The organism is Natronomonas halophila, from assembly GCF_013391085.1.
Taxonomy (GTDB): Archaea; Halobacteriota; Halobacteria; order Halobacteriales; family Haloarculaceae; genus Natronomonas; species Natronomonas halophila.
On the sequence record NZ_CP058334.1, the window covers coordinates 2,250,386 to 2,305,520 of the forward strand.

Here is a 55,135-nt window from a genome sequence, read left to right on the forward strand (position 1 = left end):
GGCCCGTAACAGCATAGCGCCGCGCCCGCGTGGCCCAGTCGGTACATACCGGTCCTTCGGCCGGAGCGGTATCAATGTCTCGTGACCTCCGAGCGCCCACGACTCGTTCGTAAGGATTACGACGGGATGCCGCAAACACCGAGGTATGAGCGACAACGGCGAGGAAGCAGAAGACGAAGGGCCCGCGGTCGAACTCGGCGAGGGCGACTCCGTCGAGGGCGCGCCGCTGGCACGGGTCGCCTCCCGACTCCACTACGCCATCGAGAAGAGCGAAGTCGAGCGCCGCGAGGGTGATACCACGATTCGGACGCCCGACGGTCCCCGCGAACTCGGCGCGGTTCTCGAAGAGACCGACGAGGTCTACTTCGACACCCGCCAGTCCTTCGAGGACGCGGTCCGCGAGGTCATCGGGACAGGACCGATTCCGACCGAGGAATAGCGCGGGTCGGAACGAACGAAGTGAGCGAGCCCCGCGAAGATAGCGCGGGCCGGAGTGACCGAGCCCCACGGGACGACCATCGGTGGAAACGGCCACCGCGCGAACCTTTTGCGGAAGAACGCGCAGTAGTAGCCACGAGTCTCGTGTTCAGCTCCTCCTTCGACTCGGCGGACACCGGTGAACCCGTCGAGGCGTTCTTCGAGCGGGTCTGACAGGGCGGTCGGCTACCGACGGTCGACGATGGCGATGTCCGTCTCGACGTCCGGGAGGTGCTCGAACGTCGGCGGTGAGATGAGCCGGGAGGTGCGACTCCGGTCCCGACTCGACCCGATGATGATGAGGTCGTTCGTCCGGGCGACGCGCCGGAGGAATCGACCGAAGGAGGCGTTGATAACGCGGGTTTCGATGCGGCCATCGGCGGTGCCGACCAGGTTGGCGAGCATTTCGTCGGCCGACCGCCGCTGTTTTTCGGTGTCGATACACCGGGCAACGCTGGCGTGGCCGTCCGACCCGACGAGTCGGAGCGCGAAATCGATCATCGCGTGGGCGGTGTCGCTCGCGCGGCGGACCGGGACCATGACGCGGTTCCACTCGGTCCGGCCGTCGTGGGTCCGGTGGACGAGCACGTCGATTTCGGCGTTCATCAGCCGCCTGATGTACGACGCCAGTTCACCGTCGCTGGCCTCGTAGGGGACCGCGACTATATCGCAGTTCGTCTCGGCGGCAGTCTGCCGAATCGTCTCGCCGAGAACCGGCCCCTCGGAGACGACGACGACCTGACAGGGAACGTCGAGGGTCGTCTCGATGCGGTCGCCCAGCGCCTCGAGCTCCGCGGCGACGGCCGCGGTCGCCGCGCCGGCTCTCGCCTCGTCGGAGGCCGTTTCTGCCCCCTCGTTGTCTTCGGTTACCTCCTCGCTGGCGACGTCGAGCAGGACGACCTTCCCGGCGTCGTGAGCGGCGGCGAGTCGGGCGCCGAGCATGGCCGTCGCCTCGGGATGCTCGCCGCGCATCGGGACGAGCACGCGGTCGTCGTCCTTCGTCGACCGGTAGAGATAGCGGGCCCGCTGTTCGTAGAAGTAGCTCCGCCAGACGGCGAAGACGCCGGCGACGATGGTCGACGAGAGGAAGACGCTGATGACGAAGGCGGCCTGTTGGCCGGGGTCCACGAGCAGACCGAGCAACGCCACCGCGAAGGCCGTCGCCTCCTCGATATCGAGCGCCCACGTGAGCGCGCCCGTGAGGAGGACGGCGAAGGCGGCCCCGGGTGCGTCGACTTCGATGGCACTCGGCGGTGCGGTCGGGTAGACGAAATGGACGGCAATCAGGATCGCGACCCACGAACAGAGCGCGCCCGCGGTGAGGCCGCCGACGAACCGGACCGGCGAGGCGTGCTTGCCCTCAGGGTTCGAAAAGAGCGCGTAGGTGCCGGCCGCGAGCGGCGGGAAGACGAAGAATGACAGCGAATCGAGATGGTTCGACAGGTAGGTCAGAAGCGCCACGAGCGACGGCACGAAGACGAGCATCGAGACGTGGATGATGACGTTCGTCTCCTCGAGCCGCCGGAAGAACAGGCGAATCGGCCGGCGGTCGAACCACGGGAGGCGTCGCAGGCGCCGCTCGATTCGGTCACGGAGCGACTCCGGCATACTCCATCGTCGCCGTAGAGATGCCTTAAACCCCCGGCGAACACGCCGGGTCAGGTGGCCCGTCAGTCGCCGAGCCAGCGCCGAAAGACGCCGCGTTCCGCCAGCGCCTGATACAGATAGGCGCAGGGAAGCGCCAGCGAGACGACCGCCAGCAGCGCGATGAAAAGCGCTGGCCCCGACAGCAGGCCGCTGAGTGATGCGAACATCTACTGGACGTCGGGGAGGTCGATTTCCTCGCCATCGACATAGACGGTCGGCTCCCGCAGGACGCCGTCCATGTGGATGGGTGCGTCGTTATCGCCGCCGATGCCGGCGTCGTCGCCCAGCGCGATGTGGACGGTGCCGCCGGCCTTCTCGTCCAAGAGGGTGCTACCGATGAGGTCGGTCACGCCGATGTTGGTGCCGATGCCGAGTTCGGCCATGTTGTAGGCGTTCCGTCCGACCTGCTCGGCGGCCTCCTCGACGTCCGCGCGGATGGCGTCGTCCGAGATGTCGGTGATGTAGCCGTCCTCGACCTCGAAGGTGACCGTCTGGCCCGCGTCGAGCAGGCCGTGGGGCCGGATGGTGCCGTCGACGACGTAGGTGCCGTTGGCGTTCACGGGACTGATAAATACCTCGCCCGCGGGGAGGTTCGAGAAGTCCCCGTCCTCGTGGACGATGCCGGTGTCGTCGTGCCATTGGCGGTCGCCCAACTCGAAGGTGATGTCGGTGCCCTGTGGGGAGGTCACCCGCACCTCGTCGGCGCCCTCGACCTGTTCGAGCATGGTCTCGCACTCGGCGGCGATATCGTCGTAATCGGCGTCGAGGCCAGTCGTGAAGACCTCCTCGGTGATGCCGGGTAGGGTGGCGCCGCGGGCGCCGGCCTCCGTCGCGTTCGAGCGCGCGCGAGTGTGACTGAGGCTCTTGGAGGTGGGCGCGAGGAAGACGTCGGCGGCTTTCAGCGCCGCGGCGACGGGCGCGGGCGGTTCGGCGCCGTGCTGTGGGCCCGGCGGATAGCGGACGATGACGGCCTCCTCGGTCACGTCGAGGGCGGCATCGTAGAGGGCCTCGCCGATGGGTTCGCGGCGGTCGTCGGTGACGACGACACAGGTCTCGTCGGGCTGGACGTTCAGACACTGTCCGACGGCGGTTTCGGCGGCCGCGGCGACTGCATCCGGGTTCTCGATATCGAACGGCTCGGAATCGCTCATGCGCCCGGATTCGGCCGGCGACGGGATATGCGTTCCTGCTTCGGATTCGGTCGCGGGCTATCGTTTAAAAGAGGAAGCTCGAAACGGCGGTCGTTCTCAGGCGGTTTCGCCGAGGGTCGTCAGGCCGCTGCCGCCGGCGACGATGGCGGCCGCGGCGATGATAGCCGCCGCGAGGACGACGAAGTTGCCGTCCGGCGAGAGCCCGGCCACGCCGGCCGCGGTGCTGACGACGAAGACCGTAACGAACAGGCTCAGAATGGCGAAAACCAGCATCACGACCGCCGCGACGATACTACTGACTAACGCGCCGAAGGAATCTAAAAATCCCATATCAGTCGCCTCGCCCCCTCGTCGTATATAAGGACGGGCGATAGGCCTCAGTCCGGGTCGCCGAACGGCCGTGACTACGGACGGGAACGAAACGGCTATTCCCGTCCGGTGACGACGCCCATCCATGAGCATTCAGGTCGCGGTCAACGGCTACGGCACTATCGGCAAGCGAGTCGCCGATGCGGTCGAACTCCAGCCCGATATGGAGCTTATCGGCGTCGCCAAGACCAGCCCGAACCACGAGGCGGAACTCGCCGTCGAGAACGGCTATCCCCTCTATGCCGCCATCGAGGAGCGCGTCGAACTCTTCGAGGACGCGGGCATCGACCTCGCGGGCAGCGTCGAGGAACTGGTCGACGCCGCCGACATCGTCGTCGACGCCTGTCCGTCCGGCATCGGCGCCGAGAACAAGTCGATGTACGAGGAATACGACACGCCCGCGCTGTATCAGGGCGGCGAGGACGCCGACATCGTCGACGCCTCCTTCAACGCCCGGAGCAACTTCGAGGAGGCCGCCGACGCCGACCACGTCCGCGTCGTCTCCTGTAACACGACCGGCCTCTCGCGACTGCTCGCGCCCCTGCAGGAGGAGTACGGCGTCGAGAAGGCCCGCGTCACGCTGGTCCGTCGTGGGGGCGACCCCGCCCAGTCCGGTCGCGGCCCCATCAACGACATCCTGCCGAACCCCGTCTCCCTGCCGTCCCATCACGGCCCCGACGTCAACACCATCTTCCCGGACCTCAGCATCGACACGCTCGGCCTGAAGGTGCCGGCCACGCTGATGCACACCCACTCGGTCAACGTCACGCTCGAAGACGTCCCGAGCGAGGACGAGGTCAAGGAACTGCTCGGCTCCCAGAGCCGAACCTTCCTCGTCCCGCCGAAATACGACATCGACGGCGCCGGCAAACTCAAGGAGTTCGCCATGGACCGCGGCCGTCCCCGCGCCGACATCTGGGAGAACTGCGTCTGGGAGAAATCCATCAGCATCGAGGACGACGACCTCTATCTGTTCCAGGCCATCCACCAGGAATCCGACGTCGTCCCCGAGAACGTCGACGCGATTCGCGCGGTGCTGGAAACCGCCGACGCCGAGGAATCCATCGAGCGAACCAACGAGACGATGGGCGTCGGCTTCTAACCCGACTCGCTTGCCGACCCCGTTTTAGCTGGACGAACGTTCTGCGGGACACCGTTTCGGATACAGAGCCCCCCGTTAAGCCCCGGTTAGTTATGTGGTAGCACACATCATATTGTAACGTTGGCCGAGCTATCAGCAAGGGAAACCCAACCGACCTGCCCACGTAATGACCCATAGCATCTGTACATCGGAGTCGGGGGAGTTGTCGTACTTTCAGCGACTGTGGCGGACGTTGTTGACACCCGGTATCGACCCACGAACCAAAATCGAGCAACTGTTCGCGCACGAAACCGCCGAATTCGGCATGGCTTACGCGTTTCTGTCGCGTATCGACCTCGAAGAGGAAACGGAGCACCTCGAACTCGTCTATGGCCTCCACGAGGCATTACGGAAGGGTGTGACCATCCCACTCTCGAAGACCTACTGTCGGAAAACCATCGCCGAGCCCGAAGGGATACTAGCCGTCAGCGATGCCCTCGCCGAAGGGTGGGGAGACGACCCAGCATACGAAACGTTCGGGTTAGGGAGTTACCTCGGGACGACCGTCTCGCTGGACGACGAACTATACGGAACGCTCTGTTTCGCGAACATCGCTCCCCGTGACGAACCGATTACCGACGAGGAGAAAGCCCTCATCGAGATGCACGGTCTGTGGGCGGAGTACGCATTGCACCTCTGGAACGGGCCGCCAATCGATGGGGCGAACAGCGATACAATCGAGCAACGGGCCGTGTCCTCGGACGCGATCGATTCGATGATGGGCGCGCTCAAAAACCGCGCACGGCGAGTCGTTCTCATGTCGCTGCTAGATACCGCCGAGACCGGAATCGCTACGCTCGAACGGGACTTAGATGGCGACTATACTCGGGCCTACCTACACCACTCCCACCTGCCTAAATTAGCCAATGCCGGATACATCAACTGGGATAGCGATGCCGATACCATCTCCAGAGGTCCGAACTTCTTCGAGGTGAAACCGCTCATCGAGCTACTGGACGATTATAATACGATGTTCTCCGAGTAGGCGGCAGCCGTCAGCCCTCATAAGGCACATCTCCAGAAACCGGTCTACTCCTCTCGTCGTTGTCGTTCGATAACGCGCCCGTCGACGTCCTCCGCCTGCGTTCCGACGCCGTCGGGCCAGCCGGTCGGCCGCGCGGCCGTCGGCTCCGCGGCTGCCCGTTTCAGCACCATCGGCGTCCGCTCCAGCGAAAGCACCAACTCGTCGTCCTGATTGTAGGCTCGTAGCTCCGTGGTCACGATACCGACGTGGTCCCGCGAGTCGCTTTCCCGCTTCGAGAGCACCTCGCTTTCGGCGAAGATGGTGTCGCCGTGGAAGACGGGCGCGTGGTGGCGGACCCGGTCGTAGCCGAGGTTGGCGGTGGCGTTCGCCGAGATATCGATGACGCTCATCCCCACCGCCAAGGCGATGACGTAGAGGCCGTCGACGAGGCGCTCGCCGAACTCCGTCTGGGCGGCGTAGGCCTCGTTGAAGTGCATCGGGTTGACGTTCATCGTCAGGTTCGTCAGCCAGACGTTGTCCGTCTCGGTCACGGTTCGGCCGTAGGGGTGCTTGTAGACGTCGCCCACCTGAAAGTCCTCGAAGTACCGTCCCTGCCAGCCGGCAACGAGACGACGTTCGTCGGCATCGGTCACATCGGGGTCGGCGAGCGGTATCTCCTCAGCATCGTCGCTCATGGCTGTCCCAACGGCGGAAGCGAGCAAAAAGACCACTCACAAATCCAGCAGTCGCTCGTAGACCGGCCAACCGGAGTCACCTTCGGGCGGTTCCGTCGACTCGCCGTCAAGTAGGACGCCGGATCCCGATTCGACCGCCCCGACGTGGGCGACGGGCGTCCCGCGGTCCTCCAGCGCCGACAGCACGGCGTCGGTATCGGTGGGGTCGACGGCGATGACGAGCGTCCCGGCCGTCGAGGCCCGCCACGGGTCCATCGACAGCGCCTCGCTCAGCACCTCGACGCCCGGCCGCATCGGCACCGTGTCGCTGTCGACGGTCAGGCGGACGCCGGCGCTCTCGGCGACCTCGTGGAGCGCGCCGAGCAGGCCACCCTCGGTCGCGTCGTGCATCGCGGTGACGTCGCCGGCCGCCGCGGCGGTGAGGGCGTCCCGAACGGTGCCCGTCTCGTCGAGCCGTTTTCGGGCAGTCGCGAGGGTCTCTTCCGGCAGGTCGATTTCGTCGCCGAACAGCGTCGCGAACAGGCCCGTCACCTCGACGGCCGGGCCTTTCGTCACGAGCAAGTCGTCGCCGGGGCGGGCGCCGTCCGGCCGGACGATATCGTCGGGGTCGCCGACGCCCATCGCCGTCGCCGCGCCGACCCACGGGAACGAACACCCCTCGTAGCGGGCGGTGTGGCCGGTGACGATTGAGACGCCCAGATCGCGGCATTCGGCGTCGATGGCCGACCAGACCCGACCGAACTCCTCGTCGGTGATTTCGGGCGGCAGCGAAAAGGAGATGGTGAGGTGTGAGGGCGGAACCCCGGAGACGGCGACGTCCGAGAGGACGATACCGACCGCGAACTTTCCGGCCCGCTCGAAGCCGAGTTCGGGGAGAATCGAGATGGGGTCGGTCGCCGTCACGATGGCGCTGTCGTCGATGTCGATGACGCCGAAATCGACGCCGTGAGTCGGCCCCAGCGCGACGTCGTCGCGGTCGGCGCCGAGGCGGGTGGCGATGTGGTCCTCGAAGAAGGCCCGCGAGACTTTCCCGGTCCGTGGCATGGGGAGTGGTCGGCCGGCGACGGCTTGGGTGTGTTGCTCCACGGTGGCCGCCGCGGCCCCAGGTTTCGACTCGAAACGTCTGTGCCTTTTATTGTGCGGGTGTGCTATTTTGACCTATGACACCGGACACGGGACGGCCGTCGGACGATGACGACGCGGACGACGGCGGTGCCTTCGTCGCCGAGCGGTTCGTCGGTCGAACCGGCGTCGACGAGATAACGCTGCTCGTGGTCGACGACGAGCGCAACCTCCTTTCAATCGTCGCCTCGCGCCTCCGGGAGCGCCTCGATTCCCTGGAGGTCATCACGGCAAAACACGCCACCGAGGCCCTCGAACTGCTCGACCAGAAGGACGTCGACTGCGTCATCAGCGACTACAAGATGCCCGGCATGAACGGTCTGGAGTTCCTCGAAAAGTGCCGTGCGGCCGAACCGGACATCCCCTTCATCCTCTTTACTTCCAAGGGGTCCGAAGACGTCGCCATGGACGCCATCAACGCCGGCGTCACCGACTACCTCCAGAAGAACCTCGGCGACGAGGGCTTTGCCCTGCTTGCGAACCGCATCGAAAACGCCGTCGAACAGTACCGGACCCGAAAACTGGCCCGCGACGCCCAACAGCACGTCCAGCGAATTCACGACCACGTCACCGACGCCTACCTCGGTCTGGACGCCGAGTGGCGAGTCACCTATCTCGACGAATTCGGCGCGCGCCTGCTGGGCGGCACGCGCGAGGAGTTTCTCGGCGAAGAACTCTGGACGGCCGTGCCCGCGGCGGCCGATTCGCCGCTCCAGTCGGCCTTCGAGCGCGCCGTCGAAAACGAGGAGACGGTGACGTTCCGGATGTCCCACGACAGGTTGGGAACGCACTTCGAAGTTCACGCCGTCCCCTCGGCCGACGGCCTCTCGGCGTACTTCCGGGACGTCACCGACCGCATCGACCAAGAGCGGACGCTCGACGAGGTCGCCGACCTCGCGGTTTCGCTCCGGGAGACGACTGACGCCCTCGGCGAGGCGACCGACCGCGCCAGCGAGGCCTGCGACTGTGAGGAAACCCACGCCATCGCTGGCGAGTACAACGACCTGGAGGACCTCGTTTCCGACCTCGAATTGCTGATTGCGGGCGACGAGGAATAGCGACCTACCCGCCGAACGGTTCCCAGCCCAGTCCTTCGACGACCACGAACTCGACGGCGTTGACGACGTAGTGAGCCACGACGACCACGAGCAGGCTGTTCGTGAGGACGAAGACGGCCGCCAGCGCGAAGCCGAGCAGGCCGGTGACGACGATACCGAGACCGCCCTGTGCGCCGTGGCCGGCGGCGAAGGCTATCGACGAAAGAACCGCCAACAGCCACGGTGAAACGCCGAAGCCGACGGCCATGGCTCCGATGAGCGCGCCCCTGAAAAGCAACTCCTCGAAGCCGGCGATAAGCGGCAGGACGCCGCCCAATAGGAGCACCCATCCTCTCGCCGTCTCGGGGGCGAGCATCTCTCGGAGTTCCTCGCTGGGGTCGGAATCGAAGATGTCGACGAGGCCGGCCGCCAGCGTGTTCGCCAGCGAAATGGCGATACCGACGGCGATGCCCACGCCGACGCCGAACAGTCCGGAGCCGATGGGGTCGGCGGTGATGCCGAACGCCGACGCGGGCACGTCCGCCATCAGCGCGCCGCCGACGAGCAGCGCCGCAAAGAGGCCGTGCGAGACGGCGACGTTCGCCAGCAGGGCCGTCGTCGTCAGTTCCTGGCCGGAGTCCAGCGTCGTTTCGGCGGGCGTCTTGCGGTCGGGTTCCGGCGCGGCCCCGGTATCGAGGTGGTCGGCGCCGTCCGGCAGGCGGTCGAGCCACCGCTGTTCGTCGCGGGTGACGTAGCGGCCGCCGACGACCGACTGTGAGGCGCGCGCCAAAAGAAGCAGCAATACGAGCGCGGTGAGCGTGATACCGGCGAAGACGGCCCACCGGGTCACGCCTTATTGCGGGCTGGGGCTGGTGCCGCCGACCTCGCGCTGTTCGAGCGCAGAGCCGGTGATGTTCTTGAGGCGGTCGATGAGCGAGTCCTTCTCGGGTTCGCCCGCGAGCGCCACGTCCAGCACCTCGGAGATGTGCGAGACCGGGATGATCTCGATTTCGTCCTTGTACTCGTCTTCGATCATCACGTCCTGCTCGTTGGCTTTCGGGATGATGACCGTATCGAGGCCGGCCTTCGCGGCGGCCTCGATTTTGTGCGTGACGCCGCCGACCGGCAGGACGTCACCGCGGACCGACAGCGAACCGGTCATCGCGAGGTCCTGACGGACGGGGATGTCCTCCAGCGCCGAGATGACGGCGGTGGCGACCGTAATCGAGGCAGAGTCGCCGTCGACGCCGCCCTCGCCGGTCTGGACGAACTGGATGTGGATGTCCTTCTCGGAGATGTTCTCGTCGCTGAACTTCTTGATGATCGCCGAGACGTTCGAGACGGCCTCCTGAGCCATCTCCTTCAGTTGGCCGGTGGCGATGACCTCGCCGGGCCCCTGTGAAGGGGCGACCTCCGCCATGACGGGCAGGACGATACCGGAGTCCTCGCCCATCACCGCGAGGCCGTTGACGCGGCCGACCACGTCGCCCTCGCTGACGGTGAGTTCGTAGTCCTTCCGGCGCTCGATGTAGTCGTCGGCCAGCTGCTGTTCGATGGACCGCGAGCGCGCTTTCGCCTGCAGGACGTCCTCGCGTTCGGTGAGCTCCTTGTCCTCGGCGCGGGCGATGTCGCCAGCGACGCGGACGAGGCCACCGACGTCACGGAACTCCAGCGTGAGGTGGCCCTTGCGGCCCGCACGGCGGCGGGCTTCGAGGATGACTTCCTCGATGGCTTCGTCGGTAAAGGCCGGGAGACGACCGTCGTTGTCGACCTCCTGGGCGACGAAGCGGGCGTACTTGCGGCGCATTTCCGGAGTGTCCTCGATGGTGTCGTCCATGTACACCTCGTACCCGTAGCCCTTGATACGGCTCCGGAGCGCGGGGTGCATGTTCTCCATCGCGTCGAGGTTCCCGGCGGCGACCATGACGAAGTCGGTCGGGACGGGTTCGGTCTGGACCATCGCACCCGAGGAGCGCTCGGACTGGCCCGTAATCGAGAACTCGCCCTCCTGAATCGCCGTCATCAGCTTCTGCTGAGAACGGATGTCGAGGGTGTTCATCTCGTCGATGAACAGCACGCCCTTGTTGGCTTTGTGGATGGCGCCAGCCTCGACGCGGTCGTGGCTGGGCGTCTCCATGCCGCCGGACTGGAAGGGGTCGTGGCGGACGTCGCCGAGCAGGGCGCCGGCGTGGGCGCCGGTCGCGTCCTCGAACGGCGCGACCTGCTGGTCGGCGTTGTTGACGAGCAGGTTCGGAACCATCGCGTCGCTGCCGCGGCTCATGTACTTGAACGCGAGGTAGATGATACCCGCGGCGATGATGCCCAGCAGGAGTTGCTGGGCGATGAGGATGGCGTAGCCGAAGACGACGGCGATGATGATCCACATCAGGAACGACCGCATCTGGTTGCGCTTGCGGGCTTCCTCCTTGTGGGCGTCGACGATCTGGTCGCCCTTGCCTGCGGGGACGGTACGGACCTTCGGCTCGTTGCCGTCGTCCGGGTTGTGGTAGACCAGCACGTCCTGCAGTTCCTCCTTGGGGAGGAGCTGGCTCATCGCCTTCGCGAGCATCGACTTCCCGGTACCCGGGGAGCCGATCATCATCACGTGGCGGCGCTGTTTGGCCGCCTTCAGGACGATATCGCGAGCGTGGTCCTGCCCGATGACCTGGTCGACGAGTCGGTCAGGGACCGAAATGTCCTCGCTCGAATCTATCTGGAGGCCGCCGAGAAGGTTGTCCTCCTTCTCTTCGTCGATTTCGACGTCGCCCTCGACCTCGACGTCGCTGCCGAGGTCGGAGCCGTCGAGCAACTCCTCGTCGTCGTCGAGCTGCTCATTGGCGCCCTCTCGAGCCGGCGTCGGAGGCTCCTCGGGGGGGTCCCGAGGCGCCTTTTCGTCCGGCTCCTCAGTCGGGGTCCGACGCTCGTCGGCGTCGGCGTCTGCGTCTTTGTCGTTGCTCATAGAACCGTTGCTATTACCGAAAACCAAGGGTCGTCAACTGATATACTTTCTCCCCCCGTCACGCGCTGCCCCTGCTAAAAACCGCCGTAACAGACCGGGATACGCCGGTGTGGCTTTTCAGCCATGCCGGACTCGTCGGGTTTATAAAATCGGACTCCGAGGCCCCTCATATGACCCGGGGGTTCTACATCGGCCGCTTTCAGCCGTTCCACGAAGGTCACCACGCCATGGTCGAACGCATCGGCGAGGAGGTCGACGAACTCGTCGTCGGTATCGGGAGCGCCGACCAGTCCCACACCGTCCGTAACCCGTTTACCGCGGGCGAGCGCATTATGATGATTACCAAGACGCTTGCGGACCTCGACATCATCACCTACGCCGTCCCCATCGAGGATCTCAACCGCAACTCGGTGTGGGTCAGCCACGTCCAGTCGATGAGTCCGCGCTTCGAGGTAGCGTTCTCGAACAACCCGCTCGTGGTTCGCCTCTTCGAGGAGGCCGGCATCGAGGTCCGGCAATCCCCGATGTATCGCCGCGAGGAGTTCGAAGGCACCGAGGTTCGCGAGCGCATCGCCGCCGACGGCGACTGGGAGTCGCTCGTTCCGGACGCCGTCGTCGAGGTTATCGACGAGATCGACGGCGTCGAACGCATCCAGCAGATAACCGCCAGCGACGCCAACGGCAACGGCGACCCCGCCGACGAATAGATGATTACGCTCGCATCCGATTTCGGCACGCCGTATCCCGCGGCGATGAAAGGCGCTATCCTCAAACGCTGTGACGCACGCCTCGTCGACGTCGCCCACGACTTCCCCCGGCAGGACGTCCGTGCGGCCGCCTTCTGGCTGACGCAGGTCCTCCCGGAGTTCCCGCCGTCGGTTCATCTGGTCGTCGTCGACCCCGGCGTCGGCACCGACCGCGACGCGCTTGTCATCCGCGCCGGCGACCACCTGCTGGTCGGCCCCGACAACGGCGTCCTCCTGCCGCCCGCCCGAGAACTCGCCAGCGGCGGCAACGGCGACGACTACGAGACGGACATCGACGCCTACGAACTCGAAGTCGAAGACCCCCGCAGTTCCACCTTCCATGGCCGCGACGTCTTCGCCCCCGCCGCCGCGGCCGTCCACGAGGCCGGCATCGACCGCCTGCCCGAAGTCGACGGCGTCACGCCGGCCGAGGACGTCACCGACCTGCGACTTCCCGACCCCGAACTCGGCGAGAACGGTGCAACCGGCGAAATACTCGCCATCGACGATTTCGGCAACACCATCACGAATGTTCCTGGCGACGTGGTCGACGGCCGCGATACCGTCCGCGTCGACGGCGAGAAAGTGCCCGTCGTGGCCTCCTATGCCCACGCCGAGGTCGGCCAGCGCGTCGTCACCGTCGGCAGCCACGACAACGTCGAGTTCGCGGTCAATCAGGGCCGCGGCGACGAGGCCTTCGGGTTCCCGGTCGGCGATTCGGTCCGCATCGAGTGGGCCTAACCCGACTCCGTTCGGCCGTCGAAGAGATGTGCCAGCAGTTCCTCGGCCAAAAGCAGCAGGTTGTACGTGACGGTGACCGAAAAGCCGACGAGCAGGAACGTCCACAGCGGCGGAATCAGCGAAAAGCGAATCACGCCCGAAGCGATAGCGAGACTGCCACCGGTCGAGACGACGTGGACCGTCGAGACGACAAGCGGCGAATCCGAGGTTTCGACCCGCGTCGTATCGAGAAAGCCGCCGAAGGCCACCGCGACCAGCGTGGCGAAGCCGGCAAGCGCGCCGCCGAGATACGCCGTGACGCCGGGGATACCCGGCACGCCGTAGGTATTGACGAGTAGCGCGCCGGCGCCCCAGATGGAGAGGGTATACCCGTAGGCTTCCGATTCGTTCGCCAGGTTGTTGGCGAGTTCCGAGCGCGGTTTCATGGCTCCTCCCGGTCGTGGCCGATGTTTTCGACGGCCGCTTCGACGTCACGCTCGAAGGCGACGACTTCCTCCTTGAGGGCATCGTGTTCGAAGTAGAGCACCTCGGCGAGCGCGACGACGACGGCGATAGCCAGCACCGTCACGAACGTCTCGGGTTCGTTGTGGTAGAGATGCCAGAACAGCAGCGGCAGGAAACTCACCGCACCGACCATCCCGACGAGCGGCGGGAGGGGGTTGATGGTCGCCTCCTCGCGGTGGCGGAAGGCGAGATAGCTCACCGACCCGAAGACGACGATGAACGCCAGCGACGCGAAGGAGGTGACTGCTCCGAGGCTTCCGGGTACCGTGAGCGCCGCCGTGATAGCGCCCAGAACGACCAGCGTCGTCGGCGGGACGCCGTCGGCCTCGCCGTCGCTGATACGGTCCGGCAGCAGGTTCTGTGAGACCATCCCCTTGGCGAGATGGCCCGACGAGAACAGCGTCGCGTTGAGCGCCGACCCCGTCGAGAGCAGCGCCGCCAGCGAGACGATGGTAAAGCCGACGCTCGCGTAGCCGAAATAACCCAGCAGCGGTTCGGCCGCGCTCGCGAGCGCCGTATGCGGGTGGGTCCGGAGGGCCTCGCTGGCCAGATTGGTCGTCACGACGGCGACGACGACGTAGATGGCGACCGCCGACGGAATCGCGATGTAGACCGCCTTGCGGATGGTCTCGGTCGGGTTCTCGATGCTCTCCTGGTCGTAGAAGAGCAACTGCCACCCCTGAAAGGCGACGAAGGAGACGGCGGCGGACATGATGGGTCCGAACGCAGGCAGGCGGTCGAGACCGTAATCGAGCGGCCGCGGCTCGACGGCCGTCGCGAAGACGATTCCGCCGACGCCGAGTGCGACCAAGACGGCGATTTTCCCGCCTACAAGCGCGTTCTCGGCGGTTCCACTCGCGCGGGCGCCGAGCAGGTTCAGGCCGACGAAGAGGGCGACGACGCCGACCGACAGAACCGGCCGCAAGGGCACGCCCCCGAGACTCGACGGGAGCGCCGAGAACCCGAGGGCGAACTCGCTGAACGCGACGGCGTACATCCCCATCGAGCCGATGTAGCCGACCAGCAGCGTCCAGCCGACCATGCCGGCGAGGGTGGTGTTGCCGACGAAACACCGGACGAACGTGACCGACCCGCCCGAGGCATCGACCAGCGCGTTGAGCGCGTTATACGAGTATCCGGCCCCGAGTGCGACGAGGCCGGCGAGGACGAACGCCAGCCACGTCAGCGAGCCGGTGATACCAGCGACGACGCCCAACACGGCGAAGATGCCGCCGCCGATCATCCCGCCGAGCGCGATGGAGAGGCTCCCGGGCAACCCGAGTTCTTCGGCCATCAGTAGTCGCTACTACTCAACACAACAACATGGGCCTGATGGACGACTCAACTCAGGCCGAAAGAAGGTGCCGTCGCTGATCTACGGGCTCAGACGTTGGCGATCGCGCGGGAACACCGTGAGACTCACTCCGTTCGTCTCACGAGCTCCCGCTCGCCCGACAACGGTTTCGCCTATGGGCTCAACCGTTGTCGGTCTCGCGGGAACAGCACAGCCTCGCGGATGTTCGAGAGGTCGAGCATCGTCATGAGGAGCCGCTCGGCACCGAGGCCCCAGCCGGCGTGCGGCGGCATGCCGTACTTGAACATCTCGGTGTAGTACTCGAAGGCCTCGGGGTCGAGCCCCTGCTGTTCGAAGCCCTCGATGAGGTGCTGTTCGCGGTGTTCACGCTGGCCGCCGGAGACCAGTTCCATCCGCGGATGCATCATGTCGAAGCCCGTCGAGAGCTGGTCGTCCTCGTCGTTGTCCATGATGTAGAACGGCTTGATTTCGCTGGGCCAGTCGGTGATGAAGTAGTGGCCGCCGACGTCGTCGCCGAGAGCCTTCTCGCCTTCGGTGGGCAGGTCGTCGCCCCAGACGAGTTGCTCGTCGAGTTCGCCCGTGGCGTTGATGCGCTCGATGGCCTCCTCGTAGGAGATGCGCGGGAACGGCGTCTCGGGGGCCTCGAAGGAGTCGGCGATGCCGAGGGCCTCGAGCTGGTCTTGGCAGTTCTCCTCGACGGCCTCATAGGCGGCGGAGACGACCTGCTCGCAGACGTCCATCGCGTCGGTGTGGTCACAGAAGGCGCCCTCGAAGTCGATGGAGGTCGCCTCGTTGAGGTGCCGCGGCGTGTTGTGTTCCTCGGCGCGGAAGATGGGGCCGATTTCGAAGACGCGTTCGAGGTTCGAACCCGCGATGAGCTGTTTGAACAGCTGGGGGCTCTGGTTCATGAACGCTTCCTCGCCGAAGTAGGTGATGGGGAAGAGTTCGGTGCCGCCCTCCGTCCCCGTCGCGACGATTTTCGGCGTGTTGATTTCGGTGGCGTCGGCATCGCGGAAGGCCTCACGAACGGCGCGGAGGACTTCGGCGCGAATCTCGAAGATGGCCTGGCCCTCCTCGCGGCGGAGGTCCAGCGTCCGGTTGTCGAGGCGGGTCGAGAGTTCGGCTTCGACCTTGCCCGAGGGGTCGAGCGGCAGTTCCGTGTCGGCCTCGGAGATGATTTCGACCGATTCCGGGACGACTTCGACGCCGGTCGGGGCGCGGTCCTCCTCCTCGACGGCGCCGGTCACGGAAACGACCGACTCGCGGGAGGCGTTCAGTCCCGTCTCGACCAGTTCGTCGTCCATCTCGTCCTTCTCGAATTTGACCTGGATGCGACCCGTGGTATCGCGCAAAATCAGAAACGCGATACCGCCGAGGTCGCGGACTTCGTGGACCCAGCCGGCGACGGTCGCGTCCGTCCCGGGCTCGGCATCCGCCGTGTACGTTCGGTTCTCCATACCCGCGATTCTCGTCCGCGCGACTTAAGCGCGGCTTTTCGTCACGGCCGAAACGAGACGTAACACGAGAGAAAAACGGGCCGCCGTCAGTTCCGGTCGGCCTTGGCGTCCTTGGCGCCCCGAACCGTCTCGGCGACGGCGTCGGCGCCCTCGTCGTGGACCAGGTCGCCGACGATGACGGTGTCGGCGTGGGTCGCCATCTCGTAGGCGGCGTCGTAATCGCCGATACCGCCGCCGTAGAAGACCGTCGCGTCCTCGACGGCGTCGGTCGCGGCCTGGACGACCTCGGGGTCGCCGTAGGTGCCCGAATATTCGACGTAGACGATGTCCTGGCCGAGCATCTCCTCGGCGACTTCGGCGTAGGCGGCCACGTCGTCGGCTTCGAGGTCACAGTCGGCCTCCGTGTACTCGGCGACGGACGCCTCCGGGTTCATGATGACGTAGGCCTCGGTGAAGGTGCGGTCCCAGTCGATGTCGTCGTCGAGTCGGACCCATTCCTTGTGTGCGCCGACCGCCCAGAAGGGGTCGCCGGCGTTGAGGACGACGGGCACGAGATAGCCGTCCAACTCGTCGCGGTGGACGACCGAGGCGACGTTCGACGGCTCGATGTAGACGGGGATGTCGTAGGCGCCGGTCGCCTCGACGACGCGGGCCATCTTCTCTTCTGTCATGCCGGTCGTACCGCCGATTTCGAGGGCGTCGGTCCCCGTCGCGCAGACGTCCTCGAAGGTTTCCCCCTCCACGAGCGTCTTGTCGGGGTCGATTTTGACGATGTGGTCCCACTCGGCCCAGGGAGCGCTCATACCCTCCCGATGCCCGCGCCCGGCTAAAACCGCTTCGACTCGACGTTTTTCCCGCTCGGGTGCGCCTTCGGCGCACCACTCGCGGCAAAAAAGTCCTCAGAACGCTCAGCGTTCTGATGGGCTGCGTCAGAGCGGAGCTCTGACGAACGTCGATGAAAAAGGCCGTCGGTGAAAGGCCTCGATCCGCTCGGCGTATGCTTCCCACCGTTTACGGTTCGGCCGTTTCCGGTGCGAACGTCACGTTCCGCGTGTACTGCATGCGGTCTGTCGTGTACGTCATCTCGACGGAGGTGCTGTAGACTGCAGTCGTAGTATACGGGTTACCATCATCTGGACTGTCATGATAGAGTTCGTTGCTAGTCAGGCTGTCCACGCCCAACAGTTCTAAGAGATAATCACCAACATCGTCCAATTCGTTTTCAAGATAGGTGCCATATCTGTCCTCTAGGTCGTTCCGAAATTCCGACTCTGGTTCATCAGATATGAAGCTATACCGCCCCTTGACTTCGTCACCTCCAGCGTAGTATATATCCTGTGAGTCACCGCTGGTCGCGTTCTGTAACGCGCGGCAAGGAACCTTCCCGTTCTTCCCTACTAGTTCGCCTGCAGTCAATCCTACGGTGACATTCGTTCCATGAGCAGAACAAACGTCGACTGACTCTCTGACGACTCCATCGTATTTAGCAACGATTGTCCTCACGGAATTGTTGGATTCGTCATTAAACATATATATACGCCAGACTTCGTCATCCGTTTCGTCATTATCTATCTCAACCCAGAACGAACTGCTCCCAGAGATAACCCATGATCCAAACGGATCCTCTAAGTAGTCCAGGAGGTCTGCGTTTGTCTCCTCCAGTTCAGTTCTATCGACCGTCATCTCGAACGATCGAATATCAGTGTCCTCAGCAACCATCCAGTTCTTTTTGTCTCCAAGTCCCAGAAGATCTATTCTGAAACCATCAGTTAGAAAATCAGAAACTTCGTCTAATAGCGTCGATTCGGCCGGCATAAAATGCCCGTAGCCGTCCTGCGATACCCGCGTCCCGTTCTGCATCCCCGTCACCTCGGTTGACATGTATTGGCCGTTTTGAGCACTGATATTCGCCTGTCGATGTTTCCACTCGGAGACGTTCCGTTGGATCATCGCTCGTCGCGGGCCGTAGTCGGCCGTATCGTTGTGGTAATTCGCAGTCCGCATCGACGCCGAGAGGCGATTGACCGTCGTCGGGTCATCGGTGAACGGTTCCATGGAGCCGCCGGCCTCCCGCGTCGAGAGGTTCTGGGCATAAATACCGCTGTTGAGGATGAGGGCCAGTCCGACGAAGAGAATTGCCAGTAGTAACGCCGTGATTATCAGTAACTGACCCCGGTCTCGTTTCACACAGGCCACCCCGATGGAGCATTGTGGGCATGACACATAAATACCGAGATGGGCTCAAAACTCGATTCAGTCGGCCGCAGCGCCCGCGTTGGCCTCTGCCTGCCACTCGCGGATGCGGTCCTCGGAGACGCCCTGGACCTCGCCAGCGACCGTGGCGGCGTCGACCGTCCGGAGGTCGTCAAGCGATTCGACACCGGCATCGGCCAGTTTCTCGGCGGTCTTCGCGCCGATACCGTCGAGGTCCTCGATTTCGGAAGCGGCCTGCCGCTCCTGATATTCGGCGTAGTTACAGATGGGACAGCCGAGTTCCCACGGGTCGTCGTCGTCCTCGCCGTCGACGATTTCCAGATGCGGCAGGTCGTGTTCCTCGCAGCGGTCGGGCGTGACGACGATATCGCCGCGCCGGGGCAACGGCAGGGAGTACTCACAGTCGGGATAGCGCGTACAGCCGACCAGCCGCGAGCCCGAGCGGAGTTGCTTGATAGCCAACTCCCCGCCGTGCTCGTCGCCGCAGTCGGGACAGGCGCCGATAATCTCGTCTTCGGCCTCGTCTGCCTCCTCGGCCTTACAGCGCGGACAGCCGTGGACGAACGTGTTGCGCCCCGCCAGCATCTTGACCTTCCGGAGGCCGTGTTCCTCGCATTCCTCGTCGAGGACGGTCGGTTCGCCCTGATTCGGCAGCGGGAGGGTGTACTTGCAGTCGGGGAAGCCGTCACAGCCGACGAAATACGACCCACGCCGGGAGCGGCGGACGAGCAGGTCCTCGCCGCAGTCGGGACACGGCCCGAGCGTCTTGTCGGCCTTCATCGAATCCCGGAGGTGCTCGCCGATTTCCTCCCGGGAGTCGTGGAGTTCCTCGAAAATCTTTCCCAGCATCTCGCGGGACTCCTCGGTCACCTCGTCGTAGTCCTTCTCGCCTTCGGCGATGGCGCGCATGTCCTCCTCCAGTTGCGCGGTCATCTCCTCGTCGACGATGCGGTCGGCGAAGGCCTCGGCGGCCTCGACGACGGCCATCGCGAGTTTCGTCGGCCGCGGCGGGTCGCTCTCGATGTAGCCGCGGTCGTAGAGCTTCTGGAGGGTGTTGTGCCGTGTCGCCTTCGTCCCGAGGCCGAGGTCCTCCATCGTCTCGATGAGTCGCGACTGGCCACGGCGACGGGGCGGTTGGGTCTGCTTGGCCTCGATTTCGACGTCGTCGATGCCGAGCGGTTCGCCCTCCTCGACGTCGGGGACGATGTTCTCGGAACTGGAGGCGTAGGGGTAGACGTCGAGGTAGCCGGCTTCAAGCAGGCGTTTGCCGTTGGCCTTCAGCAGCGCGCCGTTGGCGTCGGCGACCACCTTGAGGTGTTCCCATTTGGCGGGTTCGGCGACGGTGGCGAAGAAGCGCCGGACGACGAGTTCGTAGACCTCCCACTCGTCGTCCGAGAGGTCCTGTTTCCCCGGAATCTCGCCGGTCGGGTGAATCGGCGGGTGGTCGGTCGTCTCCTCGTCGCCCGAGGTAGGTTCGATGGCCTCGGCTTCGAGCAGGTCCTCGGCGTCGTCGCCGAAGGGATGGTGGCCGACGAAGTCCTCCAGCAGTTCCTCGGGGTCGAGGTCGTCGGGATAGACGGTGTTGTCCGTCCGGGGGTAGGTGATGTACCCGGCCGTGTAGAGCTCCTCGGCGACGCTCATGGCCTTCTGGGCCGAGAGACCGAGCGAGCCGGCCGCACGGATATACTGGGTGGTGTTGAACGGCTCCGGCGGGTCGTCGGTGCGGGTGCGGCGGCGGACCGAATCGACGACGGCCTCGCCGGCGCCCTGCAGGCGCTCGAAGGCATCGTCGGCGTCGTCTTCGTCCCAGACGCGTTCCTGTTCCTTGCCGTCTTCCTTGTAGAAATACTGGGCCTCGAAGGGCGTCTGGTCCTTCTGGAGTTCGGCGAACAGTTCCCAGTAGTCGTCGGGGTCGAAGGCCTGAATCTCGCGTTCGCGCTCGACGATGAGCCGCAGGGTCGGCGACTGCACCCGCCCGACCGAGATGAAGTCGTCGCCGAGTTGTTTCGCAGAGAGCGAGAGGAACCGCGTCAGGGCGGCGCCCCACAGCAGGTCGATGACCTGTCGGGCCTCGCCGGCCGCGGCGAGGTCGAAATCCAGTTCGTCGGGGTTGCCGAAGGCGTTCTTCACCTCGTTTTCCGTAATCGAGGAGAAGCGCACCCGCTGGATGGGGATGTCAGCGACCTCGTCGATGAGTTCGTAGGCCTCCTTGCCGATGAGTTCGCCCTCGCGGTCGTAGTCCGTCGCGATGACGGCCTCGTCGGCGTCCCTGGCCAACTGCTGGAGGGTGCGGACGATGTTTTCCTGGGTGGGCGTCTTCACGACGTCGGCGTCGACCAACTCGACCGGCTGGACGTCCCGCCAGTCCGAATACTCCGAGGGGAAGTCCACGCCGACGACGTGGCCGGAGAGGCCGACACACCGCTTGTCGCCCCAGCGATACACGTTGACGCCGTTGCGCCGATTCGCGGACGCGCCGCCGTCGGAGAGTATCTCCGCGATGCGACGGGCGGCGTTGTCCTTCTCGGTGACGATGAGTTCCACGTTGGGGCAGTCTACGCCGACACCCGTTTTCAACCTTTCGTCGCAAACGCCGGAAAACCGCCATAGGGCACGCCTGCGGGCGTATGAGCGCGTTCGAGCGAGCGCCCGCGCGCACGGTGGTGGCCCCACCGCCGGCCGCCCCGCTGTCGGCTTTCGGCACGCTCTTGGCTACCCAGTCCCGAGCGCGTGTATGGAGGAAGCCACCGCCCGGAAACTCCGTTTTCTGACCCTGCAGGTCGTCGGCGCCGTCGCCGTCGTCCACTTCGTCGTCGGTGTCTCGGAACTCGCTCGCTTCAACCGGGCGGGCCTGCTCGGGGAGTACTTCTTCGGCGGGCAAGCCCTCGTTCAGCCCGAACCGTGGCTCTTCGTGCTCTCGTCGGTGGCGATTCTGGCCGGCATCGGCGCCGTCGCGGCCGGCTATCTCGACTTCCGCCGGGCGTACGTCCTCGGTATCGCGGCGATGGCTGTCTACGTCCTCGGATGGTTCGCGTGGCACACCGTGCTGGGCCACGGTGCCGGTGGGGGCCCTGCCGCCGCACCCGGTGGGAACGATTCGGCCCACCCCGGCCTGCTCGGCGTCCTCATCAGCCACTACGTCGAACCGCTGGTCGGTATCTTCACGGGCGCCGACCAGCCCGGTCGCGTGACCCTCGCAGTGCTCTCGAAGACGCTCGAAGTCGTCGCACTCGCGCTGCTGGCGACGCTTCTGGCGTTCGACCCGCGCGTTGAAGACCCGGAGAACCCGGTTGCCGGCATGAGCGGCGATACGAGCGAGCACACCGAGAGATAACCCCTTCGCAGGCGGCATTTTCCCCGACTGGACGTACTGTGTGGAATGATGAATTATTGAAAAGAAGGTGGACTACAGTGAATAGAGTACGCAAATATCGGAGGAAGATTTTTTCGTTAGTCTACTTATTTGAGGTATATGGGTATCGGTAATCCAATAGGGAGACAAGTCCTCGACCTCGTTGACCAATGGATTCCTTCAGCGGTACATGGTCACGAAAGAGAATATCAATCTGAACTTCAGGACTACCTCGACGAGGCTCTTAATCAGCAGTCTGGTGGACTCGGATTGAGTGCTGGCGGTGGCAGCCACGTCGTCAGTACGGAGCGGGGAACTTCGTATGGAGACGTAGTGGTAGATGATGAAGTTGGAATCGAACTGAAACGCGACTTCACGAACTCCCAGAAAAAGAAGCTACGTGGCCAGTTGGAGGACTACGCAGACAATTACGATTACGTCATTGCCTGTGCTTGTGGCATTGAGGATATGGATGGTTGGAGGGAGTTGGAGAACAAGTTCATCGACAGTAACCGGGGGATGATGGACATGACCCAATTCGCTTTCGTGATTAAACGGCGTGAAGATATGGGCAAAAACCCCGATTCTAGAGGTAACGGTGGAGGGCTCTTCGGCGGTGATGGACTTTTCTAATATGGCTGGTCAGGATGTAACTGCTCCGTTGGCAGTCGCCGGACTCACGATTGCTATTCTCCTAATTGCCCAACCGTTGAGTGGCACGTTGTGGGGCATCTCGCTGAATTTGGTCGGTGCTGGAATCGTAGCTATCGGGGGCCTGTCTGCTTTAGCGGCTTAATTATCGGCGCCATCTACGAGGCGTAGTGTTGACTTTTGGGAAGAAAGCAGCCGGTAACGGTGACACTTAGGTTATCCACGGTTCGAACGGAGCGGTTCAAAGGCATCATTTATACCAACAATACGGTTCCGTCGGGCGGTGCGTGCTTCTCGCCGGGATTTATCTCACTCGGCTAGTTCCTCACGAAGGAGTTCGTTGACCGTACCGGGGTCCGCGCTTCCGCCCGTCTTCTGCATGACCTGTCCGACGAGGAAGTTCAGCGCACCGTCCTCGCCTGCGTGGTAGTCCTCGACGGCGTCGGGGTTCTCCTCGATGGCCTCGGTGACGGCGGCGGCGACTTCGCCCTCGCCGGTCTTGCCGAGGTCCTCGTCCTCGACGATATCGTCGGGGGCCATCCCGTCGTCGAGCATCCGCCGGAGGACGATTTCCTCGGCGTTCTTGACGGTAATCTCGTCCTCGGCGACCAACTCGACGAGGCGGGCGAACTCGTCGAGGCGCTCCTCGACGTCGGTAATCTCCATGTCGCGGTAGTGGAGTTCGCCGAGCAGGTTGTCGGCGACCCACGTCGCGGCGAGTTGGGGGTCGAACGCCTCGGCGACGCGCTCGTAGAAGTCCGCGACCTGCTTCGTGGAGGTGAGTTTGGAGGCGTCCTCCGAATCGAGGCCGTACTCCTCGACGAAGCGCTCCCGTCGGGCGTCCGGCAGTTCCGGGATGTCGATGCGCTCCTTCCAGTCGGAGACGCGAAGCGGCGGCAGGTCGGCCTCACGGAAGTAGCGGTAGTCCTTCTCTTCCTCCTTGGAGCGCATCGAGACGGTGACGCCGCGGGATTCGTCCCAGTGGCGGGTCTCCTGTTCGACCTCGCGGCCGCGCTGGATGGCGTTCTTCTGGCGAGTCTCCTCGTAGGCCAGCGCCTTCTCGGCGGCCTTGTGGCTGGAGATGTTCTTGACCTCAGTGCGGTTGGCGGATTCGAGGACGTCCTCGCTGATTTCGCCGCCGTCGCCGACTTTCTCGGCATCGACGATAGAGAGGTTGGCGTCGACGCGCAGCGAGCCGTCGCGGGTGACGTCGAAGACGCCGAGGTATTCGAGGACCTCGGTCAGTTTGGCGAGGAACGCGCGGGCCTCCTCGGCGCCGCGGAAGTCCGGCGCGGTGACGATTTCCATCAGGGGCGTGCCGGCGCGGTTGTAGTCGACCTTGGTGTAGTCGGCGGTGTCGATGGAGCCGCCGGCGTGCTGGAGGCTGCCGGGGTCCTCCTCGAGGTGGGCGCGTTCGATACCGACCGTCTTGGTCTCGCCTTCGACGCTGAACTCCAGCTCGCCGCCGTCACAGACGGGCGCGTCGTACTGGGTAATCTGGAAGTTCTTCGGCAGGTCAGGGTAGTAGTAGTTCTTCCGGTGGAACCGGGTCTCCTCGGGAATCTCCGAATCGAGCGCTTTGCCGACCTTGACGGCGGCTTCGACGGCGCCCTCGTTGAGGACGGGCAAGGCGCCCGGCAGGCCGAGACAGACCGGACAGGTCCGGGTGTTCGGTTCCTCGTCCTCGGCGGGGTCCGTCGAACAGCCACAGAAAATCTTCGTCTCCGTCTCGAGTTGGACGTGGACCTCCAGCCCGATGACGGCCGCGAGTTCGCGCGTCTCCGCGGTCTGTGCAGTCATTGCTCGTTTGTTTTCGCGCGAACGCTTTAGCCTAACCCTTCGGTGGCCGAGGTCCCGTTGCTCGTTTCAGCACCCACGAACCCCCGTCGGAACCTCGATACGAAACGGTGGGGCGACCGCATCACAACGGCGAGCGTCGCCCGATTTCGGATGTATCAGAACAGTTGTCAATGTCTGACGCACCTTTATACGTTCGGGGGCGCGATTCGGTGGTATGTCAGGGAACCGTGTGGAGGAGCTTGAGGCCAAGGTGCGCGAACTCGAAGCGACGATCGATGGGCTGACCGACGAACTGGTCGAGACGAAGGAGCGACTGCAGGTTCTCGAAGAGGGCTCCGACGTGGATACGGACGTCCTCACGCGGGGCACCAGCAGCGCACAGTCGACGACGACCGAGCAGGCAACCGAGGCGACCGACGAAGAGGTCGAGGCGTCGGCCGACGAGGTTAACACCGACGAGGACGACGGAGAGGATAACACGGACTCCGAGTCCGGCGACGATATCATCGTGGCCTGATTCGGGGCGCCACGAGCACCCCATGCACATCAAAGAGCTCGTCCTCGACAACTTCAAGAGCTTCGGCCGTAAGACGCGAATCCCTTTATACGAGGATTTCACCACCATCAGCGGCCCGAACGGCTCCGGCAAGTCCAACATCATCGACTCGATTCTCTTCGCCCTCGGACTGGCCCGTACCTCGGGCATCCGGGCCGACAAACTCACGGACCTTATCTACAACCCGGGCCACGATGACGCCGACGAGGAGTTCGGCGGCGAACGCGAGGCCAGCGTCGAGGTCATCCTCGACAACGACGACGGCACGCTCTCCCGGGAGCAAATCGTCTCCGCGGCCGGTTCAGACAAGGTCGGCGACGTCGACGAGGTGTCGATTCGCCGCCGCGTCAAGCAGACCGACGAGGACACCTACTACTCCTACTACTACCTCAACGGTCGCTCGGTCAACCTCTCGGACATCCAGGACCTGCTCGCGCAGGCCGGCGTGACGCCCGAAGGGTACAACGTCGTGATGCAGGGCGACGTGACCGAAATCATCACCATGACGGCCGGTTCCCGCCGGCAGATCATCGACGAAATCGCCGGCGTCGCGCAGTTCGACGCAAAGAAGGAGGACGCCTTCGAGGAACTGGAAACCGTCCAGGAACGGGTCGACGAGGCCGAACTCCGCATCGAGGAAAAGCAGGAGCGCCTCGACCAACTCGAAGACGAGCGGGAGACGGCGCTGGAATATCAGGACCTCCGTGACGAGAAACAGGAGTACGAGGGCTACCTGAAGGCCGCCGAACTCGAAGACAAGCGCGAGGAACTCGAGGAGACGACGGCGGCTATCGACGAAAAGGAGGAGGGCCTCGAAGACCTCCAGCGCGAACTCGACGAACGGCAGGGCCGCGTCACGCGCCTGCAGGAGGACCTCGAAGACCTCAACGCCGAAATCGAGCGGAAGGGCGAGGACGAACAGCTCGCCATCAAGCGCGATATCGAGGAAATCAAAGGCGACATCTCGCGGCTCGAGGACAAAATCGAGGCCGAAGAGGAACGCATCGAGGAGGCCGAGAACAAGCGCCGCGAGGCCTTCGTCCAGGTCGACCGCAAGCAGGAGAAAATCGATGAACTGGACGGCGACATCCGCAACAAGAAAGTCGAGAAATCGTCGCTGAAGGCCGACATTCAGGAGAAGGAAGCCGACCTCGAAGAGGTCGAAGCCGAGATTCAGGCCGTCGACACCGAATACGAGGAAGTACGGGACGCCCTGGAGGAGAACCGCGAGCGGATTCAAAAGCTCAAAGACGAGAAGAACGACCTCCAGCGCGAGCAGGACCGCCTGCTCGACGAATCGCGGCGACGCTCGAAGGAAGAACGCGAGAAGAAGGCCGAAATCGAGGAGGCCGAAGACGAACTGCCGGAACTGGACGCCCAGTTGTCGGACCTCGAAAACGAACTGGAAAAGGCCGAGGCCAACCGGGAGACGATTACCGAAGTCGTCGAGGACCTCAAACAGGAGAAACGCGAACTGCAAGAGGACCTCGAAAGCGTCGAGGACGACCTTTCGGCGAAACAGCAGGAGTACGCCGAGTTAGAGGCCCGCGCGGGCGAAAGCGGCGACAACTCGTACGGCCGCGCGGTGACGACGATTCTGAACGCCGAGAAGGAGGGCGTCCACGGGACGGTCGGACAACTGGGCAGCGTCGCCCCCGACTACACGACCGCCTGTGAGACGGCTGCCGGCGGCCGACTGGCGAACGTCGTCGTCGACGACGACGGCGTCGGTCAGGACTGTATCGAATACCTGAAATCCCGCAACGCCGGCCGGGCGACCTTCCTGCCGATGACGGAGATGAACGGCCGGTCGCTGCCGTCCGCACCGGACCTGCCCGGCGTGGTCGATTTCGCGTACAACCTCATCGACTTCGACCCGACCTACGCGGATATCTTCTCCTACGTCGTCGGCGACACGCTCGTCGTCGAGGACATGGAGACGGCCCGCGACCTGATGGGCGAGTTCCGCATCGTGACGCTCGACGGCGACCTCGTCGAGAAGTCGGGCGCGATGACCGGTGGCTCGAAATCCGGTTCCCGCTACTCCTTTACCAAGAGCGGGAAGGGTCAACTCGAACGCGTCGCCGAACAGATTACCGACCTCGAAGACGAGAAACAGTCGATTCGGTCGGACATCCGCGACGTCGAGGGCCGACTCGACGACGCCCGCGACCGGCAGACCGACGCTGCCGACCAGGTCCGTGATATCGAATCGGATATCGAGTCGATAGAAAGCGAACGCGAGGAAATCGAAGCCCGAATCGAACGCCTCCAGGACGAACTCGCCGAAATCGAGGGCGAACGCGAGGAGGTCGCCGAAGAGATGGAGGAACTGGAGGCGGACCTCGAAGCGAAAAACGAGGAAATAGACGCCGTCCAGGAGGACATCGACGAACTCGAAGCCGAACTGCAGGCCTCCGAGATTCCCGAACTGACGAGCAAGGCCGAGGAGATTCGCGAGGAAATCGCCGAGTTGGAAGACCGGATGGACGACCTCGACGGCGACCTCAACGAACTGCAACTCGAGAAGCAGTACGCCGAGGAGGCCATCGAGGACCTCCACGACGATATCGAGTCGGCCCAGAACAAGAAGGCCGACGCCGAAGAGCGCGTGGTCGAACTCGAAGCACAAATCGACGAGAAGGAGGCCGAACTCGAGGAGAAGGAGGCCGAAGTCGCGGAACTCGAAGAGGAACTCGCGGACCTCAAGGCCGACCGCGAGGAACTGAAAAACGAACTCGGCGACGCCAAGGGGGCCCGCGACGAGCAGAAAGAGCAGGTCTCCCGCGTCGAATCGAAACTCGAGGACCTCCGAGACCAGCGTGACCGCCTCGAATGGGAGGTCGACGAACTCGCCTCGCAGGTCGAAGAGTACGACCCCGAGGAGATTCCGGACCACGACACTGTCAAGCAGGAAATCCAGCGCCTCGAAGCCGAAATGTCGGCCCTAGAGCCGGTCAACATGCTGGCTATCGACGAATACGACGAGGTGCAGGACGACCTCGAAGACCTCGAAGCAAAGCGGGATACGCTGGTCGACGAGGCCGACGAGATTCGCGACCGCATCGACCAGTACGAAGCCCGCAAGAAGGAGACGTTCATGGACGCCTACGAGGGCATCAACGAGCAGTTCGAGGACATCTTCTCGCGACTCTCGGGCGGGTCGGGCGAACTCGTCCTCGAGGACCCCGAGGACCCCTTCGAGGGCGGCCTGACGATGAAGGCCCAACCGCGGGACAAGCCGGTTCAGCGCCTCGACGCCATGTCCGGCGGCGAGAAATCGCTGACGGCGCTGGCGTTCATCTTCGCCATCCAGCGGTACAACCCCGCACCCTTCTACGCGCTGGACGAGGTGGACGCCTTCCTCGATGCCGCCAACGCCGAGATGGTCGGCGAGATGGTCGAGGAACTGGCCGGCGACGCACAGTTCGTCGTCGTCTCCCACCGCTCGGCACTCTTGGAGCGCTCCGAGCGCGCCATCGGCGTGATGATGCAGGACGACAACGTCTCCGCGGTGACGGGTATCGACCTGTCGTCGGAGGGGGTGCCGGCGGATGATTGACGAAAACGAGCCGGAAGACGACGAGAAACGCACCGACGGCGGTGCGGCCGACGACATCCCGCTGAACATCGCGGGCCACGAGAAGGAGAAGAAGCGCCGAGAGCAGGAAAACGGCGCGAGTACGAACGGTACGGAGCCGGACGTCAACGGAAACGGAACGGGTGACGTGGACGGAGATGAAGACGACGCAGTCCTCTCGGAGTTCGACGTTTCCGAATCGGACGCTGACGACGACGAGGTCGAACCCGTCGAGTTGCTCGTCCAGTTGGCCAAGGACGGCGAAATCGACCCGTGGGACATCGACGTCGTGACGGTCACCGACAAGTTCCTCGACCGCCTCGATGAGGCGGACCTCCGAACCGGCGGCCGGGCGCTGTTCTACGCGTCGGTACTGCTACGGATGAAAAGCGACGCGATGTGGGTCGACGAAGACGAGCAGGAGGAGGAGTGGGCCGAGGAGCCCTGGGAGGAGGGCCCGCCGCCCGAGGAGGGCGGGCCGGTCGTCGACCCCTTCGACGAACTGGAGCGGGAAATCGACCGGCGTATCGACCGGAAACGGGCCCGTGGAATGCCGGAGACGCTGGACGAGCTGGTTCGGGACCTCCGGGAGCACGAACGCGATACGTGGTGGAAGGAATCGAGGACCTACGACACCTCGGAGTCGCCGTCCGGGTTCTCTCGCGGCGCGCAGACGCTGGATTACCACTCGGGCGACGACTTCCGGATGGACGACGAACCGACCGCCGACGACGTGACGGGGACGGCCCACGACGAGCACATGGAGGATATCATCAACGACGTCTACGTCGAACTCCAGAGCCACTACGAGCAGGGCCGCGACGAGGTGCTCTTCGCCGAGGTGCGTGAGGCCGGCGGGTCGACGGTCAACACCTTCCTCGGATTGCTCTTCTTGGCTCACCGCGGACAGGTCAAACTCCAGCAGGACGACCTCTTCGGCGACCTCTGGGTGCAGGACCCCTCGGCGACGCCCGTCGAGGAACCCGCAGCGGCCGACGACTGACTTCTTGAAACTCCGGAACCATTTGCCGATACATTTATATTTGAAACTGTGGTAGGGTATAGCACATCATGACGCCGTCACGATTCAGAGAGCGGCTCGCCGAGACCCGCGACCGAGTAGACCCCGACGACGTGGTGACGGCGCTGACGTACGTCCGCGAGGACGCCCGTCAGCGATAATCCTCGATAAGTAGTTCGACGTCCTCGCGCGTTTCGCGGCCGATAGCCTCGGGTGGGGTGTTGATTGCGCCGTCGAGCGCCTGCTGACACGCGCAGTCGGGGTGCTCGTCGAGCGACCCGATTATCGAATCCAGCAGGTCGGACATCGACCCCTCGTTCGCTTCAGCGTTTGCCAGCACCGTCTCCAGTGAGACTTCTTCGCCCTCGTACCAGACGTCGTAGTCGGTGACGCCCGTAATCGTCGCATAGCAGAGTTCGGCCTCGCGGGCGAGATGCGCCTCGGGGACCGTCGTCATGCCGATGACGTCGAAGCCGCGGTCCCGGTAGAACTCGCTTTCGGCCTGCGTGGAGAACTGCGACCCCTCGATACAGACGTAGGTACCTTCCTCGACCACCTCGGCGTCCGTCGCGTCCGAATGGGCGGCCAGTTCTTCGGTCAGATGCGGACAGTAGGGGTTGGCCATCGAGACGTGGACGGTGATGCCGTCGCCGAAGAAGGAGCGCGGCCGGTCGCGGGTGCGGTCGAACAGTTGGTCGGGGACCACGAGCGTCCGCGGCGGGAGGTCCTCACGGAGGCTGCCGACGGCGTTGGTCGCGACGATGCGGTCGACGCCGACCTGCTTCAGTGCGTGAATGTTCGCCCGATAGGGGACGTTCGTCGGGTCGTACTGGTGGTTGCGGCCGTGACGCGGGAGGAAGGCGACCTTCGTGCCGTCGACGTCGCCGACTTCCAGCGGCGCGCTCGGGGCGCCGAAGGGGGTCTGGACCCGCTCTTCGTAGGTGTTCTCGAAACCCAGCGCCTCGTAGATGCCGCTGCCGCCGATGATGCCGAGCATGGGTCGACCTACGTCGCCCGGTGACTTCCCTTTATGCCCCGCGAGTCCTACTTTCGGGTATGATTCCGACGGGGATGGACCCCCTCGACAGACGCCTCCGCGGCGGCGTCCCACCGGGAACGTTGCTGACGTTTACCGCGCCGCCGGAAACCCAATCGGAACTCGTCCTCGAGGAGGTTGCCCGTAAAAACGAGTCGACGTACGTCTCCACGGTTCGGGACGCGTCGGTCGTCGCCGAGCGCCTCCCGGACACCTCGGTGACCGCGACGACGCCGGAGGAGTTGCTGGCGGCCCCGGAGGAGTTCCTCTCGGTTCCCGACGGTGGCTGTCTCGTCGTCGATGCGGTGACGGCTCTCGAACTGAGCGACGATGCGGCGGCCTACCGGGCGTTCCTCGACGCCGCCGCCGATGCCGCTGGGGCGTCGAACGGCCTCGTCCTTCTACACGGCCACGAACCCGAGACGGAGCCACCCCAGCGATGGCTCACCTACGCTCGCGCGGACATGACCTGGCGGCTCTCGCTGGTCGTCAACCCGCTGGCCGTCGAAACCCGTCTGTCCATCACGAAGAACCGCGACGGGGTTGCGCTGGACGAACCGCTGAAACTCCGCCTGACGGACCACGTCGTCGTCGACACCAGCCGGGACATCTGAGTGCGCACCGGACTCAGGTATCGGCCTTCGCTGCTTCGTACTTCTCCCGCACCCGTTCGAACAACTCTTGCCCCCGCTCGGTCGAGAGCCGTGGCTCGCTGGTCGCGAAGAACTCGTCGAGGGCGTCGTATTCCTCGAAGTGTTCGTTGTCGGCGTCGGGGTCGTAGCGGCCCGCCCGCTCGTAGACCAGCGCCTGCAGGCAGGTATCCAGCAGGTCCATGTCCTTGACGAACCGGGCTTCCGGGCTCTCGCGGGCCTCGTAGTCCTCCCAGACCTCCCGAACGTCCGCACCGAGGCCCGAAAGCGGCCCTTCCATGGCCGCGCGTTCGCGGCGTTCCTTCTCGGCTTTCTCGACTGTCTGGGCACCTGCTTCGGCCCGCGTCGCGATATCGCCGATTTCGGCCTCGGCGACGTCGTGGACGGCCGCGAGTTCGAGCGCGCGTTCGCGGTCGAGGTCCGACGGGCAGAAACGGACGACGAGCAGGCTCACGCCCCACGAGTGGGCGGCGACGGATTCGGGGTTCTCGATTCCGCGGAGTTGCCAGCCCGTGCGAATCTCGTCTTTCAGGTCGTAGGAGCGGACGAGTGCCTCGATGGCGTCCTCGCTCTCGTCGTCGGTCACGCTATGCGAGTTGCCAGCGCCCGTCGCCGGCCGAGTCGGCGACGTTGCGGCGCTCCATTTCCTCCAGTACCTCGTCGAGGCGGTTCGGCTGGGCGATTTCCATCTCGATGCGCTCGACGCGGTGATACTCCGAGAGGAAATGGCGGATATCGGCCTTGGTGAACGTCTCCTGGTCGGCCTTCTCCATGACGCCGCTGATGAGGTCAATCATGTCCTCGATGAAGTTCCAGGGGTAGACGACCCACGTCCACTCCTCGAGGCGCTCGCCGACGAACTCGGGTTCGAACTCGCTGGTCTGGAGCAACTGCAGCGTTGCGGTCCGGACGTTTGCGCAGTCGCGGTCGTTGACGTACTCGTGGGCGCGGCGAATCGAGCCGCCAGTGTCGGCGATGTCGTCGATGACCAGCACGTCCTTGCCCTCGACGCTGCCTTCGGGCATCGGGTATCGGACCTGCGGTTCGTCGGCCTTCTGACCGGTGCCGACGTAGTGTTCCATCTTCAGGCTCGTCAGGTCGTTGAGACCGAGGAAGTCACAGATACAGCGCCCGGCGAACCAGCCGCCGCGGGCCAGCGCGACGACGACGTCCGGTTCGAAGTCGGCGGCCTTGACCTGATTCGCGACGTTCCGACAGAGGCCGTAGATGTACTCCCAGTTGGTGACGGTGCATTTGAACTCGTCCGGGAGGTCGCTCATGTCCCGAAACTCTGGGGCGGCCAGCATTAATCCCACCGACCCGCGACGTTCGTGGCCGAACCTCTAAGCCGCAGGCGCCGAAACGCGAGCCATGTCCGAGTTCGAGACCTTCGACCACGAGGCCCACATGGGGGCAGCTATCGACCTCGCCCGTGAGGCCGCCGAGCGCGGGGACCGCCCGTTCGGCTCCGTGCTGGTTCGTGACGACGAAATCGTCATGCGGGAGTCCAATCGCGTCCTCACCGAGGACGACATCCGCCGGCACCCGGAACTCCATCTCGCCCACCGGGCGATGCGCGAAATGGACCCCGACACACGCGCGGAGACAGTCATGTACACGAGTACCGAGCCGTGTCCGATGTGTAGCGGCGGGATGCGGTACGCGGAACTCGACCGCGTCGTCTACAGCGTCAGTGCCGAGGAAGTCGTCGAGTTCACGGGCGGCGAGCCGGCGACCCGCGCCTCCGAGATACTCGACTGTGAGGTGGTCGGCGGCGTCGCCAACGGGGCCGGCAGAGCCGTCCACGAGGAGTTCTGGTAGCGGGCGGGTCGGGTGACACGAATCGGTTCGGCGCACTGCTCCGGTCCCGTCGCCCGACTTAAGAACCGCGGGCGAGACGTGCGGGTATGGACACGCGACGTACGCTGCTGGTCGACGCCTTCACCGACGAGCCGCTTTCGGGGAACCCGGCGGGGCTGGTCCCCGACGCCGAAGGGCTCTCTGAGGACGCGATGGGTGCGATAGCCGACGAACTGAACGCCTCCGAAACAGCCTTTCTGCTCCCGAGCGAGGAGGCCGACCGCCGGGTTCGCTACTTCACGCCGACACAGGAGGTCGACCTCTGTGGGCACGCGACGGTCGCTAGCCACGCGTGGCTCGCCGAGGACGGCCAACTCGACGACGGCGAACACACCCTCGAAACGAACGTCGGCGTCCTCGATATCGAAATCGAGGACGGAACGGTCTGGATGACACAGGACACCGCCGACGTGAACCGGGTGGACCTCGACTACGAGCGGGTCGGTTCGGCCCTCGGTGTCGACCCGGCGACGCTGACCGATATCGGTGCTGACATGCCGCTGGCGACGGCCTCGACCGGCCTCGGCTTCCTCATGGTTCCCGTCAACTTCCTCGAAGCCCTCTCGGGGATGGACCCCGATATGGGCGCAATCGCCGAACTGACCGAGGAGTTGGACGTGACCGGCATCTACGCCTTCACCTTCGATTCGCTGGACCGGGATGCGACGCTCCACGCGCGGATGTTCGCACCCGCGGCGGGCGTCGACGAGGACCCGGTCACCGGGACGGCCTCCGGCGCAGCGGGTGCCTACCTTCGGGAATACAGGGCCTTCGACGGCGAGTTCCCCGACGAGATGGTCTTCGAACAGGGGCACTTCCTCGACCGGCCGGGACGGGTTCGGGTGCGTGCCCGGAGCGACCCCGTAACGGTCGGCGGGCGGGCGGTGACGGCACTCGACGGTAGTATCGTCGTTCCGGAGTTCGACGAGGACGACATCATCGAAGCCTGAGAACGCCCGGTAGGGTGCGGCTACCGGCGGCCGAATTCGGCCGTGTGCCCCGCTAACAACCCTATATCGTTTCCGACAATCCTTGTCGAAACGGCGCGCTTCGGAACCTTCTTTAGCGGTGTGGACGGTGGTTCACCTACAAGATGGCTGTACTCTGGCTGGACGAAATCGGCGCCGACGACCTCGGGGCGGTCGGCGGCAAGGGCGCATCCCTCGGCGAAATGACGGCCGCGGGACTGCCCGTTCCGCCCGGTTTCGTAGTCACCGCGCAGACCTACCGAACGTTCATCGAGGAGACCGGAATCGACGACGAGCTGTTCGAGGCAGTCGACGTCGATTCGGACGATTCCGAGGCGCTGGCCGAAGCGGAGGCCAGAGCGAAGGAACTCATCCTCGAGACGGAACTACCCAAGCCGGTCCGAGAGGACATCCTCGCGTCCTACGACGAACTCGACGATGGCAAGGCGTTCGTCGCGGTTCGGTCCTCCGCGACCGCCGAGGACCTGCCCGATGCCTCCTTTGCGGGTCAACAGGAGACGTTCCTCAACATCACCCGCGAGGACCTCATCGACCGGGTCAAACACTGTTGGGCGTCGCTGTTCACTCAGCGTGCTATCTACTACCGCAACGAGCAGGGCTTCGAACACGACGTCGTCGACATCGCCGTCGTCGTCCAGAAGATGGTCGCCGCCGACAAATCCGGCGTCATGTTCACCTCCCACCCCTCGACCGGTGAGCCGAAAATCATCATCGAGGCCGCGTGGGGGCTCGGCGAGGCCGTCGTCTCCGGGTCGGTCTCCCCGGACAACTACGTCGTCGACCGCGAGACCGGCGAGATGCTGGAGACCACCGTCGCCGACAAGAAGGTCCAGATGGTCAAAGACGAGGCCACCGGCGAGACCGTCGAACGCGACGTGCCCGAGGACAAACGGCACGAACAGGTCCTCGACCGGAACGAAATCGAGGAACTCATCGACCTCGGCGAGCGCGCCGAGGACCACTACGACGAACCGCAGGACATCGAGTGGGCCATCGCGGACGGCGACGTCTACATGCTGCAGTCCCGTCCGATTACGACGATTTCCGACGATGCCGCCGGGGAAGCGACCGCCGACGGCAACGGCAACGGCGAGGGCGAGCAACTCGTCCAGGGCCTCGGCGCCTCGCCTGGCATCTCCTCTGGTCCGATCCGCATCGTCCGCAAACTCGACCAGCTCGACAAGGTCAGCGAGGGCGACATCATCGTCACCGAGATGACGACGCCCGACATGGTGCCCGCGATGAAACGCGCCAGCGGCATCATCACCGACGAGGGCGGCATGACCAGCCACGCCGCCATCGTCGCCCGCGAACTCGGCGCTCCGGCAGTCGTCGGCGCCGGCAACGCCAGCGAAGTCCTCAGTGACGGCCAAACCGTCACCATCGACGGCGACAAGGGCACCGTCACCGAGGGGTCGGTCGAACCCGAAGAGGAGACCGACGCCGTCGAGGAGGTCCGTCCGCAGAGTCCCGTCAAGCCGATGACGGCAACCGAAGTGAAGGTCAACGTCTCCATTCCGGAGGCCGCCGAACGCGCCGCCGCGACCGGCGCCGACGGCGTCGGCCTGCTCCGGATGGAACACATGATTCTCTCGACGAACAAGACGCCCGAGCGCTACCTCGAAGACCACGGCGAGGACGCCTACATCGACGAAATCGTCGAGGGCGTCCGCGGCGTGGCCGACGAGTTCTACCCCCGCCCCGTTCGCGTTCGCACCCTCGACGCGCCGACCGACGAGTTCCGGCAACTCGAAGGCGGCGAGGACGAACCCCACGAGCACAACCCAATGTTGGGCTACCGTGGCATCCGTCGGAGCCTCGACCGGCCGGACGTCTTCAAATACGAACTGGAGGCGTTCAACCGACTCTTCGACATGGGTTACGACAACGTCGAAATCATGTTCCCGCTGGTCAACGACGCCGAGGACGTCCTGCAGGCGCGGAACCTGATGGAAGAAGCCGGCATCGACCACGAGAAACGCCGCTGGGGTGTCATGATCGAGACGCCCGCCTCGGCGCTGACCATCGAGGACATGGCCACCGAGGGCATCGACTTCGCCTCCTTCGGCACCAACGACCTCACCCAGTACACCCTCGCGGTCGACCGGAACAACGAGCACGTCGCCGACCGCTTCGACGAACTCCACCCCGCGGTGCTGAAACTCATCGAGACGACCATCGAGACCTGCCGCGAACACGACATCGACACGTCGATTTGTGGGCAGGCCGGGTCCAAGCCGGAGATGGTCCAGTTCCTCGTCGAGGAGGGCGTCTCCTCAATCTCCGCGAACATCGACGCCGTCCGCGATGTCCAACACGAGGTCAAGCGGAAAGAGCAGAAACTGCTGCTGGATTCGGTCCGCTAACGCCGCTCCGTATTCGACCGGAACCGCCCATCACGTCACTTTTATTCGCCGATTCCCTGGTTGGCCCATGCGACGAGGCCTCGCGGCTGTTGCGTTGGTGTGTTTAGTAGCGCTCGCCGGGTGTTCGGCCCTTCCCGGTTCCGGAACGTCAGACAGCAGTGCACCGGGCATCGAGAACGGCGAACTGAACGACTCCGAGGCGTTGCTCGACGCCCACGTCGAGGAGTTGACGGCATCTGGCTACGCCCACGAACTCAACGTCAGCCAGCGGGTCGGCCCCGAGGGCGACCGGATGGAGGTCGAACGCCGCCAGCGAACCAGCGTGGCGCCCAACGCCACCGAGTATCAGTCCCAGTTGGTAAACAACGGACGGACGTCCTCGCGGTTCATGATTTGGGGCAACGAGACGGTCGAATTCCGGAGCATCGAGGCGGGCGGTACCCGCGACTTCCAGCGCGCGGACCCGACACCACCTGCGGCGCTGGCGGGCAGCCAGTTATTCGAATCGCACCTGACGGCACCCTTCGAGGTCGAGGAAGTCGACGAACGCGAGGGGCCGAACCGTATCCATCTCCGTGCGACGGGCCGGCCGTCGGACACGTCGGCGTTCCCACGCGGCGCGACGAACATCAGCAACTACGAGGTGGAACTGGTCGTCGACGAGCGCGGGCGGATTCTGACGTTCAGCGCGCAGGCCGACTACCAGCTCAACGGCGAGCCGGCCGACTACCGGCTCGATTTCAACGTCACGGCGACGAGCGACCCGGGCGTCGAACGACCCGAGTGGGTCGACGCCCTCGAATCGTAGCGGGAAACAACACAACGGATAAAGGTGCGGACACGAATTCGGGAACGTATGCAGCGGGCCGAACCGCAGGATTTCAGCCGAGTGCTGTCGTCGATGTGCACGGAGCCACATCCGTCGGCCCGTGAGGCGGCCGAACGCTTCCTCGCGACCAACCCCGGCGACCCCGGCACCTACGAAACGGTCGCCAAACTCGAACGCGAAGCCGTCGACATGCTCGGGGAGGTGGCCGGCCTGCCCGACGCGGCGGGCTACATCTCCTCGGGCGGCACCGAGGCCAACATTCAGGCGGTCCGCATCGCTCGCAACCGCGGCGACACTCGCAACCCGAACTTCGTTGCGCCCGCCTCCGCGCACTTTTCCTTCCGCAAGGCCGCGGACATCCTCGGCGTCGAGTTACGGACCGCGCCGCTCGAAGACTACCGCGCGAACCTCGACGGCGTCGCCGAACTCATCGACGACGACACCGTGCTGGTCGTCGGCGTCGCCGGCACCACCGAATACGGCCGCGTCGACCCGATTCCCGCCTTGGCGGACATGGCCAACGACGTCGACGCGCTCTGTCACGTCGACGCCGCGTGGGGTGGGTTCGTCCTGCCGTTTACCGCCCACGCGTGGAACTTCGATGACGCCGACATCGACACGATGACCATCGACCCCCACAAGATGGGGCAGGCGGCAGTCCCTGCCGGCGGCCTGCTGGCCCGCGGGCCGGAACTGCTGGACGAACTCGCCATCGATACGCCGTATCTGGAATCCACCTCGCAGGTGACGCTGACGGGGACCCGCAGCGGCGCGGGCGTCGCAAGCGCCGTCGCCGCGATGGAGGAGTTGTGGCCCGAGGGCTACGAGGCCCAGTACCGTCGCTCTCAGACCAACGCCGACTGGCTGGCTGCCGAGGTCCGTTCCCGCGGCTTCGATGTCGTCTCGCCCGTCCTCCCCATCGTCGCGATGGATTTCTCCCGGGACCGCATCGCCGAACTGCGCGACCACGGCTGGCGCATCTCGCCGACCGAAAACGGCGAGGCCCGCGTGGTCTGTATGCCCCACGTCACCCGGCCGATGCTGCAGGAGTTCCTCGACGACCTCGACCGACTGTCCTAAGGACGAACGGCGGGTTTCGACCCGCTAAACTGTTCATAAACCGTCTAAACGGTCGAACGGTCTCGCCGGTTGAAGTCCATCCGGTGTCTCCAATCGGGTACAATGAAGCGAACGATAGCAATCCTGTTCGCCGTGCTGGTCGTCGCGAGTGCCTTCGCCGCGCCCGCGGCCGCACAGCCCGGCGACACCGTCGACGAGTGTCAGAACGCCGACGAAGGCCCGAGCGGCGATGCGGGGCCGCCGGGCTTCGTGGGCGGCCTCCTCGGCGGCGTCGCCGGGTTCCTCGGTGACCTCTTCAGCGGGCTGCCGGTGCCCAACTTCGTCAAGGGCTTTTTCGGCGCTTCGACCTGCTGACGGAGCGGCTGTCGGCACGTAAATAAACGGTAACCGACGTGGTCGAATTCGGTGTTTTTCGTCCGACGGTCCAAACTTAAGGTGGGCCCCGTACTGAGGCCACCCATGAACCTGCTTTTGGGGGCACGGACCGGGGTGTTTCGGGGCGACCCCGAGGCGGCCGAGGACCCGGTTCGCGTCCTCGATTCCGACCGCGTGCTCCGCGTGCGGACGTTCGGCCCGCGGGTCTATGCGGCGACCCGCGGCGGCCTCTACCGCTCGCTCGATAGCGGCCGGTCGTGGACCCATATCGAGACGCCGCGGCCGGAGGTGTATTCGGTGCTGGAAGCGCCGGTCGGCGAACGACTCTACATCGGCACCCATCCCGCCCATATCTACGTCTCCGAGGACGCGGGCGAGACGTGGGACGGGTGTGAGAGCCTCCAAGACCTCCCCTCACGCGAGGAGTGGTACACGCCGCGGCATCGCAACGAGTCTCACGTCCGGGCGCTCCGGTCTGCGGGCGGCGAGCGCGTCGTCGCCGGCATTGAGGTCGGTGGCGTCCACCTCAGCGAGGACGGCGGGGAGACGTGGACCGAGCGGCGACAGGGCGTTCACGACGATATCCATCACGTGCTCGTACGGAGCGTCGACGAATGGGTCGCCTCGACGGGCAACGGCCTCTATCGGACGCGCGATTCGGGGCGTTCGTGGACCCGCCTCGACGATGGCGGCGACCGGCGGTACTTCCGGGAGGCCTTCGCGTACGACGGCCGCCTCTATGCGGCCGCGGCGGCCGGCCCGCCGGCGACGTGGGATGGCCCGAAGGGAACCGATGCTGCCCTCTATGAGTCCTGCGACGGCGGCGACACGCTCGAACCCGTCGAGTACGCGGGCTCGCCCGGCGGGTTCGTCCTCTCGTGGGCCGCGGCCGACGGGGAGGTGTACGCGGGCACCACCGACGGCCTCCTGCTACACCGGGAAGCCGACGGCTGGTTCGGCGTCGGGTCGGTGCCGGCCGAAATCGGGTCGCTTGCGGCCGTCGAGTAGGTTCCGGCGGCGGACCCCGCACACATATGTCGACGGAACGACACCACTGAGATATGGACCTCTGGAGTCCCGAGAGCTACTGGCTCGTCCGACTCCTCTTTCAGCGCGCGCTTGCGGTCATCTACCTGCTTGCCTTCCTCGTCGCGGCGACACAGTTCCGGCCGCTGGTCGGCGAGGACGGCCTGCTGCCGCTTTCCGAATACGCCGACAACGCGGCGTTCAAGGAGCGGCCGGGCCTCTTCCATCTCGTTCCGAGCGACCGGGCTATCGGCATCGCGGCGTGGTCGGGGGTCCTCCTCGCGGTGGCTGCCATCGTCGGCGTGCCCTACTGGCTGCCCGACCCGTTCGCGATTCCCGCCTCGATGCTGCTGTGGGCGGCGATGTGGGGACTCTACCTTTCCTTCGTCAACGCCGGCCGAATCTTCTACGGCTACGGGTGGGAGTCGATGCTGCTGGAGACGGGCTTTCTCGCGATTTTCTTGGGCGCCGGCGCCTCGGGGCCGCCGGTCCTCGTCGTCTGGCTGGTCAAGTGGGTGCTGTTCCGCAACATGTTCGGCGCGGGCCTCATCAAGATTCGCGGCGACGATTGCTGGCGGGAGTTGACCTGTCTCGATTATCACTACGAGACCCAACCGATTCCGAACCCCCTGAGCTGGTTCGCCCATCACCTGCCGGACCGCTTTCACCGCGTTGAGGTGCTGGGCAACCACGTCGTCGAACTGGCGGTGCCGTTCCTCTATTTCGCCCCGCAACCCTACGCGTCCATCGGCGGCGCGCTCACGGTCGGCTTCCAGTTGTGGCTCATGACGACGGGCAATTTCGCGTGGCTGAACGCGCTGACCATCGTGCAGGCGATTCCGACCTTCAGCGACGAGGTGTTGCTGTCGCTCGCGCCCTCGTCGGTCGGGGCCTCGGTGCCGTCGGCCGCCCCGACGCCGACCTACCTGCAGGTCGCCGCAGTCGCCCTGACAGCCGTCGTGGTCGTCCGGAGCGTCAAGCCAGCGGCGAACATTCTCTCGCGGACGCAGGCGATGAACGCCTCCTTCGACCCGGTACATCTGGTCAACACCTACGGCGCCTTCGGGTCGATTACCAAGCGCCGGTATCAACTCGTTATCGAGGGGACGGACGCCGAAGAGCCCGGCCCCGACGACTGGCAGGAGTACGATTTCAAGGGCCAACCGGTCGCGACCGACGAGCGGCCGCCTCAGTGGGCGCCGTACCACCTCCGACTCGACTGGCAGTTGTGGTTCGCGGCGATGCGACCCCAACCCGGCCCCCGACAGCGGTGGCTCTTCCGGCTGCTCGAAAAACTGCTGGAGAACGACGAGGCGACGCTTTCGCTTATAAATCACAACCCGTTCCCCGATGACCCGCCGGAGCAGATTCGGGTGTTGCGATACCGCTACGAGTTCACCGACCCCGAGGAGCGCGCCGAGACGGGCGAGTGGTGGAACCGACGGCAGGTCGGCACCTACGTCGAGGCGACCGACCGTTCGGCGCTACGAACGGGCGGCATCGGCCGACGCCGACGGAGGTTCTGAGCATGAAGGACCGACTTTCCGACATTCGGATGGAACCGTTCGTGAAGTACATCGTCGCCGGCGGCCTCGCGCTGGTGGCGGGCCTCTGGGCCGCCGAGTTGGCCGCCTTCGGGACGATTGCGTGGGTCGTCGGCCTTGCGCTGGTCGTGTCGGGCATCGCCGGCCTGTCGGTCGGCATTCACAGCGAAATCGAATACTGACCCATCGAATCCCGAAGGTGCGTCCCATAGCGGGACTGTTTTACCCTCCACGGTCCGCATGTCGTGTATGCACGAGGAGTTCCCTACCGACGAGCCCGCGGTGGTCACCTGCGGGTTGCCGTACGCCAACGGCGACCTGCACGTCGGCCATCTGCGGACCTACGTCAGCGGTGACGCCTTCTCCCGGGCGCTGGACCGTGTCGGCCAGAACGTCGCCTTCGTCTCCGGGTCGGACATGCACGGCACGCCCATCGCCGTCAACGCCGCCGAGGAGGGCGTCGACCCCGAGGAGTTCGCCCTCGAGTACCACGAGCAGTACGAGGAGACGTTCCCGAAGTTCAACGTCGACTTCGACAACTACGGCCACACCCACGACGAGACGAACACCGAGGTCACACGGGAGTTCGTCCGGTCGTGGATCGACAACGACCACATCGTCGAGAAGGAAATCGAGGTCGCCTGGGACGCCGAACAGGACCAGCCGCTTCCGGACCGATTCGTCGAGGGCACCTGTCCCTACTGCGGCGAGAAGGCCCGTGGCGACGAATGTGACGAGGGCTGTCAGCGCCACCTCGAACCCGGCGAAATCGAAGACCCCGTCTCGACGATTACGGGCAACCCCGCCGAGTATCGCACCCGACCCCACAAGTTCCTGCGCCTCTCGGATTTTCAGGATTACCTGCAGTCCTTCATCGACCGGCTCGAGGGCACCGAGAACGCCCAAAATCAGCCCCGAGAGTGGATCGAGGGCGAACTCGAGGACCTCTGTATCACCCGCGACATGGACTGGGGTATCGACTACCCCGGCGAGGGTGAGGAAGCCGAGGACCTCGTCCTCTACGTGTGGGTCGACGCGCCCATCGAGTACGTCGCCTCCACCAAGCAGTACTCCGAGCGGGTCGGAACCGAGGAGTTCGACTGGGAAGCCGCCTGGAAGAACCAAAGCGACGGCACGCCCCCCGAGGGGGGTGAGGCGAGCGATGCGAGCCGATCCTCGTCGGGGTCGGGAACCGTCCCCGACGGCGGCGACATCGTACACATCATCGGCCACGACATTATCCAGCATCACACCGTCTTCTGGCCGTCGATGCTCCGGGGCGCCGACTACAACGAACCCCGCGCCGTGATGGCCTGTGGCTTCGTCAACCTCGCGGGCAAGGCCTTCTCGACGTCCCGCAACCGGGCCGTCTGGGCCGACGACTACATCGAGGCGGGCCTGCACCCCGACCTCTACCGCTATCACATCATCACCGGCAGCGAATTCACCGCCGACGTGAACTTCTCGTGGGACGGCCTCCAAGAGCGCGTCAACAGCGAATTGGTCGGCACCCTCGGGAACTTCTGCTATCGCTCGCTGCTCTTCGCCGAGCGGAACTACGACGGCACGCCCGATACCGACGTCAGCGAGGAGGTTCGGGACCGCATCGAGGAGGCGATGGCCGGGTTCCGCGAGGCCATCAACGACTACCGGGTCCGCGGCCTCGGTCGCGCGCCCGTCGAACTCGCGAAGTTCGGCAACGAGTACATCCAGCAGCACGAACCCTGGAAACTCACCGACGACGACCCCCAACTGGCCGCACAGGTCATCCGCGACTGCGTCCAGATTTCGAAGGCCGTCGCGGTCCTGATGGAACCCGTCCTGCCCGGCAAGGCCGAAGAGCTGTGGGCCCAACTCGGCGAGGACGGGTCGGTCCACGACGCCGCCCTCGGGGATGCGCTTGCGGCCCCGCCCGCCGAGTTCGGCGAACCCGAGGAACTCTTCGAGGGTCTCGAAGACGAACGCGTCGAAGAACTCAACGAGCAACTCGAAGCGAGCATCGCTGCGGCCGAGGCGGAAACCGAAAGCGACGAGGACGCCGCCGCCGAGAGCGACGACATGGACATCGAACCCATCAACGACGAACGAGTCAGTTTCGAGGAGTTCCAGGACCTCGACCTCCGGGTCGCCGAGGTGCTGGAAGCCGAACCCATCGAGGGCGCCGACAAACTCGCGAAACTGCAGGTCGATATCGGCGTCGAAGAACGGCAAATCGTGGCCGGCATCAAGCAACTCCACGACCTCGATGAGTTGCCCGGCACGCGCATCGTCGTCGTCGCCAACCTCGAAAAGAACGAACTGTTCGGCGTCGAGTCCAACGGCATGCTGCTGGCGGCGGGCGAGGACGCGGACCTGCTGACGACCCACGGCGACTCCGAACCCGGGACGAAGGTTCGATAACGCCGCCGATTCGCCTTTTATAGACAGCAACGGCGTCCGGTCCCGACAACCATTTGCGCGGCCTCTCCCTAACCCAGTTATGAGCGACCGCGAGGACCCCCCGGCATCGGCCGAGGACGAAGACGACGATGAATGGGCCTACACGCTCTCGGACCTCGAGGACCGTGATGCGGCCGCCGAGGAGCGTATCCGGCCAATCGAGGCCGGTACGCCGTCGCTGGAGGGGACCGTCTTCGTCCTTCTGGGCGTCGCCTTTGCCGTCTTCATCATCTCGCGGCTTTTCTTGGGTTGAGGCATCTGACTCGCGCTATGCGGTGCGGTTTCGGTCCGAACCATTAACCTCCGGTACCTCTAAGCGGTGGTATGGCCGAACTCTTCGGCTACTCGGTACCGTTCCTGCTCGTCGTCGCCGGAGCGGTGCTGATGGTCATGGAGGCGTTCGCCCCCGGCGCACACTTCATCGTCATCGGACTCGCCCTGCTCACGGCGGGTCTCGTCGGGTTGGCCGTCGGGCCAGCGCTGCCGACGGCCGTCCTGCCGTTGGTCCTTGCTGGCGTCGTCCTCGCTGCTGGCGGCGCCGCCCTCTACGTCTACCGGACGTTCGATTTCTACGGCGGAAAGGGCGCCGGCACGACCTCGGATTCGGCGTCCCTGCGCGGCAAGACCGGCCACGTCACCGAACGGGTCACGAAAAACGACGGCGAGATAAAACTGGACAGTGGCGGTTTCAACCCCTACTATCAGGCTCGTGCGATGGACGGCGAGATAGCCGAAGGCGAGGAAGTGATGGTCGTCGACCCCGGCGGCGGCAACGTGGTCACCGTCGAATCCGTCTCGGCCTTCGAGGACGACATCGACCGCGAACTCGCCGCCGACCGTCAGCAGGAGGACACCGAGGCCGAGCGGAACGCCGACGAGGAACGCGACGCCGCCTGAGGCCCGCTCGGCGGTCGGGTGACTATGTTTCGCCGAGCGTGGCGACCACGAGGAACGTTTCGGGTCGAACCGCCTCGTGGACGATTTCGAAGCCGTGGTCGCCGAGCGCTGCCGTCGCCTCTTCGACGGTGAATCGCTCGTCGACCGGCGGGCCGTGTTCGCCGCTGCCCGTCGCGGCCCAGTCGACGATGGCGAGTCGTCCGCCGGGCGCCAGGACGCGGCTGATTTCCGCAATGGCCTCGTCGCTCGCGAACTCGTGGTAGGTCATCGTCGAGAACGCGGCGTCGAGGCCGTCGTCGGCCAGCGGGAGGTCGCCCACGCCGCTGGTTACGGGTTCGACGTTCTCCGGGAGGCCCTTCTCCCGGTAGTAGTCGTGCATCTCCTCCTGTATATCGACGGCGTACACCCGGTCTGCATGGGGGGCGACCTCGTCGGTATAGAAGCCGGTGCCGCTCCCGAGGTCGGCGACGGTGTCGGTCCCTTCGGGGGCGACGGCCCAGAGCAGTTCCTCCGCCGAGAGGAACCGGTACCGTCGGGCGGCGTCTTCGAGTCGGTCGGCACCGGCGGCGTCGAAGGTGTGATACCCCATTACAGGTTCCCGAAGGCGTCGTCGACGAGTTCGCCGGTTTCGGCGATGATGTCGGCCATTTCCTCGTCGTCGGGCGACATCCCGAGGAGGCGAGCGATGCGCATGATGGAGACGTGGTAGACGCGCTGTCGGCCGGGCGCTTCCTCCCAGACGACGACGTTGCAGGGCATCAGCGCGCCGAGGCGGTTGTCGGTGGCGTCGAGCGCACGGTCGGCCATGTTCGGGTTGCACGCGCCGAGGACGTGGTAGGGGTCCCGCCCCGCGTCGACCTTCTCGTTGAGCATCTCGGAGACGGAGAACTCGACGGGGATGCCGAACCCGGCGTCCGTGAAGGCCTCACGGACGTGTTCGATGGCTTCCTCGTGGCCCATCTCGAGGGTCGTCTGTTCTTCACCGATTTCGTCCGGGTCGATCTGCGAGGGGTCGATAGGGAGTGGCATTCACGTAATATATTGGGTGCTTGGAGAAAAACTCTTTCGGCACCGACATCGGAGGACATGGGATATACTGGTTAAATCGGCCGATCAATAACCACAAAGCCAATCAACGTCGATAGTGTTCTTGCGCATAAATGGATAATAAGAGCAATATTACGCGGCGCAGAGTCCTCCTCGCTGGTGGGGCGACGACGGTCTTCGGCGGCGGTATCGCGTATCTCGCGTCCCGCTCCGAATCGAGCAGTCCGACGTACGTTCCCGAGGCCTCCGGGTCGAGCGAGGGGACGACTGGTCTCGGTATCGAACTCGCCGGCCGGCCCATCGCTGGTAACGCCGATGCACCGGTCGATATCTACTACTGGACCGATTACCTCTGTCCCTTCTGCAAGAAGTTCGAGACGGAGACGCTTCCGGACCTCGGCTCGAACTACATCGATACCGGTGAGGTGCGGCTTGTCGCTCTCTCGTATCCCAACATCGGGGAGTACTCGATGCCCGCGGCCGTCTGGGGCCGCTGTGTCTGGTCGCAGGTCGCCGACAGCAACCCGGACGCGTTCTGGCGGTGGCACGAGGCGGCCTTCGACGAACAGGCGGAATCCGGCAAGGACTGGGCCGACGAGGGGACCTTCCGGGGCGTCACCGAACGGACTGCCGGCGTCGCCGTCTCCGAAGTCGATTCTTGCCGGCAGAACCGCCGCGAGGAGATCCGCGCCTCCATCGAGCCGAACCTCGAGATCGCGCAGTCGGCTGGGATACAGGGCACGCCGGGGTTCGTCATCTACAACCGCGATTCGGAGGCGGCGGGAAAGCTCGTCGGCGCCCACCCCTATGAGAACTTCGAGAGCGCCATCGAACGGGTTCGACAGGCATGACCGAAACTCATCCCACCCGCGGGTCGTGGGTCCGTGACCTCGTGTCGGCGCTCGGCTACCCGCTCACGTCGAACCGCCGACTGCTGGTCGCGGGTGCCGTCGCGGTGCTGACCTACGCGCTGTTGGTGTTGAGCACGTTCCCGCAGTTCACGATACAGCTTCTGGCGAGGGACCCGACCGATATCTTCTATGCGGTGGCGTCGCTGACCCGCGAGACGTATCTGAGCGTCGGCTGGGTCGGCCTGGGTCTCGTCACGACATATGCGCTGTTGACGGGCGTGGCCGTGACGAACGCGGTCACGCTCTTCCGTCGGGCCCGCCGAAGGAGTGCCTCGACGGCCCTCGGTATCCTTCCGGGCTTTCTGGCCGCCGGCTGTGCGAGCTGTGGCGCCGGCGTCCTCAGCGCTTTGGGCTTCGTCGGCGCGATGGCGGCCCTGCCCTTCGAGGGGAACCTCCTCCGACTCGGCGGCATCCTCCTGTTGCTGTTCTTCCTCGGCCGGACCGGCGACCCCCGGACCTGTTCCATCGATGGAGGGTTCCTCTCGTGACGGACGCCGAACGCTCGGGTCGCCGACGGCGTCTGCTCAAGAGTCTCGGCGTCGGGGTCGGCGCATTCCTGCTTTTCGGGGCCGTCACGGGCCTCCTTCCCAACCCCATCTACGTTCGCATGGTCGAGCGCACGCCGGCCGATTACGTCTTCCTCGTCGCGACTGCCGCCTTCGCCGCGGCGTTCGTCTACCAGCGGTCGCTGACCGATGACCCCATCGGGGACCGCTTTGCGGCCGGCGGAATCGTCGGCGGTTTCCTCGCCTTCGGTTGTCCCATCTGTAACGCGGTGTTGCTCGCGCTGTTCAGTTCTTCGGCGTTGATGACCTACTTTGATCCGCTCCGGCCCGTTCTCGGCGCCGTGAACGTCCTGCTTTTCGTCGGCCTGCTCTACTATCAGCGCCGCCGGTGTACGCGCTGTTGAGGAACAGGTCGGTCCTTCAATTCTGAAATATCGGCGGTGTTCGGCCGTTCTCCCCCCGCGGGAATAGCCACGAATCTTATAACCGAGTACAGCGTAATGTTGGGTATGGAGACCAATATTGGTTCGACCGACCGACTCGTTCGACTTGTGGCGGGTGTGATACTGGCGGCGCTCGGCCTCGCGAACTTCGGTGGCGTCGTGGAACTCGGCTACACCGTCGCCCTGATTGCCATCGTTGTCGGGGCCGTCCTCGTCGGGACTGCCCTGACCCGGATGTGCTTGATCTACCGCATCATCGGCGTCGATACCTGCGCGACGCGGTAGGATGGAGCGCTTCCAGAACACGGGCCAACCCGACTGGGACTGGTGGGGTCGGCTGTGGCCGACGCCCGGGGAGACCCTGCGCCGACTCGGCGTCGAGTCGGACCAGTCGCTTGCCGAGGTCGGGTCCGGAAACGGCTACTTCGCGCTTCCAGCCGCCAGGATAACCGCCCCCGGGACGGTGTACGCCATCGACCTCGATGAGTCACTGCTCGCGGAACTGGAAGCCCTCGCCGACCGACAGGGCATCGACAACGTAGAAACCCTCTGTTGTGACGCGCGGGCGCTGACGGACGGCCTTCCCGAGGCCGTCGATACGGTCCTACTGGCGAACGCGTTCCACGGAATCTCCGACCCCGAGGCCTTCGCCGCGGAGGCGTTCGAAGCGCTCGCTCCCGGGGGACGGTTCCTGGTCGTCAACTGGCAGGACCGCCCGCGCACCGAGACGACCGTACTGGGCGAGCCCCGCGGGCCGCCGACCGAACTCCGGGTTTCGCCCTCGGAGACGCGGGCTATTATCGAGGACGCCGCTCCGTTTTCGACCGCTCGTCGCGTCGAGTTACCGCCCTACCACTACGCGCTCTGCTTCGAGCGGTAGCACGGTCGGTCCCTTTTCAAGTTCGTTTGATGTACGCTGATTGACCCCTGCCGAGCCGGAGGATTCGAACCTTCAAAAATCGTCGTCGCGACAGTGGAACAGAGGGAAGAACAGTCGGGATACTGCGAGCCGGGAACGTTAGACGAGCAGTTGGATGTCGGCATCGGCCATGTCCTCGAGGGCCGTCGCCGCGCCGACGCCGGTGGTGACGCCGTCGTAGAAGTCGTCCTCGTCGTAGTCCATCAGGTCGATGGTCATCTGACAGGCCTGGAACTCCACGCCCATGTCGAGGGAGGTCTCGAGGAGCTCCTCGATGGAGGCCGTGTCGTTGTCCTCGATTTTCTTCTCCATCATCTTCGTCGTCATGCGGTCCATGCCGGGGAGCGCGCCGACGATGTTCGGGACGGGCATGCTCGGGTTGCCGACCGAACTCAACTGGAGGTTCTTGGACTTCTCCTCGTGGAGGATGTCCAGCCCCCAGAACGTGTGGAAGACCGTGACGTCGTAGCCGAAGGCGGCGGCCGTGCTGGCGAGGATGAGCGGCGGGTACGCCATGTCGAGGGTCCCCTTCGTCGCGATGATGCTCATCTTCTTGGTGTCGTCGCCCTCTGTGGCCTCAGCCAGCGATTCCTCGAGTTCGTCGATGCGCGCAGCCAGCTCCGCACGCGAGGGGGTGTCGTCGGCCGACGCGTCTGGTGTATCCGTACTCATGTTTACTCCGTCTTGCGGACGTAGTGTTTGTACACGTCGGCGCCTTCCTCCTGGCCGAGCAGCTCGACACCGTCCGTTCCGGACGCCCAGCCGTCGATGTCGCTCATGCTACCGGAGTCAGTCGCCAGGACCTCCAGCACCTCGCCTTCGCCGAGGTCGTCGATTGCGCCTTTGGTCTTGACGACCGGCATGGGACACGATTCACCTTTCACGTCGAGCGTCTCCGAGATATCGTATTCAGCACTCATGGTTTGTCTGCTCCGTTGGTCTGTATTGGAGCTATCGCACAATATTAGGTCTGTGGTTAAAAGAATGTTGGTTCTTGTGCCTATTACAAACAACTATTCTCCCGATGGACGCGAATCAGTGGCCTTGAAGGCCCCAATGAGCGCGTATCAGGCACTAATAGAACTCCTACCTCGAATCTATATTGTGTGATTTATGGATTACTATGCAAACTCTTTTGTACGCCGGTCCGATACAAGCGAGTGTACGATATGAACGCCGAAGATTTCCCGACTCCCGACGTCGAAGTCGAGACGGTCGCACCGGAAACGCTGAAGGACGACATCGACGCGGGCGAGGACGTGACGCTCCTCGACGCGCGCATGGAATCGGATTACGAGGAATGGCACATCGACGGTGAGAACATCACCTCGATCAACGTCCCCTACTTCGAGTTCCTGGAGGACGACATCGACGAGGACGTTCTCGAAGGGATTCCCGAGGACCGCGAAGTGACCGTCCTCTGTGCGAAGGGCGGCGCCAGCGAGTACGTCGCAGGCACGCTCGCGGAACGCGGCTACGACGTCAACCACCTCGAGGACGGTATGAACGGCTGGGCCGGCATCTACGAGGCCGTCGAGGTCACCGACTACGACGGCGCCGGCACGCTGCTGCAGTACCAGCGGCCCTCCTCTGGCTGTCTCGGATATCTGGTCTACGACGACGGCGAAGCCGCCATCATCGACCCGCTCCGGGTCTTCACCGACCGCTACCTCGAGGACGCCGAGGAACTCGGCGTCGAGCTGAAGTACGCGCTGGACACCCACATCCACGCCGACCACATCTCCGGCGTCCGCAACCTCGATGCGGAGGGCGTCGAAGGCGTCATCCCCGAAGCGGCCGTCGACCGTGGCGTCACCTACGCCGCGGAGCGAAGCTCCGCGAGCCCTGCCTCGCAAGCTCGGCAGAACGCTGACGAACTGACCACGGCCGAGGACGGCGACACCTTCGAAGTCGGCGACGCCACCATCGAGGCCGTCTACACGCCCGGCCACACCACGGGCATGACCTCCTACCTCATCGACGACAGCCTGCTGGCAACCGGTGACGGGCTGTTCATCGAGAGCGTCGCCCGCCCCGACCTCGAAGAGGGCGACGACGGCGCGCCCGAGGCGGCTCGGATGCTCTACGAATCCCTGCAGGAACGCGTCCTGACGCTGCCCGACGAGACGCTCGTCGGTGGCGCCCACTTCAGCGACGCCGCCGAACCCGCCGCGGACGGCACCTACACCGCGCCCATCGGCGACCTCGTCGAGGAGATGGACGCCCTGACGATGGACGAAGACGAGTTCGTCGAACTCATCCTCTCGGACATGCCGCCCCGCCCGGCCAACTACGAGGACATCATCGCGACGAACCTCGGACAGAACGCCGTCGACGACGAGGAAGCGTTCACGCTCGAACTCGGGCCGAACAACTGCGCCGCGAGCCAGGAATCCCTCGCGGGTGACTAACACTGCCGATGGTGACTGATCCACTCGTCCTCCAGCTGGCCGCCGAGCTGTTCCCCAACGGGATCAGTCGCTACGCCGTCGGCGGCCTGCTGGTCGGCCTCGGCGCGGTCGTGATTTACATCGGCACGGGCATCCCGGCCGGCGCGAGTACGTTCCTCGAATCGACGCTGTCGTACGTCTCGGACCGGTCGCGGTTCCAGCGGTACGTGGGCTCCCGCGACTGGCGCGTCGTGTTCACCCTCGGCATCATCCTCGGTGCCGCGGTGTTCGCGGCGACCGTCCAGTCCGGCGTCATCGCGACGTCGCTCTACGAGCCCGGAACCACCGGCCAGACCTACGAACTCGCCGGCATCACGCTGTGGCTGACCGAGGTCCAGCCGTGGCGGCTGTTCCTCGGCGGCATCCTCGTCGGAATCGGGACCCGAATCGGGAAGGGGTGTACGTCCGGACACGGCGTCTGCGGCGTCGGTTCGGCGTCGAAGACGTCCATCGTCGGCGTCGCGACGTTCCTGCTGGTCGCTATCGGAACCGCACAACTGGTCGCGGCGCTGGGGGTGAGCCCGTAATGCGCGAGACGCGAGCGTCTCGAAACGCGCGAACGGGAGCGACCGGAGGGAGCGACACGTGAGCGACGACCGCCATCCCCTGTTCAAGCCGCTAATCTTCGTCGGCGGCCTGATATTCGGGTTCGGGCTCGGCTTCAGCCACATGGCGCGGCCGGAGGTCGTGTTGAACTTCCTGCAGTTCGAGGATTTCGGCCTGCTGTTCGTCATGTTCGGCGCGGCGGTCGTCTCCGGTATCGCCTTCGCGGTAATGCCGCGGATTCGAGACACCGCGCCGCTGACCGGCGACCTGTACGAACGGCGGCTGAAGTCGTTCGACAGGAACGTGCTGATCGGCGGCGCCATCTTCGGCGTCGGCTGGGGCCTCTCGGGCATCTGTCCCGGCGCGGCCTACGCCAGCCTCGGCACCGGTAACATCACCATCCTCTGGGCGCTCGCCGGTATGTTCATCGGCGCCTACGCGCAGGGGTACTGGCGAAGCCGGACGGCCGAGACCGGCTCGACGGCCACGCGCGCTGACTGAGACGCTTTTTCACTTCTCGCCCACTAATGGAACCCTCTGTAATCGCACTGTTCGTCGTCGCCGGCCTCGCCAGTCTGTTCATGGCGTGGGTCATCGGTGCCGGCTCCAGCGGCGCAACCCCCTTCGCGCCCGCGGTCGGCGCCAACGCCATCTCGACGATGCGGGCGGCGTTTATCGTCGGCATCTTCGGGTTCGCCGGCGCGGTCGTGCAGGGCGCCAACGTCTCCGAAGCCGTCGGCCGCGGCCTCATCGGTGGGGTCAGCCTCCCGGCCTCGGGCGTTATCGTCGTCCTGCTTATCGGGGCCGGCCTCATGGCCTTCGGCATCAAGACCGGCTATCCCATCGCCACGGCCTTCACGGTGACCGGGTCGGTCATCGGCGTCGGCCTCGCCCTCGGCGGCACGCCCGTCTGGCCGAAGTACCTCCAGATCGGTGCCGTCTGGGTGTTGACGCCCTTCGTCGGTGGCGGCCTCGCCTACGGTATCGCGAGCGTCCTCCCGCGGGCCGACGTTCCCGAACGGTACAGCGTCGCCCTGCTCGCCGGCCTCGTGGGGGCCGTACTGGCGAACGTCAACTTCGCCTATCTCGGCCCCGGGAGTTCGATGGGCTCGGTCGCCGGCCTCGCCGGGCGGACGCTCGGCGTCGACGGACTGGCGGTACCGGCCGCCGTTTCACTACTCGCTGCGTCGTCGGTCGCCGCCCTCGTCTCGTGGGACATCGCACGTGACATGAGCGGTGGCTTGCGGCGGGTCCTGCTGGCGCTCGGGTCGCTGGTGGCCTTCTCCGCGGGCGGGAGTCAGGTCGGCCTCGCGGTCGGCCCGCTGTTGCCGCTGCTGGACGACGTGGGGATGGTCCCCGTAATGGCCGTCCTCGTCGGCGGTGGCCTCGGCATGCTCGTCGGGTCGTGGACGGGCGCCCCGCGGATGATAAAGTCGCTGTCGCAGGACTACTCGTCGCTGGGGCCGCGTCGCTCCATCTCGGCGCTCGTGCCGTCGTTCCTCATCGCACAGACGGCGGTCCTGCTCGGCGTGCCCGTCTCGTTCAACGAAATCGTCGTCAGCGCCATCATCGGCAGCGGGGCCGCGGTCGGCGGCGGCGACGCCATCGACTCGCGGAAAATCGGCATGACCGTCGTCGCGTGGGCGGGCTCGCTCCTGTTGGCGCTGGCGCTCGGCTACGGCGTGGCCGCCCTGTTACCGTTCGTCTCCTAACTCGGTTTGCGTCTCGATGTCCTCGTTTTTCAGCGTCTCCGCACGCACGGCCAGCCGTTCGCGTAGGTCGGCCTCGGCGTCGGCACCCCGTCTTTCGGCGAGCGGACGTGGACGAGCGTCGCCTCCTCGGTCGCATGGCGGAGATACGCCGCGCGAACCGGTCTTCCCGGCTAGCTGGTGCCATACGTTTTCCATAAGTTATCGATACTCTCGGGGAGGTTATGGGAATATAGTATTGTATAGTATTTCCAAAACCGTTATAGGGATAAGTCGGATAGGGAGTATTGAACAGAAATGTGGCAACACCGAATTACCGCGTTCGACTATCGAAGTGAGAAACAATGGCAGGACTAGAAGTACCGACGTGGGACCCGGAGACGGCCCTGCTTATCGGCACGATTCTGCTGGAAGCGGTCGTGCTCTACGTGGGATACGGCGGTCTCGAACGGCTCTTCGGACCCCACCTCATGAAACTCCTGGTCGGAGGTAAAGAGGATGCTCGATAGCGTACTCGGCGGACTCGGAATCCTGAACTCAAGCCCCGAGATGCTGGCCCTGTTCGTCGGGTTCGGCCTCGTCGTCGGGGTGCTGTTCGGGTTCTTCGGCATGGGCGGGTCGTTCCTCGTCACCCCGGCCCTGCTGATGCTCGACTACGAGCCATCGGTCGCCGTCGGTAGCGGGATGGCGTTCGTCTTCGGGACGGCCGTCATCGCGACCCTGAAACACCGTGACCTCGGGCAGGTCGACTACAAACTCGGCGTGATAATGATTACCGGGACGACCATCGGTATCGAGGCCGGACGTGCCAGCGTCTACTACCTCGAATCGCTCGGACTCGCCGGTGGCATCATCAGCGTCGCCTACGTCGTCCTGCTCGGCGGCGTCGGGGCGATGGTCACCCGCGACGCCCTGAAGGGCGACGGCGGCGGTGGCGTCGACCACGAGGCCGCGGACAAGGACCTCAGCGAGTACGAGATCCCCGAAATCGCGAAGACGATTCAGCAGACAGTGCGGATTCCGCCGATGGTGACGCTTCGTGGTGACGTCCGTGTTTCCGTCTGGGTCATCACGGCCGTCGCCTTCACCACCGGCCTGCTGTCGGGTTTCCTCGGCGTCGGTGGCGGCTTCATCCGGATGCCCGCGATGATGTACGCCATCGGTGTCCCGGTGCCCGTGGCCGTTGGGACGGACCTCTTCGAGATCGTCTTCTCCGGCGGTCTCGGGAGCTACCTCTACGGACAGGGCGGCGGCGTCAACCTCGGTATCGTCGTCCCGCTGCTGTTCGGGAGCGCGCTCGGTGCCCGTATCGGCTCCGCCGCGACCGCCGTCGTCGACTCCGACGGTATCAAGGTCTACTTCGGCGGCATGCTGCTCGTCGGTGCCACCGCGGTCGGCATCGGCGAGGTCGGTTCCTACGTCGGCAACTCGACCCTCGAGACGATCGGGCTGGCGATGGTCCTCGGTGCGGCAGTCATCGTCGCCTTGGCGATTCTCTACACGACGGTCGTCTCGCTGCGGACGACGCAAGGCCAGCAAGCAACCGTCGCGGACTGATTCCTTCGCACGCCGAAACGCTCACCCGCCCGCGTTCTGAGGCCGTCGTGGCCGTCCTCGATTCGTCACGCGATTGTGCAATCCGTGCAAAAATCTTTTAACGGCACAGTACCTACGATAAATCGATAATAATGCCGGATTCGATGTCCGAACAACTCCAGCGGGACATGGCGTGTGAGGGGCTCCTCGAGTGTTTCCACGGGCTTAAACAACTCGACAAGGAGATATTTCAGGAACTCGTCGACACCGAAGAGCCGCTAACCATCGACGAGATCGCCGAGAAAGTCGACCGTGAGCGGTCGACCGCGTACCGAGCGGTACAGCGCCTCCTGCAGGCCGGTTTCATCCAGAAGGAACAGGTGAACTACGATCAGGGCGGGTACTACCACGTCTACAAGCCGACCGACCCCTCGAAGATCGCCGACAACATGCAGCGGCTCCTGAACGACTGGTACGC

At 64.9% G+C, this 55,135-nt stretch carries 59 protein-coding genes and 1 pseudogene (2 of these 60 cut by a window edge); 36 read left to right on the top strand and 24 right to left on the bottom strand.

Features of this window, described 5'->3' with window-relative positions; all coding sequences use genetic code 11:
* A protein-coding gene (locus tag HWV23_RS12015; RefSeq protein WP_178290639.1) for a metal-dependent hydrolase crosses the window boundary here: on the bottom strand, positions 1-47 show its start. It extends 430 nt beyond the left edge of the window; 47 of the gene's 477 nt are visible here — the first part of the coding sequence; it begins with the start codon at positions 45-47; the stop codon falls past the left edge of the window.
* A gap of 98 nt (positions 48-145) precedes the next feature.
* On the opposite strand from HWV23_RS12015, the gene HWV23_RS12020 reads away from it, so the two are divergent.
* Entirely contained in the window at positions 146-439 is a 294-nt protein-coding gene (locus HWV23_RS12020) for a DUF5789 family protein (protein ID WP_178290640.1), read from the top strand.
* A 224-nt stretch (positions 440-663) separates the two neighbouring features.
* Here HWV23_RS12020 and HWV23_RS12025 read toward each other — a convergent pair whose 3' ends face one another.
* From HWV23_RS12025 to HWV23_RS12040, 4 genes are all read right to left on the bottom strand, one after another.
* Positions 664-2,085, bottom strand: a complete 1,422-nt coding sequence (locus HWV23_RS12025; RefSeq protein ID WP_178290641.1) for an HPP family protein — start codon at positions 2,083-2,085, stop codon at positions 664-666.
* Positions 2,086-2,147: 62 nt separating this feature from the next.
* Positions 2,148-2,291, bottom strand: a complete 144-nt coding sequence (locus HWV23_RS12030; protein WP_178290642.1) for a hypothetical protein — start codon at positions 2,289-2,291, stop codon at positions 2,148-2,150.
* Positions 2,292-3,275: an aminopeptidase gene (locus tag HWV23_RS12035; protein WP_211693245.1), complete on the bottom strand. Its 984-nt coding sequence runs from the start codon at positions 3,273-3,275 to the stop codon at positions 2,292-2,294.
* Positions 3,276-3,371: 96 nt separating this feature from the next.
* Positions 3,372-3,605, bottom strand: coding sequence for a hypothetical protein (locus tag HWV23_RS12040; RefSeq protein WP_178290643.1), 234 nt, complete (start codon positions 3,603-3,605; stop codon positions 3,372-3,374).
* A gap of 124 nt (positions 3,606-3,729) precedes the next feature.
* On the opposite strand from HWV23_RS12040, the gene HWV23_RS12045 reads away from it, so the two are divergent.
* On the top strand, positions 3,730-4,746 hold the full coding sequence (locus tag HWV23_RS12045) for a type II glyceraldehyde-3-phosphate dehydrogenase (protein WP_178290644.1): 1,017 nt from the start codon (positions 3,730-3,732) through the stop codon (positions 4,744-4,746).
* A gap of 166 nt (positions 4,747-4,912) precedes the next feature.
* Positions 4,913-5,770, top strand: a complete 858-nt coding sequence (locus tag HWV23_RS12050) for a GAF domain-containing protein (RefSeq protein WP_178290645.1) — start codon at positions 4,913-4,915, stop codon at positions 5,768-5,770.
* 44 nt (positions 5,771-5,814) lie between these two features.
* Here the strand turns inward: HWV23_RS12050 and HWV23_RS12055 are convergent, their stop codons facing one another.
* On the bottom strand, positions 5,815-6,444 hold the full coding sequence (locus tag HWV23_RS12055; RefSeq protein ID WP_178290646.1) for a MaoC family dehydratase: 630 nt from the start codon (positions 6,442-6,444) through the stop codon (positions 5,815-5,817).
* A gap of 36 nt (positions 6,445-6,480) precedes the next feature.
* Positions 6,481-7,488: an AIR synthase family protein gene (locus HWV23_RS12060; protein WP_178290647.1), complete on the bottom strand. Its 1,008-nt coding sequence runs from the start codon at positions 7,486-7,488 to the stop codon at positions 6,481-6,483.
* 116 nt (positions 7,489-7,604) lie between these two features.
* Here HWV23_RS12060 and HWV23_RS12065 point away from each other — a divergent pair, with 116 nt between their 5' ends.
* A complete protein-coding gene (locus tag HWV23_RS12065; protein ID WP_178290648.1) occupies positions 7,605-8,624 on the top strand; it encodes a response regulator in 1,020 nt (339 codons plus the stop codon).
* Between the two features lie 4 nt (positions 8,625-8,628).
* Here the strand turns inward: HWV23_RS12065 and HWV23_RS12070 are convergent, their stop codons facing one another.
* Together HWV23_RS12070 and lonB are read right to left on the bottom strand one after the other, a co-directional pair.
* Complete coding sequence (locus HWV23_RS12070) at positions 8,629-9,453, bottom strand: CPBP family intramembrane glutamic endopeptidase (RefSeq protein ID WP_178290649.1); 825 nt, start codon at positions 9,451-9,453, stop codon at positions 8,629-8,631.
* Positions 9,454-9,456: 3 nt separating this feature from the next.
* Entirely contained in the window at positions 9,457-11,562 is a 2,106-nt protein-coding gene (gene lonB, locus HWV23_RS12075) for an ATP-dependent protease LonB (protein WP_178290650.1), read from the bottom strand.
* A 170-nt stretch (positions 11,563-11,732) separates the two neighbouring features.
* Between lonB and HWV23_RS12080 the strand changes: the two genes are divergently transcribed.
* Positions 11,733-12,269 carry a nicotinamide-nucleotide adenylyltransferase gene (locus HWV23_RS12080; RefSeq protein ID WP_178290651.1) on the top strand — a complete coding sequence of 179 codons (537 nt, stop codon included), beginning with the start codon at positions 11,733-11,735 and terminating at the stop codon, positions 12,267-12,269.
* Positions 12,270-13,049, top strand: coding sequence for an SAM hydrolase/SAM-dependent halogenase family protein (locus HWV23_RS12085; protein ID WP_178290652.1), 780 nt, complete (start codon positions 12,270-12,272; stop codon positions 13,047-13,049).
* On the opposite strand, the gene HWV23_RS12090 is transcribed toward HWV23_RS12085, so the two are convergent.
* The 6 genes from HWV23_RS12090 to HWV23_RS12115 form a co-directional block, all read right to left on the bottom strand.
* Entirely contained in the window at positions 13,046-13,474 is a 429-nt protein-coding gene (locus tag HWV23_RS12090) for a hypothetical protein (RefSeq protein WP_178290653.1), read from the bottom strand. The two genes, HWV23_RS12085 and HWV23_RS12090, sit on opposite strands and share 4 nt — an antisense overlap.
* On the bottom strand, positions 13,471-14,847 hold the full coding sequence (locus tag HWV23_RS12095) for an APC family permease (protein ID WP_178290654.1): 1,377 nt from the start codon (positions 14,845-14,847) through the stop codon (positions 13,471-13,473). Before HWV23_RS12095 ends, HWV23_RS12090 begins: the two co-directional genes overlap by 4 nt.
* 173 nt (positions 14,848-15,020) lie before the next feature.
* On the bottom strand, positions 15,021-16,325 hold the full coding sequence (gene aspS / locus HWV23_RS12100; RefSeq protein WP_178290655.1) for an aspartate--tRNA(Asn) ligase: 1,305 nt from the start codon (positions 16,323-16,325) through the stop codon (positions 15,021-15,023).
* Positions 16,326-16,411: 86 nt separating this feature from the next.
* Complete coding sequence (locus HWV23_RS12105; protein WP_178290656.1) at positions 16,412-17,128, bottom strand: phosphoglycerol geranylgeranyltransferase; 717 nt, start codon at positions 17,126-17,128, stop codon at positions 16,412-16,414.
* A 208-nt stretch (positions 17,129-17,336) separates the two neighbouring features.
* Positions 17,337-18,512 carry a hypothetical protein gene (locus tag HWV23_RS12110; protein WP_178290657.1) on the bottom strand — a complete coding sequence of 392 codons (1,176 nt, stop codon included), beginning with the start codon at positions 18,510-18,512 and terminating at the stop codon, positions 17,337-17,339.
* Positions 18,513-18,578: 66 nt separating this feature from the next.
* Positions 18,579-21,083 carry a DNA topoisomerase I gene (locus tag HWV23_RS12115; protein ID WP_178290658.1) on the bottom strand — a complete coding sequence of 835 codons (2,505 nt, stop codon included), beginning with the start codon at positions 21,081-21,083 and terminating at the stop codon, positions 18,579-18,581.
* Between the two features lie 190 nt (positions 21,084-21,273).
* Here HWV23_RS12115 and HWV23_RS12120 point away from each other — a divergent pair, with 190 nt between their 5' ends.
* Positions 21,274-21,873, top strand: coding sequence for a hypothetical protein (locus HWV23_RS12120; protein WP_178290659.1), 600 nt, complete (start codon positions 21,274-21,276; stop codon positions 21,871-21,873).
* A 138-nt stretch (positions 21,874-22,011) separates the two neighbouring features.
* Positions 22,012-22,524 (top strand): hypothetical protein, encoded by a 513-nt coding sequence (locus tag HWV23_RS12125; protein ID WP_178290660.1) that lies wholly within the window; start codon positions 22,012-22,014, stop codon positions 22,522-22,524.
* Between the two features lie 327 nt (positions 22,525-22,851).
* Here HWV23_RS12125 and gatB read toward each other — a convergent pair whose 3' ends face one another.
* A complete protein-coding gene (gene gatB, locus HWV23_RS12130) occupies positions 22,852-24,342 on the bottom strand; it encodes an Asp-tRNA(Asn)/Glu-tRNA(Gln) amidotransferase subunit GatB (RefSeq protein ID WP_178290661.1) in 1,491 nt (496 codons plus the stop codon).
* A gap of 214 nt (positions 24,343-24,556) precedes the next feature.
* Here gatB and HWV23_RS12135 point away from each other — a divergent pair, with 214 nt between their 5' ends.
* From HWV23_RS12135 to HWV23_RS12145, 3 genes are read left to right on the top strand one after another with little or no spacing between them, the layout of a single operon-like run.
* The gene (locus tag HWV23_RS12135) at positions 24,557-24,859 is read left to right on the top strand and encodes a DUF7518 family protein (RefSeq protein ID WP_178290662.1); all 303 of its coding nucleotides are present in this window, start codon (positions 24,557-24,559) and stop codon (positions 24,857-24,859) included.
* A gap of 22 nt (positions 24,860-24,881) precedes the next feature.
* A complete protein-coding gene (gene smc, locus HWV23_RS12140; protein ID WP_178290663.1) occupies positions 24,882-28,460 on the top strand; it encodes a chromosome segregation protein SMC in 3,579 nt (1,192 codons plus the stop codon).
* Positions 28,453-29,481: a segregation/condensation protein A gene (locus tag HWV23_RS12145; RefSeq protein WP_178290664.1), complete on the top strand. Its 1,029-nt coding sequence runs from the start codon at positions 28,453-28,455 to the stop codon at positions 29,479-29,481. The genes smc and HWV23_RS12145 overlap by 8 nt, the downstream gene beginning before the upstream one ends.
* Positions 29,482-29,650: 169 nt before the next feature.
* Here HWV23_RS12145 and mtnP read toward each other — a convergent pair whose 3' ends face one another.
* Positions 29,651-30,496 carry an S-methyl-5'-thioadenosine phosphorylase gene (gene mtnP / locus HWV23_RS12150; protein ID WP_178290665.1) on the bottom strand — a complete coding sequence of 282 codons (846 nt, stop codon included), beginning with the start codon at positions 30,494-30,496 and terminating at the stop codon, positions 29,651-29,653.
* 59 nt (positions 30,497-30,555) lie between these two features.
* On the opposite strand from mtnP, the gene HWV23_RS12155 reads away from it, so the two are divergent.
* Entirely contained in the window at positions 30,556-31,149 is a 594-nt protein-coding gene (locus HWV23_RS12155) for a DUF7125 family protein (RefSeq protein ID WP_178290666.1), read from the top strand.
* A 13-nt stretch (positions 31,150-31,162) separates the two neighbouring features.
* Here HWV23_RS12155 and HWV23_RS12160 read toward each other — a convergent pair whose 3' ends face one another.
* Complete coding sequence (locus HWV23_RS12160; protein WP_178290667.1) at positions 31,163-31,771, bottom strand: HD domain-containing protein; 609 nt, start codon at positions 31,769-31,771, stop codon at positions 31,163-31,165.
* A 1-nt stretch (position 31,772) separates the two neighbouring features.
* Entirely contained in the window at positions 31,773-32,465 is a 693-nt protein-coding gene (locus tag HWV23_RS12165; RefSeq protein WP_178290668.1) for a phosphoribosyltransferase, read from the bottom strand.
* A 91-nt stretch (positions 32,466-32,556) separates the two neighbouring features.
* Here HWV23_RS12165 and HWV23_RS12170 point away from each other — a divergent pair, with 91 nt between their 5' ends.
* From HWV23_RS12170 to HWV23_RS12225, 12 genes are all read left to right on the top strand, one after another.
* Positions 32,557-33,006 (top strand): nucleoside deaminase, encoded by a 450-nt coding sequence (locus HWV23_RS12170; RefSeq protein ID WP_178290669.1) that lies wholly within the window; start codon positions 32,557-32,559, stop codon positions 33,004-33,006.
* 86 nt (positions 33,007-33,092) lie between these two features.
* Complete coding sequence (locus HWV23_RS12175; RefSeq protein ID WP_178290670.1) at positions 33,093-33,995, top strand: PhzF family phenazine biosynthesis protein; 903 nt, start codon at positions 33,093-33,095, stop codon at positions 33,993-33,995.
* A gap of 143 nt (positions 33,996-34,138) precedes the next feature.
* Positions 34,139-36,400 (top strand): phosphoenolpyruvate synthase, encoded by a 2,262-nt coding sequence (gene ppsA / locus HWV23_RS12180; protein WP_178290671.1) that lies wholly within the window; start codon positions 34,139-34,141, stop codon positions 36,398-36,400.
* A 67-nt stretch (positions 36,401-36,467) separates the two neighbouring features.
* Positions 36,468-37,208: a hypothetical protein gene (locus tag HWV23_RS12185; protein WP_178290672.1), complete on the top strand. Its 741-nt coding sequence runs from the start codon at positions 36,468-36,470 to the stop codon at positions 37,206-37,208.
* A 48-nt stretch (positions 37,209-37,256) separates the two neighbouring features.
* Positions 37,257-38,309, top strand: coding sequence for a tyrosine decarboxylase MfnA (mfnA, locus tag HWV23_RS12190; protein WP_178290673.1), 1,053 nt, complete (start codon positions 37,257-37,259; stop codon positions 38,307-38,309).
* A gap of 102 nt (positions 38,310-38,411) precedes the next feature.
* Positions 38,412-38,663 carry a histidine kinase gene (locus HWV23_RS12195; protein ID WP_178290674.1) on the top strand — a complete coding sequence of 84 codons (252 nt, stop codon included), beginning with the start codon at positions 38,412-38,414 and terminating at the stop codon, positions 38,661-38,663.
* Positions 38,664-38,768: 105 nt separating this feature from the next.
* The gene (locus tag HWV23_RS12200; protein WP_178290675.1) at positions 38,769-39,692 is read left to right on the top strand and encodes a WD40/YVTN/BNR-like repeat-containing protein; all 924 of its coding nucleotides are present in this window, start codon (positions 38,769-38,771) and stop codon (positions 39,690-39,692) included.
* 53 nt (positions 39,693-39,745) lie between these two features.
* A complete protein-coding gene (locus HWV23_RS12205; protein WP_178290676.1) occupies positions 39,746-41,236 on the top strand; it encodes a lipase maturation factor family protein in 1,491 nt (496 codons plus the stop codon).
* Between the two features lie 2 nt (positions 41,237-41,238).
* Complete coding sequence (locus HWV23_RS12210) at positions 41,239-41,436, top strand: hypothetical protein (protein WP_178288264.1); 198 nt, start codon at positions 41,239-41,241, stop codon at positions 41,434-41,436.
* 67 nt (positions 41,437-41,503) lie between these two features.
* Positions 41,504-43,654, top strand: a complete 2,151-nt coding sequence (metG, locus tag HWV23_RS12215) for a methionine--tRNA ligase (protein ID WP_178290677.1) — start codon at positions 41,504-41,506, stop codon at positions 43,652-43,654.
* A gap of 79 nt (positions 43,655-43,733) precedes the next feature.
* Positions 43,734-43,946, top strand: coding sequence for a DUF7312 domain-containing protein (locus HWV23_RS12220; RefSeq protein ID WP_178290678.1), 213 nt, complete (start codon positions 43,734-43,736; stop codon positions 43,944-43,946).
* A gap of 71 nt (positions 43,947-44,017) precedes the next feature.
* Positions 44,018-44,590, top strand: a complete 573-nt coding sequence (locus HWV23_RS12225; protein WP_178290679.1) for an NfeD family protein — start codon at positions 44,018-44,020, stop codon at positions 44,588-44,590.
* 22 nt (positions 44,591-44,612) lie between these two features.
* Here HWV23_RS12225 and HWV23_RS12230 read toward each other — a convergent pair whose 3' ends face one another.
* Complete coding sequence (locus tag HWV23_RS12230) at positions 44,613-45,179, bottom strand: class I SAM-dependent methyltransferase (RefSeq protein ID WP_178290680.1); 567 nt, start codon at positions 45,177-45,179, stop codon at positions 44,613-44,615.
* Positions 45,179-45,619 carry a DUF302 domain-containing protein gene (locus HWV23_RS12235; RefSeq protein WP_178290681.1) on the bottom strand — a complete coding sequence of 147 codons (441 nt, stop codon included), beginning with the start codon at positions 45,617-45,619 and terminating at the stop codon, positions 45,179-45,181. Before HWV23_RS12235 ends, HWV23_RS12230 begins: the two co-directional genes overlap by 1 nt.
* A gap of 131 nt (positions 45,620-45,750) precedes the next feature.
* Here HWV23_RS12235 and HWV23_RS12240 point away from each other — a divergent pair, with 131 nt between their 5' ends.
* From HWV23_RS12240 to HWV23_RS12260, 5 genes are all read left to right on the top strand, one after another.
* Complete coding sequence (locus HWV23_RS12240; protein ID WP_178290682.1) at positions 45,751-46,488, top strand: DsbA family protein; 738 nt, start codon at positions 45,751-45,753, stop codon at positions 46,486-46,488.
* Complete coding sequence (locus HWV23_RS12245; protein ID WP_178290683.1) at positions 46,485-47,036, top strand: hypothetical protein; 552 nt, start codon at positions 46,485-46,487, stop codon at positions 47,034-47,036. The genes HWV23_RS12240 and HWV23_RS12245 overlap by 4 nt, the downstream gene beginning before the upstream one ends.
* On the top strand, positions 47,033-47,458 hold the full coding sequence (locus HWV23_RS12250; RefSeq protein ID WP_246282683.1) for a hypothetical protein: 426 nt from the start codon (positions 47,033-47,035) through the stop codon (positions 47,456-47,458). Before HWV23_RS12245 ends, HWV23_RS12250 begins: the two co-directional genes overlap by 4 nt.
* 105 nt (positions 47,459-47,563) lie before the next feature.
* Positions 47,564-47,782: a YgaP family membrane protein gene (locus HWV23_RS12255; protein WP_178290684.1), complete on the top strand. Its 219-nt coding sequence runs from the start codon at positions 47,564-47,566 to the stop codon at positions 47,780-47,782.
* A 1-nt stretch (position 47,783) separates the two neighbouring features.
* A complete protein-coding gene (locus HWV23_RS12260) occupies positions 47,784-48,377 on the top strand; it encodes a class I SAM-dependent methyltransferase (protein WP_178290685.1) in 594 nt (197 codons plus the stop codon).
* Positions 48,378-48,515: 138 nt separating this feature from the next.
* Here the strand turns inward: HWV23_RS12260 and HWV23_RS12265 are convergent, their stop codons facing one another.
* Together HWV23_RS12265 and HWV23_RS12270 are read right to left on the bottom strand one after the other, a co-directional pair.
* The gene (locus HWV23_RS12265) at positions 48,516-49,088 is read right to left on the bottom strand and encodes a DsrE/DsrF/DrsH-like family protein (protein ID WP_178290686.1); all 573 of its coding nucleotides are present in this window, start codon (positions 49,086-49,088) and stop codon (positions 48,516-48,518) included.
* 2 nt (positions 49,089-49,090) lie between these two features.
* On the bottom strand, positions 49,091-49,336 hold the full coding sequence (locus HWV23_RS12270) for a sulfurtransferase TusA family protein (RefSeq protein WP_178290687.1): 246 nt from the start codon (positions 49,334-49,336) through the stop codon (positions 49,091-49,093).
* Between the two features lie 249 nt (positions 49,337-49,585).
* On the opposite strand from HWV23_RS12270, the gene HWV23_RS12275 reads away from it, so the two are divergent.
* Genes HWV23_RS12275 through HWV23_RS12290 form a run of 4 tightly spaced genes read left to right on the top strand, consistent with a single transcriptional unit; the run spans position 49,586 to position 53,124 of the window.
* Positions 49,586-50,827: an MBL fold metallo-hydrolase gene (locus tag HWV23_RS12275; protein ID WP_178290688.1), complete on the top strand. Its 1,242-nt coding sequence runs from the start codon at positions 49,586-49,588 to the stop codon at positions 50,825-50,827.
* Positions 50,828-50,835: 8 nt separating this feature from the next.
* The gene (locus HWV23_RS12280; RefSeq protein WP_178290689.1) at positions 50,836-51,393 is read left to right on the top strand and encodes a YeeE/YedE family protein; all 558 of its coding nucleotides are present in this window, start codon (positions 50,836-50,838) and stop codon (positions 51,391-51,393) included.
* A 58-nt stretch (positions 51,394-51,451) separates the two neighbouring features.
* On the top strand, positions 51,452-51,913 hold the full coding sequence (locus HWV23_RS12285; protein ID WP_178290690.1) for a YeeE/YedE family protein: 462 nt from the start codon (positions 51,452-51,454) through the stop codon (positions 51,911-51,913).
* Between the two features lie 26 nt (positions 51,914-51,939).
* Entirely contained in the window at positions 51,940-53,124 is a 1,185-nt protein-coding gene (locus tag HWV23_RS12290) for an inorganic phosphate transporter (RefSeq protein WP_178290691.1), read from the top strand.
* Here the strand turns inward: HWV23_RS12290 and HWV23_RS17290 are convergent.
* Positions 53,122-53,273, bottom strand: a pseudogene (locus HWV23_RS17290) (universal stress protein); the annotation flags it as partial. The gene HWV23_RS12290 and the pseudogene HWV23_RS17290 overlap by 3 nt on opposite strands.
* Positions 53,274-53,465: 192 nt before the next feature.
* On the opposite strand from HWV23_RS17290, the gene HWV23_RS12295 reads away from it, so the two are divergent.
* The 3 genes from HWV23_RS12295 to HWV23_RS12305 all read left to right on the top strand — a co-directional run.
* On the top strand, positions 53,466-53,630 hold the full coding sequence (locus HWV23_RS12295) for a DUF7512 family protein (RefSeq protein ID WP_178290692.1): 165 nt from the start codon (positions 53,466-53,468) through the stop codon (positions 53,628-53,630).
* Positions 53,620-54,678 (top strand): sulfite exporter TauE/SafE family protein, encoded by a 1,059-nt coding sequence (locus tag HWV23_RS12300; protein WP_178290693.1) that lies wholly within the window; start codon positions 53,620-53,622, stop codon positions 54,676-54,678. The genes HWV23_RS12295 and HWV23_RS12300 overlap by 11 nt, the downstream gene beginning before the upstream one ends.
* Positions 54,679-54,809: 131 nt before the next feature.
* Positions 54,810-55,135, top strand: partial view of a helix-turn-helix domain-containing protein gene (locus HWV23_RS12305; protein ID WP_178290694.1) — the 5' portion only. 79 nt of this gene lie beyond the right edge of the window; 326 of the gene's 405 nt are visible here — the first part of the coding sequence; it begins with the start codon at positions 54,810-54,812; its stop codon lies beyond the right edge, outside the window.

Bases quoted from the DNA above. Each gene is read 5' to 3' on its own strand.
- HWV23_RS12020 (WP_178290640.1), top strand. From the start codon at position 146: ATGAGCGACAACGGCGAGGAAGCAGAAGACGAAGGGCCCGCGGTCGAA.
- HWV23_RS12025 (WP_178290641.1), bottom strand. From the start codon at position 2,085: ATGCCGGAGTCGCTCCGTGACCGAATCGAGCGGCGCCTGCGACGCCTC.
- HWV23_RS12030 (WP_178290642.1), bottom strand. From the start codon at position 2,291: ATGTTCGCATCACTCAGCGGCCTGCTGTCGGGGCCAGCGCTTTTCATC.
- HWV23_RS12035 (WP_211693245.1), bottom strand. From the start codon at position 3,275: ATGAGCGATTCCGAGCCGTTCGATATCGAGAACCCGGATGCAGTCGCC.
- HWV23_RS12040 (WP_178290643.1), bottom strand. From the start codon at position 3,605: ATGGGATTTTTAGATTCCTTCGGCGCGTTAGTCAGTAGTATCGTCGCG.
- HWV23_RS12045 (WP_178290644.1), top strand. From the start codon at position 3,730: ATGAGCATTCAGGTCGCGGTCAACGGCTACGGCACTATCGGCAAGCGA.
- HWV23_RS12050 (WP_178290645.1), top strand. From the start codon at position 4,913: ATGACCCATAGCATCTGTACATCGGAGTCGGGGGAGTTGTCGTACTTT.
- HWV23_RS12055 (WP_178290646.1), bottom strand. From the start codon at position 6,444: ATGAGCGACGATGCTGAGGAGATACCGCTCGCCGACCCCGATGTGACC.
- HWV23_RS12060 (WP_178290647.1), bottom strand. From the start codon at position 7,488: ATGCCACGGACCGGGAAAGTCTCGCGGGCCTTCTTCGAGGACCACATC.
- HWV23_RS12065 (WP_178290648.1), top strand. From the start codon at position 7,605: ATGACACCGGACACGGGACGGCCGTCGGACGATGACGACGCGGACGAC.
- lonB (WP_178290650.1), bottom strand. From the start codon at position 11,562: ATGAGCAACGACAAAGACGCAGACGCCGACGCCGACGAGCGTCGGACC.
- HWV23_RS12080 (WP_178290651.1), top strand. From the start codon at position 11,733: ATGACCCGGGGGTTCTACATCGGCCGCTTTCAGCCGTTCCACGAAGGT.
- HWV23_RS12085 (WP_178290652.1), top strand. From the start codon at position 12,270: ATGATTACGCTCGCATCCGATTTCGGCACGCCGTATCCCGCGGCGATG.
- HWV23_RS12090 (WP_178290653.1), bottom strand. From the start codon at position 13,474: ATGAAACCGCGCTCGGAACTCGCCAACAACCTGGCGAACGAATCGGAA.
- HWV23_RS12095 (WP_178290654.1), bottom strand. From the start codon at position 14,847: ATGGCCGAAGAACTCGGGTTGCCCGGGAGCCTCTCCATCGCGCTCGGC.
- aspS (WP_178290655.1), bottom strand. From the start codon at position 16,325: ATGGAGAACCGAACGTACACGGCGGATGCCGAGCCCGGGACGGACGCG.
- HWV23_RS12105 (WP_178290656.1), bottom strand. From the start codon at position 17,128: ATGAGCGCTCCCTGGGCCGAGTGGGACCACATCGTCAAAATCGACCCC.
- HWV23_RS12120 (WP_178290659.1), top strand. From the start codon at position 21,274: ATGGAGGAAGCCACCGCCCGGAAACTCCGTTTTCTGACCCTGCAGGTC.
- HWV23_RS12125 (WP_178290660.1), top strand. From the start codon at position 22,012: ATGGGTATCGGTAATCCAATAGGGAGACAAGTCCTCGACCTCGTTGAC.
- gatB (WP_178290661.1), bottom strand. From the start codon at position 24,342: ATGACTGCACAGACCGCGGAGACGCGCGAACTCGCGGCCGTCATCGGG.
- HWV23_RS12135 (WP_178290662.1), top strand. From the start codon at position 24,557: ATGTCAGGGAACCGTGTGGAGGAGCTTGAGGCCAAGGTGCGCGAACTC.
- smc (WP_178290663.1), top strand. From the start codon at position 24,882: ATGCACATCAAAGAGCTCGTCCTCGACAACTTCAAGAGCTTCGGCCGT.
- HWV23_RS12145 (WP_178290664.1), top strand. From the start codon at position 28,453: ATGATTGACGAAAACGAGCCGGAAGACGACGAGAAACGCACCGACGGC.
- mtnP (WP_178290665.1), bottom strand. From the start codon at position 30,496: ATGCTCGGCATCATCGGCGGCAGCGGCATCTACGAGGCGCTGGGTTTC.
- HWV23_RS12155 (WP_178290666.1), top strand. From the start codon at position 30,556: ATGATTCCGACGGGGATGGACCCCCTCGACAGACGCCTCCGCGGCGGC.
- HWV23_RS12165 (WP_178290668.1), bottom strand. From the start codon at position 32,465: ATGAGCGACCTCCCGGACGAGTTCAAATGCACCGTCACCAACTGGGAG.
- HWV23_RS12170 (WP_178290669.1), top strand. From the start codon at position 32,557: ATGTCCGAGTTCGAGACCTTCGACCACGAGGCCCACATGGGGGCAGCT.
- HWV23_RS12175 (WP_178290670.1), top strand. From the start codon at position 33,093: ATGGACACGCGACGTACGCTGCTGGTCGACGCCTTCACCGACGAGCCG.
- ppsA (WP_178290671.1), top strand. From the start codon at position 34,139: ATGGCTGTACTCTGGCTGGACGAAATCGGCGCCGACGACCTCGGGGCG.
- HWV23_RS12185 (WP_178290672.1), top strand. From the start codon at position 36,468: ATGCGACGAGGCCTCGCGGCTGTTGCGTTGGTGTGTTTAGTAGCGCTC.
- mfnA (WP_178290673.1), top strand. From the start codon at position 37,257: ATGCAGCGGGCCGAACCGCAGGATTTCAGCCGAGTGCTGTCGTCGATG.
- HWV23_RS12195 (WP_178290674.1), top strand. From the start codon at position 38,412: ATGAAGCGAACGATAGCAATCCTGTTCGCCGTGCTGGTCGTCGCGAGT.
- HWV23_RS12200 (WP_178290675.1), top strand. From the start codon at position 38,769: ATGAACCTGCTTTTGGGGGCACGGACCGGGGTGTTTCGGGGCGACCCC.
- HWV23_RS12205 (WP_178290676.1), top strand. From the start codon at position 39,746: ATGGACCTCTGGAGTCCCGAGAGCTACTGGCTCGTCCGACTCCTCTTT.
- HWV23_RS12210 (WP_178288264.1), top strand. From the start codon at position 41,239: ATGAAGGACCGACTTTCCGACATTCGGATGGAACCGTTCGTGAAGTAC.
- metG (WP_178290677.1), top strand. From the start codon at position 41,504: ATGCACGAGGAGTTCCCTACCGACGAGCCCGCGGTGGTCACCTGCGGG.
- HWV23_RS12220 (WP_178290678.1), top strand. From the start codon at position 43,734: ATGAGCGACCGCGAGGACCCCCCGGCATCGGCCGAGGACGAAGACGAC.
- HWV23_RS12225 (WP_178290679.1), top strand. From the start codon at position 44,018: ATGGCCGAACTCTTCGGCTACTCGGTACCGTTCCTGCTCGTCGTCGCC.
- HWV23_RS12230 (WP_178290680.1), bottom strand. From the start codon at position 45,179: ATGGGGTATCACACCTTCGACGCCGCCGGTGCCGACCGACTCGAAGAC.
- HWV23_RS12235 (WP_178290681.1), bottom strand. From the start codon at position 45,619: ATGCCACTCCCTATCGACCCCTCGCAGATCGACCCGGACGAAATCGGT.
- HWV23_RS12240 (WP_178290682.1), top strand. From the start codon at position 45,751: ATGGATAATAAGAGCAATATTACGCGGCGCAGAGTCCTCCTCGCTGGT.
- HWV23_RS12245 (WP_178290683.1), top strand. From the start codon at position 46,485: ATGACCGAAACTCATCCCACCCGCGGGTCGTGGGTCCGTGACCTCGTG.
- HWV23_RS12255 (WP_178290684.1), top strand. From the start codon at position 47,564: ATGGAGACCAATATTGGTTCGACCGACCGACTCGTTCGACTTGTGGCG.
- HWV23_RS12260 (WP_178290685.1), top strand. From the start codon at position 47,784: ATGGAGCGCTTCCAGAACACGGGCCAACCCGACTGGGACTGGTGGGGT.
- HWV23_RS12265 (WP_178290686.1), bottom strand. From the start codon at position 49,088: ATGAGTACGGATACACCAGACGCGTCGGCCGACGACACCCCCTCGCGT.
- HWV23_RS12270 (WP_178290687.1), bottom strand. From the start codon at position 49,336: ATGAGTGCTGAATACGATATCTCGGAGACGCTCGACGTGAAAGGTGAA.
- HWV23_RS12275 (WP_178290688.1), top strand. From the start codon at position 49,586: ATGAACGCCGAAGATTTCCCGACTCCCGACGTCGAAGTCGAGACGGTC.
- HWV23_RS12280 (WP_178290689.1), top strand. From the start codon at position 50,836: ATGGTGACTGATCCACTCGTCCTCCAGCTGGCCGCCGAGCTGTTCCCC.
- HWV23_RS12290 (WP_178290691.1), top strand. From the start codon at position 51,940: ATGGAACCCTCTGTAATCGCACTGTTCGTCGTCGCCGGCCTCGCCAGT.
- HWV23_RS12295 (WP_178290692.1), top strand. From the start codon at position 53,466: ATGGCAGGACTAGAAGTACCGACGTGGGACCCGGAGACGGCCCTGCTT.
- HWV23_RS12300 (WP_178290693.1), top strand. From the start codon at position 53,620: ATGCTCGATAGCGTACTCGGCGGACTCGGAATCCTGAACTCAAGCCCC.